A 52,478-nucleotide genomic window follows, 5' to 3' on the forward strand; every position below is an offset into this window, starting at 1 on the left:
CCGCCCGCGAGGTGTCCGTACCTCCCGCCGAGGACCGGCTGGAGGCCCCGGAGCCGGGCAGCGGCACGGTCGTCGAACTGCCGGGTCTGGCACGGGCCGCGGCCCGGCTGCGCGCGCGGGCCCGCCCGCCGGTCACGGACGGACAGCCCGTTCTCGCCGTCGAGCGGCTGGCCATCGGCTTCGCCGAACGCCACGGCGGTGTGGACATCGTCGACGGCATCAGCTTCGAGGTGTACCCCGGTGAAGTCCTGGGCCTGGTGGGCGAGTCGGGCTGCGGGAAGTCGCTGACGGCCCTGACGGTGATGGGCCTGGAACCCAAGGGCGCCCGGGTGCGCGGCCAGGTGCGGTTCCGGCAGCGGCAGCTGGTCGGTGAGCCGATGCGGGTACGGCGCCGGCTGCTGGGCCACGAGATGGCGATGGTCTACCAGGACGCGCTGTCGTCCCTGAACCCGGCGATGACGGTCAGGGCACAGCTCAAGCAGGTGATACGGCGCGGCGGCAGGCGCACGGCGGCCGAACTGCTCGCCCTGGTCGGCCTCGATCCCGAGCGGACCCTGCGCAGTTACCCCCACGAACTCTCCGGGGGCCAGCGCCAGCGCGTCCTGATCGCGATGGCGCTGTCCCGCGAGCCCGCGCTGATCGTCGCGGACGAACCGACGACCGCCCTGGACGTGACGGTCCAGGCGCAGGTCATGGAGCTCCTGCTGCGACTGCGGGCGGAACTGGACTTCGCCCTGGTCCTCGTCTCGCACGACCTCGCGCTGATCTCGGCGGTCACCGACCGGGTGGTCGTGATATACGGCGGCCAGATCGTGGAGACGGGGGTGACGGCGGACCTGGTGGAGTCCCCGGCCCACCACTACACGCGCGGACTGCTGGGCAGCGTCCTGTCCCTGGAGTCGGCGGCGGAGCGGATGACGCAGATCAAGGGGGTCGTCCCCTCCCCCGCCGACTTCCCGGCCGGCTGCCGGTTCGCCGACCGGTGCCCGATGGCGGACGAGGTGTGCCGGACGACGGCGCCGGACCTCGCCGGCACGCGCACGCACACGGCGGCCTGCCACCACCCGGCCGTCGACCTGGTGACCGCGGAGAGCGAGGCCGTGACGTGAGGACGCCCGACGTGAGGATGCCGCCGACGGGGACCGGGGCCGTCGCATGACCGCGCCGGTGCGGGAGGCCGAGGGCCGCCGGACGGACGCGCTCGTCCGGCTCACCGACGCGCATGTCGTCCACAAGGCGCGCAGCGGCGGTGTGTTCACCCGGGACCGGGTGTACGCGCTGACGGGCGCCGATCTCACCGTCGCGCCCGGCGAGACGGTCGGCGTCGTCGGCGAGTCGGGCTGCGGCAAGTCGACGCTCGCGAAGGTGCTGGTGGGGGTGCAGCGGCCGACCTCCGGCACGGTGACCTTCCACGGCCGCGACCTGTGGTCCCTGAAGCCGGACGAGCGGCGCACGGCCGTCGGCGCGAGCACGGGCATGATCTTCCAGGACCCCTCGACGGCCCTGAACCGCCGGCTGCCCGTGAGCCGGATCCTGCGCGACCCGCTGGATGTGCACCGGCGCGGCACGGCGGCCGAACGGGCCGACCGGGTCAAGGAGCTGATGTCCCTGGTCGGCCTGCCCCGGGCGCTCGCGGACGCCCTGCCCGGCCAGCTCTCCGGCGGTCAGCGCCAGCGGGTGGCGATCGCCCGCGCCCTGGCCCTGGACCCCGGCCTGGTGGTGGCCGACGAGCCGACGAGCGCGCTGGACGTGTCGGTGCGCGCGCAGATCCTCAATCTCCTCCTCGACCTGAGGGAACGCCTCGGCCTCGCCTTGGTGTTCGTGTCCCACGACATCCAGACGGTCCGCCGGATGAGCGACCGGGTGATCACGATGTACCTCGGCCGGATCGTGGAGGAGTCCCCGGCCGACGAGGTCACCGACCGCTCCCGCCACCCGTACACCCGGGCGCTGTTCTCGGCGACCCCGGGGCTGCTGGATCCGATCGAGCCGATCCCGCTGAGCGGGCCCGTACCCTCGGCGACGCGCCCGCCGAGCGGCTGCCCCTTCCGTACCCGCTGCTGGAAGGCGGACCAGGAGTGCGCGACCCGGATGCCGGAGTTCACGGCCGCGTCGGCCCCGGGTCACCGCTTCCGGTGTCACCATCCTGTCGAGGAGGGCCGGTCGACGCGCGCCCTGGTCGCGCAGGCCGAGGGCGCCGCGGAGGCCGCCGCCCCGGCCGACGTTCCGTTCCAGCAGCACATCAGGGAGCCTTGATGACCTTCCCCGCCCCGCTGACCGGTGTCGTACCGCCCGTCTGCACGCCCCTGACACCGGACCGCGAGGTGGACGTCCCGTCGCTCACCCGGCTGATCGACCATCTGGTGGACGGCGGGGTGCACGGCCTGTTCGTCCTCGGCTCGACGTCCGAGGTGGCCTATCTGACGGACGCGCAGCGCAGGCTGGTGGTGGAGACGGCGGCGGGGCACGTCGCCGGTCAGCTCCCCGTCCTGGCCGGTGCGATCGACATGACGACGCCCCGCGTCCTGGACCACGCGCGCACCGCCCGTACCGCCGGCGCGGACGCGATCGTCGTCACGGCCCCCTTCTACACCCGCACCCACCCCGCGGAGGTCGACCGCCACTTCCGCCTCGTCGCCGCCCGCGCGTCGCTCCCCGTGTTCGCGTACGACCTGCCGGCCTCCGTCCACACCAAGCTGAGCCCCGAGCTGGTCCTCGGACTCGCCGCCGACGGTGTCCTGGCCGGTCTCAAGGACTCCAGCGGCGACCTCGGCGCCTTCCGCACGGTCGTCACCGGCGCTCGTACGCACCCCGGTGTCGACGGCTTCACCGCGCTCACCGGCTCCGAGGTGGTCGTCGACTCGGCGCTGGCCCTGGGCGCGGACGGCGTGGTCCCCGGCCTGGCCAATGTGGACCCGGCGGGCTACGTACGGCTGTACGAGCTGTGCGCGGCGGGCGACCGGGAGCGGGCACGGGCGGAGCAGGAGCGGCTGTGCGAGCTGTTCGCCATGGTGGGCGTCGGCGACCCGGCCCGGATGGGCGGCAGCTCCTCGGCCCTCGGCGCCTTCAAGGCCGCGCTGTCCCTGCGGGGTGTCATCGCCTGCCCCGCGACGGCGGAACCCCAGGTGCCGCTGTCGCAGGGCGAGGTGGAGCGGGTCGGGAAGTACCTGGCGTCGGCGGGCCTGCTCTGAGCGCCGTCCCCGGGCCGTCCCGCGGGCTGTCCCGCGGCCCGCCGGGCACCGCGCTACCCGAGCAGCCCGCTGAGCGGCAGCCGCCGGAACTCGATGGTCTCGTACGGGCCCGCGTCGCCGGTCTCGTAGAGGATGCCGACCCGGAGGGCGCCGAGCTGGACGAGGTCCGAGTAGGCGGCCCGCCGCGTGGACAGGGTGGTCGCCTTCTCGAAGGTCACGCCGCCGGTCGTGCTGCGCCAGACGGCCATGGACTGGCGGACGGTGGGGACGGAGGGGCCGGAGAAGAGGAGCGGGGCGAAGCGGCCGGTGAGCTGGAGGACGCTGCCCTGGACGACGGGGACGTCGTTCAGGGCGGGCTGGACGGCGAAGGGGCGGTCCAGGGTTTCGGCGCCGTCGCTCGAGTAGGAGTCGAGGCGGTTGCCGGTACTCGTGCCGTTCTGGTCGCGCGAGGTGAAGTAGAGCCGCCCGTCGGGGAGTTCGGCCACCGAGCTCTCGTTGGCGTTGTCGAGCCCGTCGTAGGAGTCGTCGACGAAGCCGAGCCGCCAGGTGAGCCCGCCGTCGTCGCTGTAGAGCGCGTGCGCCCCGTAGTACTTGGACTCCTGGCCGGTGTCGGCGGACCCGGCGGGCGGGGCGGCGGAGTGGTTGGCGGGCACGACCAGGCGCCCCGCGTGGGGTCCGTGGCGCAGGGCGATCGCGTGGCCGGGCCCGGTGGCGTACCAGCGCCAGTCCGGCAGCTTCGCCTGGTCCGTGATGTCCCGCGGGGCGGTGAAGTGCCGCCCGTCGTCCCGGCTGGTCTGGACGAAGACGCGTCGGCTCTGCTCCGCCGTGACCTCGCCGCGCATGATCTGCGCCTCGGTCACCGCACCGCTGTTGTAGGACGTGAGCAGGACGATCCGGCCGGTCCGGGGGTCCACCACCGGCGCCGGGTTGCCGCGGGTGTCGCCGCCCCCGGACGCGACGACCCGGGTCGGGCCCCAGGTGCAGCCGCCGTCGTGGGAGCGCCTGAGGACGACATCGATGTTCCCGGTGTCGCCCGCGCCGCTGTGCCGCCCCTCCGCGAAGGCGAGCAGTGTGCCGGCCCCGGTCGTGACGGTCGCCGGGATGCGGTAGGTGTCGTAGCCGTCCTGGCCCGCGGTGTACGGGACGGAGGTGGCGCAGCCCCCGCCGCCCCGGGGCGCGGCCGAGGCGGCGGGGCCGGTGGCGGCGAGGGCGGTGAGGGTGGTGAGGAGTCCGGTGGCGGCGAACGCGACCATGCGGCTCATGCTGGCCATGACACTCCCTGGACTACGTCGACCGCATCGACTGGATCGACCGCGTCGACTTCATCGGACATGGAACATGGAACATGGGACGTGGGATGTCCCGGTGAACCTAATGTGCCCCGGGAGCCGCGGCAATACCCGTGTTCCCACGGCATGCTGAGGTGCCGTCAGCTCTTCGCACCGCGCCGTGGGCGGCCGCCGCCGGATCAGGCGCGGCCCGTGTCTCCCGGGGTCACCAGGCCCGACTCGTACGCCACGATGACGAGCTGGGTCCGGTCGCGGGCGCCGAGCTTGCCCATGATGCGGCTGACATGGGTCTTCGCGGTGAGCGGGCTGAGCCCCAACGCCGCCGCGATCTCGGTGTTGTTGAGGCCGCGCGCGACCAGGGCGAGCACCTCGCGCTCACGCTCGGAGAGCCCCTCGGGACCGCCCACCGCGAGCGCGGGAGCGGAGGGGGCGCGCAGGAAGCGGGCGACCAGGCGGGCGGTCGGGCCCGGCGAGAGCAGCGCGTCCCCGGCGGCCACCGTGCGGATCGCGTCGAGGAGTTCGGCGGGCCGGGTGTCCTTGACCAGGAAGCCGGAGGCGCCCGCGCGCAGCGCCTCCACGATGTGCTCGTCGGTGTCGTACGTGGTGAGCACGAGCACCCTGACCCCGGTGAGGTCCTCGTCGGCCGCGATGAGCCGGGTCGCCTCGATGCCGTCCAGGTCGGGCATGCGGATGTCCATCACGACGAGGTCGGCGCGCCCGGTGCGGGCCAGTTCCACGGCCTCCCGCCCGGTGGCCGCCTGCCCGACCACCTCCATGTCCCGCGCGGTCTCCACGAGCATGGCGAACGCGGCCCGCACGAGGTTCTGGTCGTCGGCGAGGACCACACGGATGGTCATCGGACCCCGCCCTCGCCCGGCCCGGCCACGACCGCGGGACCGCTGTCACCGACGGATCCGGGATCCCGTACGGGACCGGAGGCGGCCGGCGCTCCGAACGGGTCCGCGCTGTCCGCCGGTGTCCGGTGCCGCTCCGGCCGCTGATCGGGCACCGTCGTGCGCAGGGGCAGTACCGCCACCACCGCGAATCCGCCTTCCTCCCGCGTCCCGGTCTCCACGGTGCCGCCCACACTGCGGGCCCGCTCCCGCATCCCCACCAGGCCGAAGCCGGGCGGGCCGCCCGTGTCGCCCATGCCGTCGTCCGTGACCCGCACGCGCAGCGCCCAGCCGTCCGTGTCCAGGTCCACGCGGACGCTCGCCCCGGGACCCGCGTGCCGTACGGCGTTGGTCAACGCCTCCTGGACGATGCGATAGGCCGCGGCGCCCACGGCGGTGGGAACCCCGTCGGCGCCCACCGCGGACGACGCGTCCACGTTCGTGCCCGCCGAACGTGCCGCCGCCACCAGATCGGCCACCGCGTCGAGGCCGGGCAGCGGTCCCCGGCCGTCGCCGCCGCCGTGCTCGGAGTCGCGCAGCACCTCCAGCGTGGTGCGCAGTTCGCCGCGCGCGGTCCGGCAGGTCCCGGCGATGTCGTCGAGTGCCCTGGCGACGGCCGTACGGTCCAGGCGGTCGGGGTCGGCGGCCAGGACGTGCGCGGCGACGGAGGTCTGCACCCCGATCAGGGTGATGCTGTGGGCGAGCAGGTCGTGCAGGTCCCGGGCGATGCGCAGCCGCTCCTCGGCGACCCTGCGGCGGGCCTCCTCCTCACGGGTGCGCTCGGCGCGCTCGGCACGTTCGACGACCGAGGCGAGGTACTGCCCGTGCACCCGGACGTACACGCCGAGCACGATGAACGCGACGATCCAGCCGGTGATGCGCAGCGCCTCGGCACCCTCGGAGGCGCCCTGCCCGAACTTGACCGCGAGCATGATGCCGATGACACCGGCGCCGATGACCAGGGAACGCAGCGGGCGCCCCGTGACGGCGACGGTGAACAGCGCGGTCATCGAGACGAGCAGCGGCGCTTCGTGGTCGAAGTCGAGCGCGTGGTACGGCCCTACGCAGGCGACGAGCGCGAGGAACGCGGCGAGCGGGGCGCGCCGCCGCCAGACCACCGCGACGTGCGCGGCGATCAGCAGGGTCCAGCCGAGCGCGTCCGGTCGCCGGCCGTCCATGGGCACGGTGAGCGTCACGGCGCTGTCGAGGATCAGCAGCAGGCCCGCGAGGAACGCGTCCTGGCGCAGGACCCGCGCCGGGTCGACGTTCCCCCGGTGTCCGAAGCCGGTGAGGTGCAGCATGCGTTTGACGTCCACCGCATCATCTTCCGTGAGGGGGCGCCCCCGCGGGAGGCGGGGGCGCCCGATGTCGGTCGTCCGGTGTGCGGGTCAGCCGACGGGGACGGGTTCCTGGCTGCCGGCCTGCTCGGTGTCCGGCTCGCGGGAGAGGGCGCCCGGCCACCACACCTTGCGTCCCAGTGCCACGCTCGCGCTGGTCACCAGGTACGTGCGGACGAGGAAGGTGTCGAGCAGCACCCCGACCGAGATGACGAAGCCGAGCTCGATGAGCTGGAGGAGCCCCATGTTCGTGAGTACCGCGAAGGTGGCCGCGAGGACGAGGCCGGCCGAGGCGATCACGCCCCCGGTGGCACGCAGCGCGGTGAGCGCGGCGGCGGCCGGTTCGGCGCCGGACAGGGATTCCTCCCGCATCCGGTGCATGATGAAGATTCCGTAGTCGACGCCGAGGGCGACCAGGAACACGAAGGACAGCAGGCCGAGGCCGGGATCGGTCCCCTCGAACCCGAGCAGCGGGCCGAAGACGAGGCCGCCGATGCCGAGTGCCGCTCCCCACACCGCGATGACGGCGGCGACGAGCAGCAGCGGCGCCACGAGCGAACGCAGCAGCAGGATCAGGATCAGCAGCACCGAGACGAGCACGATCGGGACGACGACGAGCCGGTCGCGGGCGTTGGTGTCCTGGAGGTCGATCTGCTCGGCGCTCGGGCCGCCGACGTACGATCCGCGGAGGTCCGCCCGCAGGGACTTGATCGTGGCGGTCTCGGCCGCCGACTGCGGGGCGCCGCGCGCGATGACGGAGATCTCCGTCCAGCCTCCGCCGCTGCGTCCGCGTTCGGCGCTCGCGACCCCGGTGTGCCCGCGGGCGGCGGACAGCGTCGTGTCCGCCCGTCCGGTCGGGGTGATCACGGTGATCGGCTGGGTGCCCCGCCCGGGGTAGGCGCGGGCGAGCGTCTCCATGGCGGTGACCGAGTCGGGCCGTTGGGCGAAGGAGTCCTGCTGCTTGAGCGGTCCGGGCAGGTTCAGGGTGCCGAGGGCGAGCGCCCCGAGCAGGGCCGCTCCGCTCGCCAGGACGACGAGCGGCCGGCGTCCGGCCGAGGACCCCATCGCGGCGAACAGGCTCCGCCGCTGTTTGGGCTCGGAGCCGTGGACGGGGACGAGCGGCCAGAACACCCGGCGCCCGAGCAGGACGAGTACGGCGGGCAGCAGGGTCAGCATGGCGACGAGGGCGCAGAGCACCCCGACGGTGCCCGTCGGGCCCATGCCCCGGCTGCTGTTGAGGTCGGCGGCGAGCAGGCACAGCAGTCCGGCGGCGACGGTGCCGGAGGAGGCGAGCACGGCGGGCCCGCAGCCGCGCAGGGCCTCCTTCATCGCGTCGTAGGGCCGTTCCACGCGCCGCAGTTCCTCCCGGTAGCGGGAGATGATCAGCAGGGCGTAGTCGGTTCCGGCGCCGAAGACGAGGATCGTCATCACGCCCGAGCTCTGGCCGGAGACGCTGGTGCCGAACGCCTGGTGGAGTCCGTAGGCGACGCCCATCGACAGATAGTCGGCGACGCCGGCGACGGCGAGCGGTACGAGCCACAGCAGCGGACTGCGGTAGATGAGGATCAGCAGGATCGCCACCACGGCGACGGTGGTGTAGAGCAGCGGTCCGCCGAGCGAGTCGTACACCTCGCCGGCGTCGGTGGCCAGCGCGCCGGGACCGCCGACGACGACGTTCATCCCGTCCGTCGGCCGGGCCACGTCACGGACGTCGTTCACGAACGCGTCGCGCTTCTTCTCGTCGGTGCCGGGCGCGTTGCTGGCGACCGGGTACATCAGGGTGCTGCCGTCGTCGGACGGCACGGCACGAGGGGTGCCGGTGAGCGGGTTCGCCCGGGTGATCGCGGCGACCTGGCGGGCAGCGGTGTCCCGGTCGGCCGGACGGAGCCCCCCGTCGCGGTGGTAGACGAGCACCAGCTCGGTGGTCTCGCCGCCGGGCAGTCGGTCCTCGATCTTCGCGACCCGGGTGGAGTCGGCGCTCGACGGCAGATAGTCGACGGCACGGTCGTGCTGCACGTCGGACAGCTTCGCCGCGAACGGGCCGACGACGGCCAGCAGCCCGATCCACAGCGCGAGCACCGCCCATGGCACGGCCCGTCGCCGCGACCGCGTACTTGTCTCTTCGGCCCCCATGGACAGGGCCTCCCTTCGGTCCGGTTGTCTGGTTACCGAGTTCCAGACTTCCGGCCCGTCGGACGCTTTTCGTCGCTCGCGGGACCGAGCCGGGCCCTACTGCGCCGGGTGTGCCGGGGCCGTCGTTACTCCCTGGGGAGTAGTGCGGCGGAGGGCTTCCGGGGTGCTACGACGGTGTCCGGGCCGTTGCCAGGAGGCGGGTCACGTCGTCCGAGCAGATCGTCAGGGCCGCGCCCACGGTGGCGAGGGCGTCCCGTTCGGCGGGGGTGTAGGGGCCGTCGGCGAGGGCGATGCGGGCGCCCTGGAGGAGGATGGCCTCACGGCCGGCCGGGGCGAGGTGCGGGGCCAGCGGGTCCAGGGCCTCGTGGAGCTCTATGGCCAGGCTCGCTCCACAGGGCTCGCCGAAGAAGCGGCCCGTGTCGGCGGCGAGGGCGTCGACGAGGGCGCCGAGCTGGTCCTCGGTGCAGTCGTCGAAGCCGGCCGAGCGAACGGTCGCGGCGGCGGTCTCCAGGGACGCGCGGGCGCAGCCGCCGCCCGCCGTGAGGACCGCGAGGGCGACGGTGTGGACGGCGTCGCGGAGCATCGCGGAGAAGCGGGTGGTGGTGGGGTGGTCGAGGACGTCGGCGCCGTAGTGGCTGCCGCAGGCCGCGCACTCGACGACGGGCCCCGTCTCGCCGCGCGGGAGGACGGGGACACCCAGAAGGGTGAAGCGGCGCCGGCCCGTGAGCCGCTGATAGTTGCGGTCGCCCCCGCAGCCGGGGCAGAAGAACTCCCCGTCGCCCACGGTGCTCCACGCCGTACGGGTGCCCAGGATGCGGGGAACCTGAACTGCACGACCGTTTCGTCCCCATCCTGGCAGCACGTCGCACACCTCCGTAATGCCACGGCAACATCGCCGTGCTGGCGTGATGTTAGCCACATTGTTGAGGTGTAGTCAGTACCTGGGACGAGACCTGCTCGTGACCTGCACATGGATTGGCCGGTATACGACCGGGCCCCGCCCGCCTCGAAAGGCGGACGGGGCCGGAAAGAGCCAGGTGATACGAGGTCAGCGGGCGGCGCGGTTGACGGCGGAGACGACGGCCTTCAGCGAGGCGCGTGTCGTGTTCGCGTCGATGCCGATTCCCCACAGGACCTTGTCGCCGATCGCGCACTCGATGTAGGAGGCGGCCTGCGCGGAGGCTCCCTCGCTCATCGTGTGCTCCTGGTAGTCCAGCAGGCGGACGTCGATGCCGATGGACTGCAGGGCGTCGAAGAAGGCGGAGATCGGGCCGTTGCCGGTGCCGCTCAGGACGGTGTCGGCGCCGTCGACCGTCGCCTCGACGGTCAGGGTGTCCACGCCGTCCTTGTCCGTGGTGGACTGGCCGGTCCTGACCTGGATACGGCCCCACGCGTTGCCGGGGTTGGGCAGGTACTCGTCCTGGAAGGTCGCCCAGATGTCCTTCGGCGTGACCTCGCCGCCCTCGGCGTCGGTCTTCGCCTGGATGATCTTCGAGAACTCGATCTGCATCCGGCGCGGCAGGTCCAGCTTGTGGTCGTTCTTCAGGACGTACGCGATACCGCCCTTGCCCGACTGCGAGTTGACCCGGATGACGGCCTCGTAGGAACGGCCGACGTCCTTGGGGTCGATGGGCAGGTACGGGACGGCCCACTCGATGTCGTCGACGGTGACGCCCTTGGCGGCCGCCTCGGCCTCCATGGCGTCGAAGCCCTTCTTGATGGCGTCCTGGTGGGAGCCGGAGAAGGACGTGTAGACCAGGTCGCCCACGTACGGGTGGCGCGCGTGGACCTCCATCTGGTTGCAGTACTCCCACGTACGGCGGATCTCGTCGATGTCGGAGAAGTCGATCTGCGGGTCGACGCCCTGCGAGAACAGGTTCATGCCCAGGGTGACCAGGTCGACGTTGCCGGTGCGCTCGCCCTGGCCGAACAGGCAGCCCTCGACGCGGTCGGCGCCGGCCATCAGGGCCAGTTCGGCGGCGGCGACGGCGGTGCCGCGGTCGTTGTGCGGGTGGATCGACAGGCACACGTACTGTCGGCGGGACAGGTGACGGCCCATCCACTCGAAGCGGTCCGCGTGCGTGGAGGGGGTCGAACGCTCCACCGTGGCGGGCAGGTTGAGGATGATCTCGCGGCCCGGGCCGGGCTGCCAGACGTCCATGACCGCCTCGCAGACCTCCAGGGCGAAGTCCAGCTCGGTGTCGGTGAAGATCTCCGGGCTGTACTGGTACCCGAACTCGGTCTCGGGGCCCAGCAGCTTCTCCGCGTACTCGACGACCAGACGCGTGCCGTCGACGGCGATCTGCTTGATGTCGTCCTTGGAGCCGCGGAAGACGACGCGGCGGAAAACCGGGGCGGTCGCGTTGTACAGGTGCACGTTGGCGCGCTTGGCGCCCTTCAGCGACTCGACGGTCCGCTCGATCAGGTCCTCGCGGGCCTGGGTCAGTACGGAGATCGTCACGTCGTCCGGGATCGCGGTCCCGTCCTCGATGATCGAGCGGACGAAGTCGAAGTCCGTCTGGCCCGACGCCGGGAAGCCGACCTCGATCTCCTTGTAGCCCATCTTGACCAGCAGGTCGAACATCTCACGCTTGCGCGCGGGCGACATGGGGTCGATCAGGGCCTGGTTGCCGTCGCGCAGATCCGTGGAGAGCCAGCGGGGGGCGACGGTGATCCGGTTGTTCGGCCAGTCGCGGTCGGGGATGTCGACCTGGTCGTACTGGCCGTACTTGTGGACCGGCATCGACGTGGGCCGCTGACGGTTGGTGCGGGCGTGCTGGCTGATCTGGCTGTCCGCCATGATGCGTAGGCTCCTCAGGATGTCCGAAAGGACGGCCGACGGCGCAACGCCAGACTCCGCGGGGAGGGGGTCGGCCTCGACTACAGGCCCTCGCCGCGGCAGCTAAGGAGAAGCAGCCCGAAACGCATGATGCTCCGCAGCGTAGCGGAGCCGCGCTCCGTACGGAGGGCTGTATCAGTATGCGGGATCGCGCGCCTCAAAAGAGACAAAAAGTGCGCCATACCACTTCCAGCCGGAATCCCCGGCTCCTTATCCCCGCATTTCACCAATCATGGTTGCACGTAGTGACATGCGGATCACTCAGTGCAAGGGTGCCGGGCATGACGACCAACGGGGGCTTCGAGCCCGTCCACTGCACCATCGTTCCGCCCCATGTCCTCGACCAGCTCGCCCGGCACGAGGACCCCGCGCTCTCCGGTCCCGCGCGCCAGACCCTGGAGCGCGACGCCTACGAGCGCACCCACCGCCGGCTGACCACCGTCATCGGCGCGCCCGCCGTCGCCCCGCCCGCGGGCGCCCCCGACAACGCGCCGCACCGCACGATCTACGACGCCCGCCACCGCCAGGACCTCCCGGGCAAGAAGGTCCGCGGCGAGGGCGACAAGCCGGGCAAGGACGCCACGGTCAACCGCGCCTACGCCGGCCTCGGCGCGACCTTCGACCTCTACCTGAACGCCTACGGGCGCACCTCGATCAACGGTGAGGGCCTGCCGCTCGACGCCACCGTGCACTTCGACAGGGACTACAACAACGCCTTCTGGAACGGCGAGCAGATGGTGTTCGGCGACGGCGACGGCGAGATCTTCCTCGACTTCACCCTCCCGGTCGACGTCATCGGCCACGAGTTGACCCACGGCGTCACCCAGTACACGGCGAACCTCGCGTACTTCGATCAGTCGGGTGCCCTGAACGAGTCCATGTCGGACGTCTTCGGCACGCTGATCAAGCAGTACACACTCGGACAGACCGCGGGCGAGGCCGACTGGCTGATCGGCGCCGGGCTGCTCGCCCCGCGGGTCACCGGCACCGCCCTGCGCTCCATGAAGGCGCCGGGCACCGCGTACGACGACGACGTGCTCGGCAGGGACCCGCAGCCCGGGACGATGGACGGCTACGTCCACACCGGCCGGGACAACGGCGGCGTCCACATCAACTCCGGCATCCCCAACCACGCCTTCTACCTCGTCGCCCAGGCCCTCGGCGGCCACGCCTGGGAGCGGGCCGGACAGATCTGGTACGACGTGCTGACCGGCGGGGAGCTGCCGGAGAGGGCCCTCTTCTCGGACTTCGCGCGGCTCACGCTCGGCGCGGCGCGGAGCCGGTACAACGAGGGGGAGGAACTCCAGGCCGTGACCAAGGCCTGGGAACAGGTCGGAGTGCCGTCCTCGTAACCGGGGACCGCGAACGGACCTGTGATTCCGGGCCCCGGCTCCGGCCTCGGCTCCGGACCGCGACTTTGAACCCATGGCCCGGAGCCTGGCCCCGGGCGCCCGACTCGTACTGGACAGGACCTCATGCGTATCGAAGTGCGGCGCACGGGCGGGTTCGCGGGCATCGAGCGCCGTGCCGAGGTGGACACCACGGCACGGCCCGACGCCCCCGAGTGGCACGCCCTGGCCGAGCGGGCACTCGACGCCGGCCGGGACACGCCCCCGGCCGGCGTCCCGGACGGCTTCCACTACGAGATCACCGTGGACGGCAGGACCGTCCACGCCGCCGACCCGGGGCTCACGGAGGACCAGCGCGAGCTGATCTCCCGGGTCCTGAAGGAGGGGGCCTGAAGGAGGGGCTTGAAGGAGGGGCCTGAACACAGCCGATCGCGGGTTCACGCCGACCCGTTGACTTCCGTTACCGCGGGTACAGATGATCGCCCATGGCGACGAACCCCCTCCCGCAGTTCCCGGACGGCTTCCTCTGGGGCGTGTCCACCTCGGCCCATCAGATCGAGGGCGCCGTGGACGAACGCGCCCCCTCGGTGTGGGACACCTTCACCGCCGGGACCGGACACATCAAGGACGGCTCCACGGCGGCGGTGGCCTGCGACCACGTCCACCGCTACCCCGAGGACGTGGCGCTCCTCGCCGGCCTCGGCGTGGACGCGTACCGCTTCTCCATCTCCTGGCCCCGGGTGAACTCCCCCGGCGGCCTCGACTTCTACGACCGCCTGACCGACGCGCTGTGCGCGGCCGGCGTACAGCCCGTGCCGACCCTCTTCCACTGGGATCTGCCGGCGGAGCTGGACTGGATGGACCGGGACACCGCCGAGCGGTTCGCCGAGTACACCTCGGTCGTCGCCGGGCGCCTCGGCGACCGCGTCAAGAAGTGGATCACTCTCAACGAGCCCGCCGAGCACACCCTGCTGGGGCACGCCCTCGGCGCGCACGCCCCCGGCAAACAGCTCATGTTCGACGCCCTGCCGGTGGCCCACCACCAGCTCCTCGCCCACGGTCTGGCCGTACGGGCGCTGCGCGCGGCCGGGGCGGGCGACATCGGGATAGCCAACTCGCACGGCCCGACCTGGGCGGCTTCGGACCGTACCGAGGACGTGGAGGCGGCCGACTTCTACGACCTCCTGCTCAACCGGCTCTTCGCCGACCCCGTCCTGCTGGGCCGCTACCCCGACGGCATCGGCGAGTTGATGCCCGGTGACGTCGAGTCGGACCTGAAGATCATCGGCGAGCCGGTCGACTGGTACGGGATCAACTACTACCAGCCGACGAAGGTGGGCACCCCCGAGGGAGCCGAGATCGAGTTCGGCGGACTCACCCTGCCCGCCGGACTTCCCTTCACCGTCAAGGAACTGGAGGGGTACCCGGTCACCGACTTCGGCTGGCCGGTGGTGCCCGAGGCGCTCACCGAACTGCTGGTCGGCTTCCGCGAGCGCTACGGCGACCGGCTCCCGCCCGTCGTCATCACCGAGAACGGCTGCAGTTACGACGGCATCGACGACCAGGAGCGGATCGCCTTCCTGGACGGCCATGTCCGGGCGCTGCACCGGGCGTCGGAACAGGGCGTCGACGTACGCGGCTACTTCGTCTGGTCGCTGATGGACAACTTCGAGTGGGCGGAGGGGTACGAGCGCCGCTTCGGGCTCGTGCACGTCGACTACGACACCCTGGAGCGGACCCCGAAGGCCTCGTACCACTGGCTGCGGGACGCCCTGCGGGCGCGGAGATGACCGCGGCCGACCGGGTCGCTCCGCCGTCCGCGCTCGCCGAGCCCGTCGAGCGGGTCGGCCGGGGCTGGACGTCCGCCCTCTCGCTCGCCAACGGGGCGATCTGGGTGGGCTGGTACGGCCCGCTGCAGATCCTCCTCGCCTCCCAGGCGGAGGACTTCGCTCCCGGCACCGGCATGTCCAAGGAGACGATGCTGGCCTGGGTGACGGGTGCGGGCGCGGTCGTCTCGCTGGTCGCCAACCCGCTCTTCGGCGCGCTGTCCGACCGCACGACCGGGCGGTGGGGCCGACGGACGCCGTGGATCGTGGCCGGAGCGGCCGGGGGCGCGCTGTCCCTGCTGCTCCTCGCGGGCGCGGGCGGGGTGTGGACGATGGCGGCGGGCTGGTGTCTGGTCCAGCTCACCCTGAACGCCGCGTTCGCCGCCGTGACCGCGGCCGTGCCCGACCGGGTGCCGCGGCTCCAGCGCGGCGTCGTGGGCGGCTGGCTGGGGGCGGCGCAGATCCTCGGCGTGGTCGGCGGCACGGGGCTCGCGACGGTCTTCGGGGGCATCGGCGGCGGGTACGCGGCGTGCGCGGTGTTCACGCTGGTGGGCGTCCTGCCGTACGTACTGCGCCACGAGGACCTGCGGCTGCCGGTGTCGGCCCGGCCGCCCTGGTCGGGGCGGGCGTTCCTCGCCTCCTTCCGGCTGAGTCCGCGCGAACACCCCGACCTGGCGTGGGCCTGGCTGACCCGCTTCCTGATCAATCTCAGCAACGCCCTCGTGCTGCTGTACCTGCTCTACTACCTGCGGGACCGGCTGCTCCTCGACGACCCCGAACAGGGTGTGCTGGTCCTCACGGCGGTGAACGGGGTCACGCTGCTCGCCACCGTCGTGGTGGGCGGGGTCTGGTCGGACCGGCTCGGCCGCCGCAAGCCGTTCGTGATCTGGTCCGGCGTCCTGATGGCGGTGGCCACGGCGGCGCTGGCCTCCTGGCAGACCTGGCCCGGGGCGATCGCCGCCGCGGCCGTCCTCGGCATCGGCTTCGGCGTCTTCACCTCCGTCGACTTCGCCCTGATGACCGATGTACTGCCGAAGGCCCTCGACCGCGGCAAGGACCTCGGCGTGATCAACATCGCCAACGCCCTCCCCCAGGTCGCGGCCCCCGTACTGGCGGCCCCGATCGTGACGTACCTGGGGGGCTACCGGGTCCTGTACCTGGTCGCGGCCGTGATCGGCCTCGCGGGGGCGGTGCTGGTGGTGCGGATCAAGGGGGTGGACTGAGGGACCCGCCCGGATCGCCGGGACGGCCGCCGGGCCCGGTCACAGGGCCCCGGCGTCCCTGGCCGTCCACAGGGACGGGTACACCGGGCGGAAGCCCAGGTCGTGGCGGATGCGGTCGGTGGACACGATGCCGTGCCAGGGGTCGGGGTCGGTGCGCTCGTAGAGGGCGGGCGGTACCTCGACGCCGTTGATCCGGTGGAGGTCGACGGTGGTGACGGGGGCGTCGTCGGCGATGTTGTAGATCCGGTTGCCGCCCACCCCCGGGGCGTACAGCAGGCGGAGCAGCCCCTGGGCGACGTCCGCGTGGTGGACCATCTGGAGCCGCTGTCCGGCGGCCCAGTGCGCGGCCCACGTCATCGACGCGGCGAGATGGGGGTCGCCCTCCCCGTACACGAAGGAAAGACGGCCCACGCGGACGTCCATGTCGTCCTCCAGCGCGAGCAGGCCTCGCTCCGCCTCCGCCTTGGCCGCCGGGTAGGCACCCCACATCCCGCCGCCGGGCACGCTCGGGTCGTCCTCGGTCAGCGGGCGGCCCCGGCCCGTCCCGTACACCAGGTTGGTGCTGACCTGCACGAACCTGCGCACGCCCGAGGTGACGGAGGCGCGGCCCAGTTCCAGCGCGGCGTCGCGGTTGACCGCCCAGGCCTCCTCGTCCGGCACCCCGCGGAAGGAGGCCGCGATGTTCACCACCGCGTCCACCCCCGCGAGGGCCTTGCCCAGCGCCTCGGCGTCGCGCAGGTCGCCGAGGGCGGTCTCCGGCCGGAGGCCGCTCGGGCCGGTGACGTCCGCCAGGGCCGCGGCCCGGGACTCGTCGCGGACCAGGACCCGTATCCGGTCGCCGGGGGGTGCCTGCTGCAGAAGGCGGGGCACGAAGCGGCGTCCGACCTCGCCGGTGGTTCCGGTCACCAGTGTCAGCATGATCTGCTCCTCTCGTCGGCCTCCACCGTCCCCCCCGTACCGGGCGGAGCGGGAGAGACCTCCTGATCCGGGGACCGGCGGTCCCTGGATGGGACCGGCGGTCTGCGTCACGCTGGAGAGGTGAACCGAACCGAGCTCGCCGACTTCCTGCGCCGCGGCCGCGCCCGTCTGGAGCCCTCCGACGTGGGGCTCCCGGCCGGCTCCCGGCGTCGCACACCCGGTCTGCGCCGCGAGGAGGTGGCGGCGCTCGCGGGCATGTCCGTGGACTACTACACCCGGCTCGAACAGTCGCGCGGACCGCACCCCTCCCGCCAGATGCTGGGCGCGCTGGCGCGGGCACTGCGCCTCACCGGCGACGAACGGGACCACCTCTTCCACCTGGCCGGCGAGGAGCCGCCGCGGGCCACCAGCGCGTCGCCGCACGTCCGCCCCGGGCTGTTGCTGATCCTCGACCGGCTGCACGACGCGCCCGCCCACGTCGTGACCGACTACGGCGAACTGCTCGCGCAGAACGCGATGTCGGCGGCGCTGACGGGTGGGACGGAACCCGGGCAGAACCTCGTGCGGCGGTTCTTCACCGACCCCCGGGGCCACACGCTCTTCCCGCCCGAGGACCGTCCCGAGCACGCCCGCTCCCATGTCGCCAACCTCCGCGCGGTCACGGCGGCCCGCCCCGACGACCCCGCGCCCGCCGCCCTGGTGGCCGAACTCCGCTCCACGAGCGAGGAGTTCGCGACCCTCTGGGAGTCCCACGAGGTGGCCGTGCGGCGGTCCGCGACGAAGCGCTTCCTGCACCCCGTGGTCGGTCTGCTGGAACTGGACTGCGAGCTGCTGCTCAGCTCCGGCGACCACCAGTTCCTCGTCGTGCACACGGCACGGCCGGGAACCGAGTCCCACGAGCGTCTCCGGCTGCTGCGCGTGGTCGGCCTGCAGAACATGGCCCCGGCCACCGGTCACCGGTGAACTCCCGGGCCCGGGAGCCAACTTCGGCCACTTTTCACAACCGTTGAAGGAAAGGGTCCCCTTCCCTTGCAATCGTGAGGCACCCGCGACTCAATGGAACCGCACGTTCCGACGGACCGTCGGTAACGCCTCCGCACGGCGTCCCGCACCCCACGAGCGGACGGTCCGCGTACACGTCTCCCCGCACCCTCACCGGGCACAGAGGTGAGGAGCCCGTGTGCCCGGACCAGGGCGGACGGCTCCGTCCCGACCATCCCCACATGGCAATTCCCCCACAAGGGAAGGGATTTCGATGAGAGGCAAGCGACTCGCAACGGTCTCGGCGTTAGCCGCCGGCACCCTGGCCGCGACCGGTCTGGCCTTCGCGCCGGCCGCCGCGGCCGTCACTCCCCAGTCGGCCACCATCAACGCGACCTGCACCATCGGTGGCGGCGGTGCGGCCACCCTCACGGCCACCCAGGACGGCACGGCCGCGACCATCACCCTCAGCTCCACCGCCGTCACGGCCCCGATCCCCATCGCCGCGAACTCGGTCACCTCGACCCTCTCCCTGGTGAACGCGAACGGCGGGACCACCGCGTTCAGCGGCAAGAAGAACCCGGCGATGGCCATCGGCAGCGGAGTGTCGGTGGGCCCCCTCGACGGCACCGTCGCCTCCGGTGACAGCCTGGAGTTCTACGGCGGCTCGCTGAAGATGACCATCTACGGCATCACGATCACCTGTACGGCGGACGCACCGCAGTCCCCGGGCCCGTTCGTCTTCGACTGACCCACCGAGCCCCGACGTGAAGAGGGCCGGTGCCGCCCGCGCGCAGCGGCACCGGCCCGGTTCGACCCGGCCCGGCCCGGCCCGGTTCGACCCGGCCCGGTTCGACCCGGCCCAACCAGGTTCGACTCTCCGCGAGAGTCTCGCCGTTCTCCAACTCCACGCCCAGTTAACCGAGTTGCCGACCATGACAGAAACTGATGGGCCATCAGTCACTGCACCGGGACTCCATTGACTTCTCACACGGCCGGCACATCAATGTCCCCCTGGCGGCGCAGAAGAGCCGCTGCGCCCGCATCCCTCAGGAGGGGGCAACAGCCATGTCAACCACGGGTCCGACAACCCGAAGACGCCGCCTCGCGGCACTGCTCGGGGCGACCGTACTCGCGCTCACCGCGGGAGGTGCGCTGGCCGCCCCGGCCGGCGCCGCTGCCGTGAACGTGGACTTCCCCACGCACTGTATTCCGCCGGCGATCGCGGGCCTCCCCCCGATCGACGGCACCACCACCGCGAAGATCACGGTGGACAACGCGAGCCCCACGGTCGGCGACACGGTCACCGTGACCTACACGGTGGTCACGCCCGCCGCGAGCAACCCCACCGACCTCGCCCTGCCGGCCGACATCATGACGCCGACCGGCAAGGTCACCGTCGGCGGGGCGCAGACGGGCAGCGTCACGGTCGCGGGGCCGAAGAAGAACGACCCGGTGCCGGGGCGGGGCGCCTTCCCGTCGTTCTCCATGACCGGCACGTTCACGGTCACGGCGCCCGGCGCGATCACCCTCTCGCCCGGTGACTACAACATCCACACCAGCTACATCCTGGAACTGGACACCCCGTGCACGGTCACCAACCCGCCCGCCCCGGTGTCGGAGACGGTCACCGCGACCGGCGGCGGACAGACCAACACCCGGGCCATCCAGCTCGGTTCGGCCTCCGGGAACCCCGGTGACAGCGTGACCGTCACCGGAAGCGACTTCACCCCGGGTGCCGCCGTCACCCTCGCCGGACGGTCCGGGACCACCCAGACCGCCGACACGGCGACCGTGACCGCGAACGCCCAGGGCTCCTTCAGCGGCTCGCTCGTCGTCAACGACAAGACGACGACCGGCGTGGTCGCGTACGAGGGAGGAAGCTGGGACCCGGACACCGGAGCGGGTCCCGCCGCGTATGTCGTCGTCGACAACACACCCGTCCCTGACGGCAGTCAGAAACTCACCACCACGGTGAGGGCGGGAACCCTGTCGATGACCCAGGCCGGGGACGCCGTCGCGCTGTCGGCGGTCGACTACGGCAAGGGAGGCGCCTCCACGGGCGCCCTGCGAACGGTGACGGTCAAGGACTTCCGCGGCGGCCCCGCGGGCTGGTCCCTGACCGGCAAGGTCACCGACTTCACCGGCCCCGGCGCGAAGATCGGCGCCGGTGCCCTGAGCTGGACCCCGGCCTGCGCCACCAAGGCCGGCAGCCCGAGCACCTGCCAGGCCGGCTCGTCCGGCACGGTCGGCACCTCGGGAGCGACCCTGGCGTCCACCCCCAACGGAACCCTCACCGGTGGTGAGTTCACCGTCGACGCCGGACTGTCGCTGAACGTACCGGAGTTCACGCCTCCCGGCTCCTACTCCGGTGTGCTCACGCTGACGCTCAGCTGACCGGTCCGCCACTCGACCGGTCGTCCGCACCCCGGTGGCCGGGCGCGCACCCGCCCGTCCACGCAGGGGCTGTCACGACGACAGCCGCCAGTCCGCCGATGCCGTCCGCGGGGGTCCGCACCCATGCGCAAGCCGTACGCCCTCCTCCTGAGCGTGTTCCTGGTCCTGCCCGCCCTCGTGGCCCTCGTCGCCACGCCCTCGTACGCGGCCGACAACGGGAGCTGGTCGGTCTACCCCGTCTCCTCGCGCGTCGCCGCGCGGCCGTACTTCTACCTCTCCGCCGACCCCGGCCAGACCCTCCGGGACAAGGTCACCGTCGCCAACAAGACCGGTGATCCGCTGACGTTCCGGCTGTACGCCGCCGACGCCTACAACACCGCCCGCGACGGCGGTTTCGCCGTGCGCACCCTGGCGGAGAAGCAGCGCGGGGTGGGGGCGTGGGCCCGGCCCGCGCGCTCCCGGGTCACCGTGCCCGCGCACGGCAAGGTCACCGTGCCGTTCACCCTGCGGGTTCCGGAGCGGGCCGAACCGGGCGATCATCCGGGCGCGCTGGTGGCGCTCGACGAGCGGATCGAGAAGGGCTCCGGCTCCCTCTCGGTCGGAGTGCGCCGCGCCGTCGCGGCCCGGGTCTATCTCCGGGTCGGCGGCCCGACGGTCCCCGCCCTCGCGGTGGAGAAGGTCCGCCTCACCCACCACCAGCCGATCGTCCCCGGCACCGGCTCCGGCACGGCCACCGTCTCGTACACCCTCCACAACACGGGCAACGTCACGCTGAACCCGAAGGTGCGGCTGAGGGCCGAGGGGCTCTTCGGGCGGACCCTGCTGTCCCGCGAGCTCGACGGCATCCCCTCGGAACTGCTCCCCGGCCAGCGGGTCCGGCTCACCGCGCCCTGGCACGGGGCACCCCGACTCGACTGGGGCGAGGTGACGTTGACGGCCAGCGCGTCCGGGACCAGGGAGTCGGCGCGGGTGTCGTTCCTCGCGCTGCCGTGGCTCGTGGCCGTGCTGGCGGCGGCCGGGGCCGCCGCGGCCGTGGTGACGCTCAGAGTGCGTCGGGCCCGCGTTCGCCCGTCCGTACCCGGACGACCGTCTCCACGGGTACGGACCACACCTTTCCGTCCCCGATCTTCCCGGTCCGCGCGGCCTTGACCACCGCGTCGATGACCGCGTCGGCCTCCGCGTCCTCGACGACGACCTCGATCCGGACCTTCGGGACCAGGTCGACCTGGTACTCGGCGCCGCGGTACACCTCGGTGTGCCCGCGCTGACGCCCGTACCCGCTGGCCTCGGTGACGGTCATCCCGTGCACACCGAGCTCCTGGAGGCGGGACTTGACCTCGTCGAGTCGGTGCGGCTTGACGATCGCGGTGATGAGCTTCATGCCTGGGGCCTGGCCTTCTGCGCGGCGGGAAGGGACGACACCGGGGCGCCGTGGCCCAGGACCCCGTGATCGTAGGCGCTCCCGGCGTGCGCCGTAAGGTCCGGGCCGGTCCCCTCGTACTCCTCCTCCGCCCACGGCTCCGGAACGCCTCGCGCCCGAGAACCGGAACGATCGCTTCACGCGTGCGGGGGCGACCGCTTCACGACTGTCGAACACCTTGGTACGGCGGGCACCCGACGATCAGGGACAATGGGCGCCATGAGCGTTCGCAACCAGTCATCCGAGCCGTCCGAGGAGAGGGGCACCTCGCGCCCCCTCGATGCGGTGGGCGACCACCGTGCCGGCTTCGCCTGTTTCGTGGGCCGCCCCAACGCGGGCAAGTCCACCCTCACGAACGCTCTGGTCGGCCAGAAGGTGGCGATCACCGCGAACCAGCCGCAGACCACGCGTCACACCGTGCGCGGCATCGTGCACCGGCCCGACGCGCAGCTGATCCTCGTCGACACCCCCGGCCTGCACAAACCGCGCACCCTGCTGGGCGAGCGGCTCAACGACATCGTCCGCACGACCTGGGCGGAGGTCGACGTGATCGGCTTCTGCCTGCCCGCGAACGAGAAGCTCGGCCCGGGTGACCGTTTCATCGCGAAGGAACTGGCGTCGATCAAGAAGACGCCGAAGATCGCGATCGTCACCAAGACCGACCTCGTCGACAGCAAGACGCTCGCCGAGCAGCTCATCGCGATCGACCAGCTCGGCCGGGAGCTCGGCTTCGAGTGGGCCGAGATCGTCCCGGTGTCGGCGGTCGGCGACTCGCAGGTGGGTCTGCTGGCGGACCTGATCGTCCCGCTGCTGCCGGAGGGGCCCGCCCTCTACCCCGAGGGCGACCTGACGGACGAGCCGGAGCAGGTCATGATCGCGGAGCTGATCCGCGAGGCCGCCCTGGAGGGCGTCCGCGACGAGCTTCCGCACTCCATCGCCGTCGTGGTCGAGGAGATGCTGCCGCGCGAGGACCGCCCGGCCGACAAGCCGCTCCTGGACATCCACGCCTTCGTCTACATCGAGCGCCCCAGCCAGAAGGGCATCATCATCGGCCCCAAGGGCAAGCGCCTGAAGGACGTCGGCATCAAGTCCCGCAAGCAGATCGAGGCCCTGCTGGGCACGCCGGTCTTCCTCGACCTCCATGTGAAGGTCGCCAAGGACTGGCAGCGCGACCCCCGGCAGCTCCGCAAGCTCGGCTTCTGAGAGGGCTGCGCCCCGGGGGGAGCGAATCGGCTCCGCCCCCGGGGTGGTCCGGTTCTCAGCCCGCGGTCACCGTCGTGTGCACGGCACCGTCGAGCCCGGCCAGCAGCACCGGTGTCGCGGGCCCGCCGAGATCCCGTACGGCCGCGCGGTCCGCGTCGTCGACGGCCTCGGCCTCGGACACCACGGCCGCCGACTCCAGGGACTTCGCCCCGGACGCCACGGCCATCGCCACGGCCGTCCGCAGAGCGCTCAGCCGCAAGGACTCCAGCTCCACGGTCCCGGCGACGTAGGTACGTCCCGTCTCGTCGCGTACGGCCGCGCCCTCGGGCACACCGTTGCGGGCCCGCGCGGAACGGGCCAGGGTGACGATCTTGCGGTCCTCGGGGTCGAGCGCGCTGCTGTCGGTCATGACCAGAGCATACGAAGTGCCGGCACCCTCTCCCGCCGAAGGGTCGGCCGGCCACCGGATACATCGACCCGCGGCGGCCCTCCGGGGAGGCGACCCCCTCGCGGCGCAGCCCCGGTGTGCGGCGGGTCAGGGACGGTCGAGGCGCAGGCGCTCGGCCCGCGGCAGACCGGCCACGACGAGATCGTAGGAATCCTCGACGAGCTCCCGGACCAGGCGGTCCGGGAGCCCGCCGTCGACGGTCACCGTGTTCCAGTGCCGCTTGTTCATGTGATAGCCGGGGACGATCAGTCCCGGGTGCTGCTCGCGCAGCCGGATCGCGTCGTCCGGGTCGCACTTCAGGTTGACCGTGAGCGGGCGCCCGTCCAGGTTCGTCAGCGCGAAGAGCTTGCCCAGCACCTTGAAGACCGAGGTCTCGGGGTTGAAGGGGAAGTCCTCGACGGTGGCGTCGAAGGACAGACAGAACGCGCGCAGCTGCTGCGGGGTCACTCCGGCTTTTCCTCCTCGGGGGGCCCCGCCGGGCCGACCGGTTCGACGAGCACCGTGACGATCTTGTTCCGGCGGCCTGCGGCGGCCTCGGCGGTGAGCCGCAGCTCGCGTCCGTCGGGCAGTTTCACCACCGAGGAGGCGCCGGCGATGGGGACGCGTCCCAGGGCCTTGGCGAGCAGCCCGCCGACGGTCTCCACGTCCTCGTCGTCGTAGGCCTCGAAGCCGTACAGCTCGCCGAGGTCGCCGATGTCGAGGCGGGCGGTCACCCGGAAGCTGTCGTCGCCGAGGTCCTGGACGGGCGGCAGCTCGCGGTCGTACTCGTCGGTGATCTCGCCGACGATCTCCTCGAGGATGTCCTCGATGGTGACGATGCCGGCCGTGCCGCCGTACTCGTCGATGACGACGGCGACGTGGTTGCGCTCCTGCTGCATCTCGCGCAGCAGGTCGCCGGCGTTCTTGGTGTCGGGCACGAACGTGGCCGGCCGCATGGCCGTGGAGACCAGCTCGGACTCGGCGTCGCGGCTGATGTGGGTCTTGCGGGCCAGGTCCTTGAGATAGACGATCCCGACGATGTCGTCCTCGTTCTCGCCGGTGACGGGTATGCGCGAGAAGCCCGAGCGCAGGGCCAGGGTGAGGGCCTGCCGGATGGTCTTGTAGCGCTCGATGACGACGAGGTCCGTGCGGGGCACCATGACCTCGCGCACGAGGGTGTCGCCGAGCTCGAAGACGGAGTGCACCATGCGGCGCTCCTCGTCCTCGATGAGCGACTCCTTCTCGGCGAGGTCGACCATCGCCCGCAGCTCCGCCTCGGAGGCGAACGGGCCGCGCCTGAACCCCTTGCCGGGGGTGAGCGCGTTGCCGATGAGGATCAGCAGCGGCGGGATCGGGCCCATGATCCGGGCCAGCGGCAGCAGGACGTACGCGGCCGCGGTCGCGGTGTTCAGCGGGTGCTGGCGGCCGATGGTGCGCGGCGAGACACCGACCGCGACGTACGACACGAGGACCATGACGGTGATGGCGACCGCCAGCGCCTGCCAGGTCTTGTCGAACTCCTTGAGGCAGGCGAAGACGACCAGCGCGGCGGCCGCCATCTCGCAGACCACGCGGACCAGCAGCGCCACGTTCAGATAGCGCGTCGGGTCCGCGGTGACCTGGGCGAGTTTGGCGCTGCCGCGCCGGCCGCTGCGGACCGCCTCCTCGGCGCGGAAGCTGGAGACCCGCGCGAGGCCCGCCTCCGCGCAGGCGGCGAGCCAGGCGACGACGACCAGGACGATGGCACCGATGACCAGCTGTGGGCTCATGACACGGTCGGGGCCGGAGACGGACCCGTGATGCCCTTCTCCGCACGCCAGCCGTCCACGATGGCGGCCTGAAGGCCGAACATCTCGGCCTTCTCGTCGGCTTCCTCGTGGTCGTAGCCGAGCAGGTGCAGCACGCCGTGGACGGTGAGCAGCTGGAGCTCCTCGTCCATGGAGTGCTCCGTCGGGGCGTCCTTGCCCTGGCGCTCGGCGACCTCGGGGCAGAGCACGATGTCGCCGAGCAGCCCCTGCGGCGGCTCGTCGTCGTCCTTCGACGGCGGACGCAGCTCGTCCATCGGGAAGGACATGACGTCCGTCGGTCCGGGCAGGTCCATCCACTGGATGTGGAGCTGCTCCATGGCGTCGGTGTCCACGACGATCACCGAGAGCTCGGAGAGCGGGTGGATGCGCATCCGTGCGAGCGCGTAGCGGGCGATGTCGAGGATCGCCTGCTCGTCGACCTCGGTTCCGGACTCGTTGTTGACGTCGATCGACATGGCTGTGCTGGTCTACTTCCCTTTGTGGCCCCGGCTCTTGTGGGAGCCGTTCTCGGTGCCGTTCTCGCTGTCGTACTTCTCGTACGCGTCGACGATACGGCCGACCAGCTTGTGCCGGACGACATCCTGGGACGTGAGCCGCGAGAAGTGGACGTCGTCGAGACCCTCCAGGATGTCCTGGACCTGCCGCAGACCCGACTTCGTACCGCTCGGGAGGTCGACCTGCGTCACGTCACCGGTGATCACGATCTTCGAGTCGAAACCGAGCCGGGTGAGGAACATCTTCATCTGCTCGGCGCTCGTGTTCTGAGCCTCGTCCAGAATGATGAAAGCGTCGTTGAGGGTCCTGCCGCGCATGTACGCCAGCGGCGCGACCTCGATCGTGCCCGCGGCCATCAGGCGCGGGATCGAGTCCGGGTCGAGCATGTCGTGCAGCGCGTCGTAGAGCGGGCGCAGGTACGGGTCGATCTTCTCGTAGAGCGTGCCGGGCAGGAAGCCGAGCCGCTCGCCGGCCTCGACCGCCGGGCGGGTCAGGATGATCCTGTTGACCTGCTTGTGCTGGAGCGCCTGGACGGCCTTCGCCATGGCGAGGTACGTCTTGCCGGTGCCGGCGGGGCCGATGCCGAACACGATGGTGTGCTTGTCGATGGCGTCGACGTAGCGCTTCTGGTTGAGCGTCTTGGGGCGGATGGTGCGGCCTCGCGAGGACAGGATGTTCTGCGTGAGCACCTCGGCCGGAGTCTCCTGGCCGTCGCCCTCCCCGTTCTCGCTCGCCCTCAGCATGGCGATCGAGCGTTCCACTGCGTCCTCCGTCATGGGCTGCCCCGTGCGGAGCACCAGCATCATCTCGTCGAACAGGCGCTGGACGAGCGCGACTTCACCGGCGTCGCCCACCGCACTGATCTCGTTTCCCCGGACGTGGATGTCGGCCGCCGGGAAGGCCTTCTCGATCACGCGCAGCAGCGAGTCTCCGGAACCCAGAACGGTCACCATGGGGTGCTTGGCCGGGACGGTGAAGTGCGCGCGTGCCTGCCCCTGTGCGGGGCCGTGAGCTGTGGGTGTCTGAGTCATGGGCCGGCTCTGTAGGCCTGCGTATCCTCCTCGGTCGGCACGCTTGCCACACGGGCAGCCTTGCGTTTCCCAGCGTACGTCGCGGCGCTCACGGACCCGTAGGGCTTTTCCCGCGGTGACGAGGTCGTGACCTGAGGAGGCCCCTCGGACCCCTCAGGCCGAGCGGCCGAAACCGATCGTCGGCACCGCCCGGCGCAGCGGCCAGGGGCGGGTGACCTCGGGGAGCTTGCCCTCCAGGAAGGCGTACCGGCTCAGGGCCGCGGGATCCTGGTCGGCGACCGAGTGGACCCGGCGCCACCAGGCGGCGATCTCCGACCAGCCGGGCGCCGACAGCGATCCGCCGAACTCCTGGACCGAGAGCGCGGCGGTCAGCCCGGCGAAGGCGAGCCGGTCGGCGAGCGGCCAGCCGGCCAGGGTCCCCGTGACGAAGCCGGCGACGAAGACGTCCCCGGCGCCGGTGGGGTCCAGCGCCTCGACGGCGATCGCCGGGACCTCGGCGCTCTCCCCGGAGCGCCCGTCCACGGCGTAGGCGCCGTCGGCGCCGAGGGTGACGACCGCGAGCGGCACGTGTTCGGCCAGCGCGTGCGCCGCCGCGCGGGGGCAGTCGGCGCCGGTGTAGCGCATGGCCTCCTCGGCGTTCGGCAGGAACGCCTCGCAGTGCGCCAGATCGGCGAGGCCCGCCAGGTCCCAGCGGCCGGTGTCGTCCCAGCCGACGTCCGCGAAGATCCGGGTGCCCCGGCTCGCGGCCTGCTCGATCCAGGGCGCGGTGACCCCCGGGGTCAGCGAGGCGACGGCGGCACGCGCGTGCGGCGGGAAGTCCGGCGCGGGCTCCTCCAGGGGTGCCTCGTGCCCGTGGCTGACCATGGTCCGCTCGCCCTCGTACGCCATCGACACGGTGACCGGCGAGTGCCAGCCGGGCACGGTCCGCGACGGCGTGAGGTCGATGTTCTCGCCCTGTTCCAGGGCGTCCCAGCAGTACTCGCCGTAGTGGTCGTCGCCGAAGGCGGCGGCGAGGGAGGTCCGCAGGCCCAGCCGGGCCAGGGCGGTCGCCATGTTCGCGACGCCGCCGGGGCTCGAACCCATGCCCCGCGCCCAGGACTCGGTGCCGCGCACGGGGGCCGAATCGAGCCCGGTGAAGATGATGTCCAGGAAGACCGTGCCGGTCAGGTAGACGTCCCAGGGCGGATCGTCCGCCGTGCGCAGCCCGGCGAGCGGGTCGACATGGGCCTGGAGGAACGGTCCCTCGCCGTTGATCACGGTGCGCTCCCTGGGGTGGTACGGATCTGGCCAGTGTGCACCACACCGGCCACGTGGGCCGTGCTTCACGCGGGGGGGGTATCCGTGGTCCGTGGAGCGGCCGGGCACGTCCCGCCCGCCGCGCGCCCGTGGCCCGCCCGTCCCGCGTCCGGGGCCCGCTCCACCCCCCCACCTGCCCGAACGCCCCCGTGTCCGCCCGCGCGCACGGCGAGGGCAGCGGCCCGGGGAGGGCTCCGCTCCGCGCCCGGCACCCCGAAGGCGGCGCGGTTGCCCCGGATCCGCCTCCACAAACGAGAAGTGCCCCAGATCACATCGTCACGCCTTCTTCGCGGACCCCCCACCTTGATACAAATTGCCCGCGCGTTCCTGTCCGTCGACAGCCGCCCCTCCCCCTCTCTTCTTGAGCCGCTCTCGCCTGCCCTGGGAACGCCCGTGTCCGCCCGCACCACCACGCCCTGGCCCCTCGTCGCCCTTTTCACGGCCGGGTACCTCGCCGCGTATCTGCTCCCCACCACCGTCGGCCGCCTCGACACGGGACTCCCGCTGTCGGCCACCCAGGCCGGAGCCGTCGGCAGCGTCCTGCTGCTGGGCTCCGCCTCGGCCGGTTTCCTGCTCGCCTCCCGCGTCGACCGTTTCGGCCCGCGCGCGCTGGCCCGCGCCGGGCTGCTCCTCGCGGCCGCCGGCTTCGGTACCGCCGCGCTCTCGGCGGCCGTCCCCCTGGTGGTCACCGGCGCGGTCGTCGGCGGCTTCGGCTCCGGTACGGCCACCACGGTCGCCGCGACCGGGATCGCCGGCCGGCGCGATCCCCACCGGGTCACCACACTGGGTCTGCTCGGCGTCTCCGGCCTCGCGGGCACCCTGTATCTGACCATCCCCCACCTCGGCCCGGGGCACGGTTACCCGCTCGCCGCGATCGCCTGCACCGCGCTGCTCGCGCTGTGCCTGACGGGACGGCTTCCCGCCCGTGCACCGGCCGACCGCGCCGTGCGCGCCACCGGCCCGCTCCCGCACCGCCGTTCCGGGCTGCTGCTCGCCGGCGCGATGCTCTTCTGGTCCCTCGCGCAGAACTCCCTGTGGGGCGTGAGCGGCCGGATAGGCCTGACGCAGGCGGGGCTCACCGAGGTGAAGGTGGGCGCGGTCTTCGCGGTGGCGCTCGGCGCCGGGCTGCTCGGGACGGTCGGCGCGGGCGCCCTCGGCCCGCGGCTCGGCCGGGCGCTGCCGATCGGCCTGGGCACGGCGCTGATCGCCGGCTGCATCGCGCTGAGCGCGGCGGCCACCGATCTGACGTCCTTCGCGACGGGCGAGATCGCCTGGAACGCGCTGTACCCGGTCGTGCTGTCGTACGTGATCGGCCTCGCCGCGTCCATGGACCCGCGCGGCCGGTGGGCGGTCCTCGTCGGTTCCGCCTCCTCGCTCGGCACGGCGTGCGGCCCGCTCACCGGCAGCCTGCTGTCCGCGTCGGCGGGTTACCCGGCGATGGGAACGGTCCTGGCGGCCGGTCTGCTGCTGGTCGGCGTCCCGATGACGCTCGTGGCCCTGCGCCCGCGCCGCGCCGGCGAGATCGTCGAGATCCCCGTCGTCGAGATCCCCGTGGCCGAACTCCCCTTCGTGGGGACGACCGTGGCCGGGCCGGCCGCCGCCGAGACCCCCCTGGCCGGGCTGCCCGTCGTGGGGATCCCGCTGGAGGGCGTGCCCGCCCAGCGGGCGGCGTACGGGACGGCGGGGCCCCTGCACACGGCCGCCGCGCCCGTACCCGGTCCCGTGCGCGTCTGACTCCCGCGAGCGCTCGCCCGCCCCGAGGAGGGGAGGCGGGCGGGCGCTCGACGGGTCACGGGAACTCGTACGCCTCGACCTCGGCGATGTACCGCGCCCGCCGCTCCTCGTCGTGCTCCAGGAAGGACGCCTCGAAGGAGTTGCGCGCCAGTTCCCGCAGCCGCTCCTCGCCGAGCCCGAGAGCCTCGCGCACGGCGGCGAAGTTGTCGCCGGCGTACCCGCCGAAGTAGGCGGGGTCGTCGGAGTTGACCGTGCACAGCAGCCCGGCGTCCATCATGGCGGGCAGCGGGTGCTCCGCCAGGACGTCCACGGCGCGCAGCCGTACGTTCGACAGCGGGCACAGGGTCAGCGGCACCCGTTCCCGGACCAGCCGTTCGACGAGCTCGGGGTCCTCCATGCAGCGCAGCCCGTGGTCGACGCGCTCGACGCCGAGGACGTCGAGGGCCTCGGTGATGTACGCGGGCGGCCCCTCCTCGCCGGCGTGCGCGACGCGCCGCAGCCCCAGCCCGGCGGCGGCCTCGTACACCGCGCGGAACTTGACGGGCGGGTGGCCGACCTCGGCGGAGTCGAGGCCGATGCCGGTGATCCGGTCGAGGTAGGGCTTCGCGGCCTCCAGGGTGTCCATCGCGGACTCGGCGGACTCGTCGCGCAGGAAGCACATGATCAGCTGGGTGGAGACGCCGTGGGTCTCCTCGCTGCGCCCGAGCGCCCGCCACAGCCCCTCGACGACCGTCCCCATCGGCACGCCCCGGGCGATGTGCGCCTGCGGGTCGAAGAAGATCTCCGCGTGCCGTACGCCCTGCGCGGCCGCGCGGGCGAGGTAGGCGTCGGCCAGGTCGGCGAAGTCCGCCTCCGTCCGCAGGACGGCCATGAGCTCGTAGTACAGGTTCAGGAAGGTCTGGAGGTCGTCGAAGGCATACGCCTCGCGCAGTTCCCCGGTGTCCGCGTACGGCAGGGTGACGCCGTTGCGCGCGGCGAGCGCGAAGGCCAGCTCGGGTTCGAGAGTGCCTTCGATGTGCAGGTGCAGTTCAGCCTTGGGGAGGGACATCGAAGCATCGTACGGCCCCTCCCCCGAGGTATCGAAAACGGCACCTTCCCGGCACCGGACGTCCCGGCCCCTGTCCGCCGTGTCCTCAGTGCCGCTTCGGGACCGGCACCCGCACCAGGTCGTGCGCCACGGTCAGCTCCCCGTCGAACCCCGCCGCGCGGGCCTCGCGCTCGAACTCGCCGGGATCGGCGTAGCGCTGGCTGAAGTGGGTGAGGACGAGATGCCGCACCCCCGCCTCCTTGGCCACCCGGCCCGCTTGACCCGCCGTCAGATGCCCGTGGTCGGAGGCCAGCCGGTGATCCCCGTCGAGGAAGGTCGACTCGATGACCAGCAGGTCGCAGCCCTCGGCGAGCGCGTCCACTCCCTCGCACAGCCGGGTGTCCATGACGAACGCGAACCGCTGCCCCCGCCGGACCTCGCTGACGTCGTCCAGCGTGACGCCCCGCAGCACGCCCTCCCGTTGCAGGACCCCGACGTCGGGACCCTTGATCCCGTGCTCCCTGAGCCGCTCCGGCAGCATCCGCCGCCCGTCCGGCTCGACCAGCCGGTACCCGAAGGACTCGACGGGGTGGGAGAGCCTGCGGGCCTCCAGGGTGTACGCGGGGGTCGTCGCGAGGACACCGTCGTCCGCGACCGGCGCCTCGGTCAGCGGGACCGTCTCGCGGTAGGCGGTGGCGTACCGCAGCCGCTCGAAGAAGTGCTGCCCGGAGAGCGGGTAGTGCGCGGTCACCTCGTGCGGGACGCGGTCGAGGTTGATGCGCTGGATCACCCCGCCGAGTCCGAGCGCGTGGTCGCCGTGGAAGTGGGTGACGCAGATGCGGTGCAGGTCGTGCGCGGCGACGCCGGCACGCAGCATCTGGCGCTGGGTGCCCTCGCCGGGGTCGAAGAGGAGACCCTCGCCGTCCCAGCGCAGCAGATAGCCGTTGTGGTTGCGGTGCCGGGTCGGGACCTGGCTGGCGGTGCCGAGGACCACCAGTTCACGTGCGGACAAGGCCGGTTATCCGGGGGGCCACTGCATGCCGCGGCCGCCCAGGAGGTGGGCGTGCGCGTGGAAGACGGTCTGGCCGGCACCGCTGCCCGTGTTGAACACGACGCGGTAGCTCTCCAGCTTCTCCTCGCCCGCGACCTCGCCGGCCTCGCGCAGGACGTCCGCCGCGATCGCGGGCTCCGCGGCGGCCAGGGACGCGGCGTCGGGGTAGTGCACCTTGGGAATGACCAGGATGTGGGTCGGCGCCTGAGGGTTGATGTCGCGGAACGCCACCGTCGTGTCGCTCTCGCGCACCAGCGTCGCCGGGATCTGCCCCGCCACGATCTTGCAGAACAGGCAGTCGTCCTGCGGCTGCCCGCCCTCGTCCCGCCTCGGCTCCTGCGCCATGCGTGTGCCTCCTCACGCCAGCCGATCATTACCTCCGCATGCTAGCGGCCCGACGCGGCGGGCGGCTCGCGGGCGGCTCGCGTCGCCGCCCGCCCGTGAACCGCCCGCGCCGGTTCACAGCGGCGGCAGCGTGGGCGCGGTCTTCGCCGGGTTCTCCTCCAGGGCGGCCAGCGCGATCCTGACCGCCTCGTCGAGCTGGGTGTCACGGCCGGCCGCGTGGTCCTGCGGCGCCTGGACGACCTCGACGTCGGGATCGACACCGTGGTTCTCGACGCCCCACTCGTACCCCTCCATCCAGAAGGCGTACTTGGGCTGGGTGACGCCGGTGCCGTCGACGAGGTGGTAGCGGCTGTCGATGCCGATGACGCCGCCCCAGGTGCGGGTGCCGACCACGGGTCCGATGCCGAGCGCCTTGATCGCCGCGTTGACGATGTCGCCGTCGGAGCCGGAGAACTCGTTGGCGACGGCGACGACGGGGCCGCGCGGCGCGTCCTCCGGGTAGCTGTAGGCGCGCAGACCGCGGGGCAGGTCCCAGCCGACGATCCGCCGGGCGAGCTTCTCCACGACGAGCTGGGAGGTGTGGCCGCCGCGGTTCTCGCGGACGTCCACGACCAGGCCCTCACGGGCCACCTCGACCCGCAGATCGCGGTGGAGCTGCGCCCATCCGGCGCCGACCATGTCCGGCACGTGCAGATAGCCGAGGCGGCCGCCGGACCGCTCGTGGACGTAGGCGCGCCGGTCGGCCACCCACGCGTGGTAGCGCAGCGGCTCCTCGTCCGCGAGCGGTACGACGACCGCGTGACGCGGATCGCCGCCGCCCGAGGGGGAGACGGTCAGCTCGACGGGCTTGCCCGCGGTGCCGACGAGCAGGGGCGCGGGCCCGGCCACCGGGTCCACCGGCCGGCCGCCGACCGCGACGATCGCGTCCCCGGCGCGCACCGCGACGCCGGGCGCGGCGAGCGGGGCCCGCGCCTCGGGGTCGGAGGTCTCCGAGGGGAGGATCCGGTCGATGCGCCAACTGCCGTCCTCGTGACGGGAGATGTCCGCACCGAGGAGCCCCTGTGCCCGGTCGCCGCCGCTCCAGCCGCCGCGCGGGGTGACGTACGCGTGCGAGGTGCCGAGTTCGCCCTGCACCTCCCACAGCAGGTCGACGAGGTCGTCGTGGGTGGCGACCCGTTCCAGGACCGGCCGGTACCGGTCGAGGACCGCGTCCCAGTCGACGCCGCCGAGGTCGGGACGCCAGAAGTTGTCCCGCATGAGGCGGCCGGTCTCGTCGTACATCTGGCGCCACTCGGCGGCCGGGTCGACGCTCTGGCGCACCCGCGACAGGTCGACGGTGATGTTCGTGTCGCTCTCGTCGTCGTTCGAGGCACGCCGGTCGCTGGGGACGACCTTGAGCTTGCCGTCGGTCCACAGCAGGACCCGCTTGCCGTCGCCGGTGACGGTGAAGTGGTCGGCGTCGGCGGCGAGGTGCTCGATGCGCTGCTGGGCGAGGTCGTACCGCTCCAGTTCGGTCTTCGGGTCCGGGTCGTCCGGGGTGGCGCGGGAGGCGCCGAGCACGCCCCGCACCGGATGGCGCAGCCACAGCAGTCCGTCCTTGGCCGCGCGCAGCGTGGAGTAGCGGGCGGCCTCGACGGGGAACGGCACGATCCGGTCGGCGAGTCCGTCCAGGTCGATACGGGTGCTGGGGGCGCCCTCGCTGTCGGGCGTCTCGTCCTTGTCGGGGGCCTCGAAGGGCCTGCCGTGGCGCTGCGGTCCGAAGGGGGACGGCGTCGTCGCGGCCAGGGTGATCAGATACGGCCGGGAGCCTCCGACGAAGGCCAGGTCGAAGACGTGCTCGTCGTAGACGGGGTCGAAGGCGCGGGCCGACAGGAAGGCGAGGTGCTTGCCGTCGAGGGTGAACGCCGGTGCGTAGTCCCGGAAGCGCAGCGGGGTCGCCTCGGTCACCGACAGGTCGGTGGTGTTGGCGAGCTTGAGCTGGCGCAGCGGGCGCGGCCCGGGGTGCGACCAGGCGAGCCACGCGGAGTCGGGCGAGAAGACGAGGCCGGTGACGTCGCCGTCCTCGCTGCGGTCGACCTCGCGGACCTCGCCGCTCTCGCGCTCGACGAGGAGGACCCGCCCGTCGTGCGAGGCGACGGCGGCGCGGCTTCCGTCGGGCGCCACGGCGAGGCCGAGGACCCGGCCGAGGGCGCCGGCGGCGAGCCGTCGCGGGGTGGCTCCCGGGGCGACGCCGGTGGCGGGGGCGAATTCGAGGGCGTCGTCGCCCTCCGCGTCGGTCACCCACACCACGTGCTCCTCGCCCTCGGCGCGGAAGGTGCGGGGCAGCCGGGCGCGGACGCCCTGCTCGGCGGCGAGCGCGCGGGTGGGGCCGGAGCGGTGGGTGACCCAGTGGACGGCACCGCGCACGGAGACCGCGCTGCCGCGTCCGGTGTGGTCGGGCGCGGCGGCGGAGAACCAGCGCGAGGCGCTGACGGGGTGCGGCTGCTGGTCGACGCGCTGGCCGCCGAGGCGGATGCCGAGGCGGCGCGGCTCGGCGCCGTCGAGCCCGTCGAGGAGCCAGAGCTCACCGGCGGACGAGTAGACCACGCGGGTGCCGTCGGTGGCGGCGTGGCGGGCGTAGAAGGAGTCGGTGGGTGTGTGGCGCCGCAGGTCGGATCCGTCGGCGAGGGAGGAGTACAGGGCTCCGACGTCCTCGTGGTCGGAGAGGAACGCGATCCGTTCGCCGACCCAGAAGGGGTATTCGATGTTGCCGTCGATGTCCTCGTGCAGCCGGACGAACTCGCCGTCGCCGTCCCGGTCGATCCACAGCTTGCCCGCCGTGCCGCCGCGGTACCGCTTCCACCAGGCCGCCTCGCGCCCCATCGGGGCGGACAGCAGGACGACACCGCTCTCGCCGTGGGCGACATCGCCGACGGGGCCGTACGGCAGGGTCGTCGCGGGTCCCCCGTCGAGCGGGACGGAGCGGGCCCAGGTGCGGCGCAGGCTGGCCTGTCCCTGGGTGCTGAGGGCGAGCACCTGTCCGTCGGGGGTCCAGCCGCGCACCTGGGTCTTCGCGCTGCCCCAGTACGTCAGCCGCTTCGCGGGACCGCCGTCCAGGGAGGCCGCGTGGACCTCGGGGGCTCCGTCCCGCGTCGACGTCCAGGCGACGGTCGTACCGTCCGGGGAGACGCGCGGATGGCTGACCGGGACGTTGTCGGCGCTGACCCGCCAGGCGCGGCTCCCGCCGTCGAGGGGGGCGGCCCAGATGTCGTCCTCGGCCGTGAAGACGACCAACTCGCCGTGCAGATGCGGAAACCGGATGTACGCGGAGGCTGCGGACTCAGTCACCCGGTCACCCTACGCAGCGCACGCGTGGCCCGACAGGGGTTTGGATCACTTGATCCCCGTACGGTCCGGCAGGTCATTTGCCCTGTGAGGGCCAGCAGGTGGGGTCGCCCTTGCACCACATCGTCCGGGTCACGGTGACGGTGACGGTGGGGTCGGGCTGTCCGTTCGTGGGGCGGTAGGTGACCGGCGGGGTGGGTCCCGCGTCGCAGTCGCCCAAGCCCTTGACGCGGAAGACCTGCCTGCCGCCGACGGTGGCGCGCAGATCGCCGCGTACGCAGGCGCCGTTGACGGCACGGGTGACCTTGCCCTTGACGACGATGTCCCGGCCGTCGCCGGTCTGGCCCCGGCAGTCGACGGTCGCCACCGTGTTCTCGCTCGGCGAGGGCGACTTCCCCGGCGTGTAGGCCTTGCCCGCGTTGCCCAGGCGGGCGGTGCAGGTGAGCCAACTCACGTCCACCTGCTGCCGTTTCAGTTCTCTGGTCGCCGTCTGGTCGGTCGTGTAGGCCACCGTCGCGGTGCTGAGTCCGTCCACGGGCTGGCACCCGGTCACCGCGAACACTCCGGCCGCGCCCAGCCCGACGGCCACCAGGGCCCGCCCGTGCCCCGTGCGGCCTCTGAAATACCTCAAAGCCCCCATGGACGGCAGCGTCCCACCGCACGGCGACGCGCGGTAGACCGCATGCGGCCATCGGGGGCACAACCACCCGAAGGTGTTGCCCGGCGGGCCGGGGAGGCCGTAGGGTTCCCGGTTCCCCGGCCCCGGGCCGGCTTCCGACCGCCCGTCAGCCGAGCAGCAGCAGCCACTCCTGGAGTTCCACCAGGTTGCCCTCGGGGTCCTTGAGGTGGGCGACGCGCATGCGTTCCGTCATGGGCGCGGGGCCGTGCAGCAGGGTCGCTCCGCGCGAGACGACCTGTTCGCAGTAGGTGTCGAGGTCGTCCACCCGCAGCACCACCAGCGACCGGTGTCCGGCCACGGCCTCGCCGAGCTCTCCCAGTATTTCCGTCATCACGGCCCGGTCCTGGAGCGCGATGCCCGCCGACCCGGTGACCGGACTGAACTTCTCGTACGGTCCCTCGGCCGCGCCCGACTGGGGCTTGAGGCCGAGGACCTCGGAGTAGAAGCGGTAACAGGTGGCGAAGTCGGAGACGAGCAGTCGTACCTGAGCGAGTTCCATGGATTCCCCGGTGAGGTGCGGACGTGAGGTCGTGCCGGCGGGCGGTGGGTCAGGACCAGCGGCCGGTGCGGGCCAGCAGCAGCGCGGTGGCCACGGTCCCGGCCGTCGAGGTGCGCAGTACGGTGCGCCCCAGGTGGAAGGTCTTCGCGCCGGCCCCGGTGAACAGCGCGACCTCTTCGGCGGAGATCCCGCCCTCGGGGCCGACCACCAGGACGATGTCCCCGGAGCCGGGCAGCGCGGCGGTCGCGAAGGGCTCGGTCCCGAGGGCGGTGTCCTCGTGGAGCACGGCGGCGAGATCGGCTTTGGCGAGAAGTGCGGCAACCTGCTTGGTCGTCATCGCGTCCGCGACCTCCGGGAAGCGCGCCCGGCGGGACTGCTTGCCCGCCTCCCGGGCGGTGGCCCGCCACTTGGAGAGCGCCTTCAGACCCCGCTCGCCCTTCCACTGCGTGATGCAGCGGGAGGCGGCCCAGGGGACGATCGCGTCGACGCCGGTCTCGGTCATGGTCTCGACGGCCAGCTCGCCCCGGTCCCCCTTGGGCAGGGCCTGGACGACCGTGATGCGCGGCTCCTCGGGGGCTTCCTCGGTGACCGTGCCCATCCGTACGATCAGCCGGTCCTTGCCCTCGGTGCCGAGGACCACGCAGTCCGCGCGGCGCCCGGCCCCGTCGGTGAGCACGACGTCCTCGCCGGTGTGCAGCCGTTTCACGGAGACGGCGTGCCGTCCCTCGGGTCCGTCGAGGACATGGCGTCCCTCGCCGTCCGTGTCGAAGTGCTCGACCAGGAACACCGGTGCCGTCATCGGGCCGCACCCTCTTCCGGGATCTCGGCGGCGGCCGACAACGCTGTCTCGGCGGCCGCGATTTCTGCGTTCAGTACCTCCACGAGCTGCCCGGCGGGCAGGTCGCGGGCCATGCGGTGGCCCTGTCCCGCCCACAGTGCCATGCCCTGCGCGTCGCCCGCCTTGGCGGCCGCCTTGCGCAGCGGCAGGGTGAGGTGGTGGACCTCGGGGTAGGCGGAGGGGGCGTACGGGCCGTGCTCGCGCATGAAGCGGTTGGCCAGCGCGCGCGCCGGGCGTCCGGAGAAGGCGCGTGTGAGCTCCGTGCGTACGTACAGGGGGTCGGTCAGCGCCTGTTTGTGCACGGCGCTCGCGCCGGACTCGGGGGTGGCGAGGAAGGCGGTGCCGAGCTGGGCCGCGTTCGCGCCCGCGGCGAGGACGGCGGCGATCTGGCTGCCGCGCATGATGCCGCCGGCCGCGACGACCGGGATCCCCACGGTCTCGCGGACCCGCGCGACCAGCGTGAGCAGGCCGACGCCCGTGCCGTCCGTCTCCGGGTTGTCCCGGTGGGTGCCCTGGTGTCCGCCGGCCTCGATGCCCTGCACGACGACCGCGTCGGCGCCGGCCCGCTGCGCGCCGAGGGCCTCCTCGGCCGTGGTGGCGGTGACCAGGGTGAGGGTGCCCGCGCGCCGCAGCGACTCCAGCACCTCCGGCTTCGGGACGCCGAAGTGGAAGGAGACCGCCGCCACCGGGTTGTCGAGGAGGACGGCGAGTTTGGCGTCGTAGCCGTCGTCGCGGCCGCTGTCCGGATCGCCGAGCTCGGTCTCGTACCAGGCGGCCTCGCCGGCGAGCTGGTGGGCGTACACCTCGACCGCGGCCGCGTCCGCGTGCTCGGGCTGCGGCAGGAACAGGTTGACGCCGAAGGGACGGCCGGTCAGCCCGCGCAGCTGCTTGATCTCCTGGTACATGCCGTCGGCGGTCTTGTACCCCGCCGCGAGGAAGCCGAGCCCGCCCGCCTCGGACACGGCGGCCGCGAGCTGCGGGACGGAGACTCCGCCCGCCATGGGGGCCTGCACGATCGGGTGAGGGAAGAGATCGGTCAGCGCGGAGGACATGACGGCATGTTGTCACGTCCGCCGGACAAGTCAGAAACCGGTCGCCCGTCCGGATAGTGCCTCCGACATGGAGGGCACGGGGCGTGTCACACCCCGTGCCCCGCTTGGATCAGCGGCCGTTGAACGCGTCCTTCAGCCGGGAGAAGAGCCCCTGCTGACCGGGCTGGAACTGACCCGTGGGCCGCTCCTCGCCACGCAGCTTGGCGAGCTCGCGCAGCACCCGCTCCATCTCCGGATCGAGCTTGGTCGGCGTGGTGACCTCGACGTGCACGACGAGGTCGCCGCGGCCGCCGCCGCGCAGGTGCGTGACACCCCGGCCGTGCAGCGGGATCGACTGGCCGGACTGCGTGCCCGGACGGATGTCGACCTCCTCCATGCCGTCGAGGGTCTCCAGCGGCACCTTGGTGCCGAGGGCCGCCGCGGTCATCGGGAGGGTGACCGTGCAGTGCAGGTCGTCACCGCGCCGCTGGAAGGTCGAGTGCGGCAGCTCGTGGATCTCGACGTACAGGTCGCCGGCGGGGCCGCCGCCGGGGCCGACCTCGCCCTCGCCCGCGAGCTGGATCCGGGTGCCGTTGTCCACACCCGCCGGGATCTTGACCGTGAGGGTGCGGCGGGAACGGACCCGGCCGTCGCCCGCGCACTCGTGGCACGGGGTCGGGACGACGGTGCCGAAGCCCTGGCACTGTGGACACGGCCGCGAGGTCATGACCTGGCCGAGGAAGGACCGCGTCACCTGGGACACCTCGCCGCGGCCGCGGCACATGTCACAGGTCTGCGCGGCGGTGCCGGGCGCGGCACCTTCACCGTTGCAGGTGCCGCAGACGACGGCCGTGTCGACCTGGATGTCCTTCGTGGTGCCGAAGGCCGCCTCGTCGAGCTCGATCTCCAGCCGGATCATGGCGTCCTGGCCCCGGCGGGTGCGCGAGCGCGGTCCGCGCTGCGACGCCGTGCCGAAGAACGCGTCCATGATGTCCGAGAAGTTCCCGAAGCCGCCCGCGCCGAAGCCGCCGGCGCCCGCGCCGCCGCCCTGCTGGGACAGCGGGTCACCGCCGAGGTCGTAGACCTGCTTCTTCTGCGGGTCCGACAACACCTCGTACGCGGCGTTGATCTCTTTGAACCGCTCCTGCGTCTTCGGATCGGGATTGACGTCCGGATGCAGCTCGCGAGCGAGCCTCCGGAACGCCTTCTTGATCTCGTCCTGGGACGCGTCGCGGCGCACGCCGAGTACGGCGTAGTAGTCCGTGGCCACTTACGACTCCGCCAGGATCTGTCCGACGTACCGTGCCACCGCTCGTACCGCTCCCATCGTTCCCGGGTAATCCATGCGGGTCGGGCCGACCACGCCGAGTTTGGCTACTGCCTCGCCGCCCGAACCGTAGCCGACCGAGACCACGGACGTGGAGTTGAGTCCCTCGTACGCGTTCTCATGCCCGATTCGCACGGTCATGCTCGAATCCCCGGCCTCTCCAAGCAACTTGAGGAGCACTACCTGCTCCTCCAGCGCTTCGAGCACCGGCCGGATGGTGAGAGGGAAGTCATGTCCGAATCGCGTGAGATTGGCGGTACCGCCGATCATCAGCCGCTCCTCGGTCTCCTCGACGAGTGTCTCCAGCAGTGTGGAGAGCACCGTCGAGACCGTACCCCGGTCCTCCGCCTCGAAGGCGTCCGGGAGGTCCTGGACGAGCTGCGGGACGTCCGCGAAGGGACGCCCCGCGACCCGGCTGTTGAGCCGGGCGCGCAGGTCCGCCAGCGACGTCTCACCGAACGGCGCCGGACAGTTGATCATGCGCTGCTCGACCCGGCCGGTGTCCGTGATCAGCACGAGCATCACCCGTGCGGGAGCCATGGACAGCAGCTCCACATGGCGCACGGTCGAGCGGGTCAGCGAGGGGTACTGCACGACGGCGACCTGCCGGGTGAGCTGCGCGAGCAGCCGCACGGTCCGGCCGACGACGTCGTCCAGGTCGACGGCACCGTCCAGGAAGTTCTGGATGGCGCGACGCTCGGGCGCGGTCATCGGCTTGACGCCGGCGAGCTTGTCGACGAAGAGGCGGTAGCCCTTGTCCGTGGGGATGCGCCCGGCACTGGTGTGCGGCTGGGCGATGTACCCCTCGTCCTCCAGGACCGCCATGTCGTTGCGGACGGTCGCGGGCGAGACGCCGAGGCGGTGCCGCTCGGTGAGCGCCTTGGAGCCGACCGGCTCCTCGGTGCCCACGTAGTCCTGGACGATGGCGCGCAGCACCTCGAGCCTGCGTTCGCTGAGCATCGCGCACACCTCCAGGAGTCGACTCGGTGGTCTTCGTGGCCTTCGTGGCTTTCGTCTGGCACTCAGCGCACGCGAGTGCCAACGTTCCCCAGCTCAGTGTACGGCGGTGAGGCACGCCCCGGGCAAGGGCGGGCCTGCGATGTCGTGCACGGCACCCGGTCACCGTTAGCGTCGCCGCATGAGGCTGACTTGGGAAGAGCTCGGGTGGGAAAGGCTGGTGCCCCGGGTGGGGCGACGGCGGCTTCCCGGCTGGGACTGCACGGCCGGGCTCGTCGTCGGCGAGGGCGCGGCGCTGATGATCGACGCCGGGTCGAGCCTCGCGGAGGGCGCCGCGCTGTGCGCCGATGCGCGTGCCATCACCGGCGGGCGTGTGACTCATATCGCGCTCACCCACCCGCATTTCGACCACGTGTTCGGCGCCGCGGCGTTCGCGGGCGCGCGGATCCTCGTCGCGGACGGTTCGTCCGAGGCGTACGGGAAGGGCCGTGACGAGCTGTGCGCGGACGCGGTGCGCAACGGTCTCGACCCGAGGGCGGCGGAGGAGGCGGCCGACACCCTCGTACGCCCCCGCGGCTTCGTCCGGAACGGCCTGGACGTGGATCTCGGCGGCGGCGTCGAGGTCCGGCTGGCGCGGACGGGCGAGGGCCACACCGCCCACGACCTCGTGGCCGTCGTGCCCGGCGACCCGGCGGTGGTGTTCTGCGGCGACCTGGTCGAGGAGTCGGGCGAGCCGCAGGCGGGCCCCGACGCCGTACCGTCGCGCTGGCCCGCGGCTCTCGACCGGCTGCTCGGACTGGGCGGCGAGGACGCGCTGTACGTCCCCGGGCACGGTGCGGTCGTGGACGCCGCGTTCGTACGAGCCCAACGGGACGCCTTGGCGACACGTTTCGGCACGACGGGTTCCGGCTGAGCGGGTCCGGCACGGGGGTCCGGTACGACGGGTTCCGGCTGAGCGGGTCCGGCACGGGGGGTCCGGCACGGCGGGTTCCGGCGTGTCGTGGTGAGCGGCGCCGGGCTTCTCCTATCGTCATCCGAATGCGCCAGTACTCTCCGGATCTGACCCCGCCGTGGAAGAAGCCCCGGTCCGTGCCCGAGGTCCCGGCGGACCCGGGTCTGGTCGTCGAGGAGCCCGGCACCGGCTTCTGCGGCGCGGTGATCCGCTGCGAGGCGGGCACCGTGACCCTGGAGGACCGCTTCGGCAAGCACCGGGTGTTCCCGCTGGAACCGAGCGGCTTCCTCCTGGAGGGCAAGGTGGTGACCCTGGTCCGCCCGGCGGCCGCGGCTCCCGTACGCCCCGGCCGTACGGCCTCCGGCTCGGTGGCGGTACCCGGCGCCCGCGCCCGGGTCGCGCGCGCCGGGCGCATCTACGTCGAGGGCCGCCACGACGCCGAACTGGTCGAGCGGGTGTGGGGCGACGACCTGCGCGTCGAGGGCGTCGTCGTGGAGTACCTGGAGGGCGTCGACGACCTCCCGGCGGTCGTCGACGCGTTCGCCCCGGGCCCGGACGCCCGGCTCGGCGTCCTCGTGGACCACCTGGTCCCGGGTTCGAAGGAGTCCCGGATCGCCGAGGCGGTCACGAGCGAGCACGCGCTGGTGCTCGGCCACCCGTACATCGACGTCTGGGAGGCCGTGAAGCCGTCCTCCGTGGGCATTCCGGGCTGGCCCAGGGTCCCGCGCGGCCAGGACTGGAAGACGGGCGTGTGCCGGGCCCTGGGCTGGCCGGAGAACACCGGCGCGGCCTGGCAGCACATCCTGTCCCGGGTCCACTCCTACAAGGACCTGGAACCGGCGCTCCTGGGCCGCGTGGAGGAACTGATCGACTTCGTCACGGCGCCGGAATAACGGACCGGCGGCCGGTCACCCGGGGTCGGTGACGGTCACCCGGGTGTCCGGGTGTCCGGGTGTCCGGGTGTCCGGGTGTCCGGGTGTCCGGGTGTCCGGCGACGGTGCCCTTCGAGTCCGGGTCCCCGCTGTTCAGTCCACCAGGTCCCGGACGACGGCGTCCGCGAGAAGGCGGCCGCGCAGGGTGAGGACGGCGCGGCCGGCGTCGTACGGACCGGCTTCGAGGAGTCCCTCGGACAGGGCGCGGCGGGAGGCTGCGAGCCCGTCGGGGCGGAGCAGCGAGAGCGGGCAGCCCTCGCGCAGCCGCAGTTCGAGGAGGATCCGCTCGACCCGGCGGTCCTCGTCGGACAGGAGTTCACGCCCGGCGCCCGGGGAGCGGCCCTCGGCGAGTGCCGCCGCGTACGCCCCCGGATGTTTCACGTTCCACCAGCGAACGCCGCCGACGTGGCTGTGCGCGCCGGGGCCCGCTCCCCACCAGTCGGCGCCGCGCCAGTACAGCTCGTTGTGCAGGCAGCGGCCGGCCTCGGAGGTGGCCCAGTTCGACACCTCGTACCAGTCGAAGCCCGCCGCCGACATCACCTCGTCCGCGATGAGATAGCGGTCCGCGTGCACGTCGTCGTCCGTCATGGGGACCTCGCCGCGGCGGATCCGGCGCGCGAGCTGGGTGCCCTCCTCGACGATGAGCGCGTACGCGGAGATGTGGTCGGGACCGGCGCCGAGGGCCGCTTCGAGCGACGCCCGCCAGTCGTCGTCCGACTCCCCCGGTGTGCCGTAGATCAGGTCAAGGTTCACATGTGCGAAGCCGGCCGCGCGGGCCTCGGCGACGCAGGCCTCGGGGCGGCCCGGGGTGTGCGTGCGGTCGAGCACCTTCAGGACGTGCTGCCGGGCGCTCTGCATGCCGAAGGAGATCCGGTTGAAGCCGCCGGCGCGCAGGGTCGCGAGGTACTCCGGGTCCACGGACTCGGGGTTCGCCTCCGTCGTGATCTCGGCGTCGTCCGCGAGCCCGAACTCGTCCCGGATCGCGCCCAGCATCCGTACGAGATCGTCGGCGGCCAGCAGCGTGGGCGTACCGCCTCCGACGAAGACCGTGCGGACCGGGCGGGGGTCGTCGCCGAGGACCTTGCGGGCGAGGCGGACCTCGTCGGTCAGGGTGTCCGCGTAGTTGTCGCGGGAGGCGAGCACGCCCCCGCTGCCCCGCAGCTCGGTCGCCGTGTAGGTGTTGAAGTCGCAGTAGCCGCAGCGGGTCGCGCAGTACGGCACGTGGAGGTAGAACCCGAGGGGCCGCTCGGCCGCCCCGTCCAGGGCGTGCGCGGGCAGCGCCCCGTCGTCGGGGACGGGCTCACCGTCGGGAAGTGCGGAAGGCATGCGTTCCATTGTCCAGCACGGCCGGGGTGGACGTGTCCGGCGCGGGCGGGGGCGTGCCGGGCGGGGCGGGGGACGTGCCCCGCCGGGGCGAGGGCGGGCCACCGCACGCGCCTGACGGGGTCCGGAGTCCCCGGGGCCGCGGCGGGCCCGCTAGTCGGCCTGCAACACCAGCAGGGCCATGTCGTCCTCCGGTGGGCGGCTGCCGAACGCGTGCACCAGCCCGCGGATCCGTTCCGCGATCATCTCGGCGTTCAGGCCGGTGCAGCCGGCGAGGGCGTGCGCGAGACCGTCGTCGTCGTCGAACTGACGGGACCCGTCGCGCCGCTCCGTCACACCGTCGGTGACGCACAGGAGGCTGTCCCCGGGGTACAGCTCGAAGGACTCGGAGGCGTATTGGGGGTCCTCGAAGACGCCCAGCAGGGTCTGCGGCCGGGCCATCTCCCGTACACCGCCGTCGGGGCTCAGCAGCAGCGGCAGCGGATGCCCCGCCGAGGCGAGGGTGCAGCGCACTCCGCCGTCGAAGGGGACCAGCTCGCCGTAGAGCATGGACAGGAAGCGCGTCTGCGGGCCGAGGTCGGTGCCGAGCCCGGGTCCGCCCGCGGCCACGAGAGCGCGGGCCGCCGCGTCCGCGGCCTCCGTCGCGTCGTCGAGGAGGAGCTGGTTGAGACGGTCGAGGACGTCCGCGACGTCGTAGCCCTCACGCGCCAGCAGCCGCAGCCAGGGCCGCGCCAGGCCGATCACGACGGCGGCCTCGGGCCCCTTGCCCTGGACGTCGCCGACCGCGAAGCACCAGCGTCCGTCGCCCGCCGGGAAGACGTCGTAGAAGTCACCGCTCGGTCCGCCCTTGTCGAGCGGCTCGTAGACGAGGGCGCTGCGCACCCCGGGGATCTCGGCGACCGCGCCCGGCAGCAGTCCGCGCTGCAGGACCCGGCTGATGGTGGCCTGGCGCGCGTACTGGCGGGCCGCTCCGATGGCCAGGGCGATACGGCGGCTGAGGTCCTCGACCAGTCCGGTGACCTCGTCGGGGAAGTCGGGCGGTCCGGCCCGCCCGATGACGAGCGTGCCCAGTGGCCGGCCGCCCGCGATCAGCCGGTACGCCAGCGCCGCTCCGCTCGCCCCGCGGGCGCCCAGCGCCTCGCCGGGCCAGGGCACCGGGACGGCCCGGGAGCGCACCGCGTCGGGCAGCCGCGGCGGGTCCTTCTCCAGTACCTGGCGCAGTCCCTCGACGAGGTTCTCGCTGCCGTGCCAGACGCGGGCGAGGCGGGGGCCGAGGGCCAGACCGAGACCGCCGGCCCGGTCGGTGGCCTCGTCCTCCAGCCACACGGCGCACCAGTCGGCGAGGCGCGGGACGAGGAGCTGACCGGCCAGGGCTGCGACCAGGTCCTCGTCGAGCTGTCCGGCGAGCAGGTCGGAGGCCTCGGCGAGGAAGGAGAGGGCTCCCCGGTCGAGCCAGTCGTGGCCCGGCCCGGTGCTCCGGTTCGCCCCCGAGGCGGACAGGGCGCGAAACGGCTCGGCGCCGGCCCCCGGACCGTACCCGGGGAGCGGCCCCTCGGCGTACGCGATGGCCCCGGCCCCGGTCGGCTCCGGGTCCTCCGCCGGGCCGGTGAGCCCGTCGGCCCCGGCGAACCCGCTCGTTCCCGCGAGCCCGTCGCCGTCCACGAATCCCCCCGGACCGGCAGGACCGCCCGCGGCCGCGAATCCCCCGGCCCCGGAAAGGCCGTCGCCGTCCGCGAACCCTCCCGGCGCGGAGAGACCGCCCGCACCCGCGAACCCGCCCGGTCCGGCGAGTCCGCTCACGTCGTCGAAGCGGCCCGGCCGGCGCGGGTCGTCGGCGTCCGTGAAGACGCCCGCACCCGGCGGAGCGCCAGCGGCCCCGTCGACCAGCAGCCTCGACCACACCGTCTTGACGCCCGGACGATAGGTGATGCCCCAGGCCTCGGAGAGCGCGGAGACCAGGCGCAGGCCCCGCCCGTACTCCGGTGTCCCGTAAGCCGGTTCGGCGCCGTCCTCCCGTATGGCCCGCGAGGGATGCCGGTCGGAGACCTCGACGACCAGCGGTCCGGGGGGGCCGTCGGCCGGGCACTCCAGGCGGCACAGCAGCTCGACGTCGGTGCCCGCGTGCACGACGGCGTTGGTGACCAGCTCGCTGACCACCACGGCCGCGTCGCCGGTGAGCCGGTCGTCGATGATCTCGGTGCCGGGCAGGGCCAGTTCGGCCCAGCTCAGGAGTGTGTCGCGGAGGAACCGGCGCGCGGCCGCGGGGGCGAGCGGAGTGCCGGGCAACGATGTCCGTGACACGACGTCCCGGCCGGCGGGGTGGTGCGCGAGCGCGTCCGGTGCGCATGGCGTGGACTCCCGTTGCGTCGGAATGGCCCCCACTGTGCGGCTCCCTGGGCAGTTCGGACGAAGACACCTCGGACGATGCGGCCAGGGTGACAGACTGGCGGCACTCATAAGCGCCGAGTCACCGAAGTGGGCCGGCATGAGTGAGAACAGTGGTATGGATGTGCTCGAAGACGGACAGAATCGAGCATCCGATCCGCGTCCACCGCCCGCCGCGACGACGGCGGCATGGCATGGCATGCCGCGGCGACACGGCACGGCGGCTTCGGCACGGCGCCCGGGGCGGGTCACGGACCGGTCGCCGGAGCGCGAGGCACCGAGAAACCACGGACCGAGTGAGGCACCGTCATCATGAGCGCCGGGACGACGACCGACGAGGGAGCGAGCATCCTCCTGGTCGACGACATGGAGGACAACCTGGTCGCGCTGGAGGCCGTCCTGCGCTCCCTCAACGAGCCGCTGGTGCGCGCGCGTTCGGGCGAGGAGGCGATGAGGGCGCTGCTGCGGCAGCGGTTCGCGGTCGTCCTGCTCGACATCCGGATGCCGGGCATGGACGGATTCGAGACGGCCGCGAACATCAAGCGGCTCGACCGGACCAAGGACGTGCCCATCATCTTCCTGACGGGCACGGACGCCGACGCGGGCTACGCCTTCCGCGGGTACGCGACGGGTGCCGCCGACTATCTGGCGAAGCCGTTCGACCCGTGGGTCCTGCGCGCCAAGGTCAGCGTCTTTCTCGACCTGCACCGCAAGAACCGTCAGCTGGAGTGCCTGCTCGCCCGTGAGCAGGACCAGTTCGACGAACTCGCCGCCCGCCTCAGGAGGATGGACACGCACCTGTCGGCCGGCGCCGTCCCGGACGTACCCGAACTCCGCGACCAGCTACGGCGGATGGACGAACTGCTGAGCAGGATGCGGCACGGGCGGGACGGATAGGAGAGACCGCGCGGGGCTGGCTCCGCCGGGCCGGGGACGCGCGAGGACTCCGACGGGGGCGGGGACGCGCTGATGCTCCGAAAGGAACGGGGACGCGGGGAAGCTCCGACGGGAGCGGGGACGCGCGGGGAGCTCCGACGGGAGCGGGGACACGCGGGGAGCTCCGACGGGAGCGGGGACGCGCGGGGACTCCGCCGCTCGGTCGCGGAGGAGCCCTGCGCGTCCCCACCCCGTACGGGCTAGGGCCGATGGCCGATGGCCGATGGCCCGGGCTACGCCTCGCGGCTACCCGCGTACATCTCGTCGATCAGGTGCTTGTACGCCTTCTCGACGACCGGGCGCTTCAGCTTGAGGCTCGGGGTGATCTCGCCGTGCTCGACGTCCAGGTCGCGGGGCAGCAGACGGAACTTCTTGATGGTCTGCCAGCGCTGCAGGCCCGCGTTGAGCTCCTTCACGTAGCCCTCGACGAGGGCGACCGTGGCGGGCGCCGCGACGACGTCCGCGTACGACTTGCCCCCCAGGCCGTTGTCCTTGGCCCAGCCGAGGATGGACGGCTCGTCGAGGGAGATGAGCGCGGTGCAGAAGTTCCGGTCGGCGCCGTGCACGAGGATGTTGGAGACGTACGGGCAGACGGCCTTGAACTGACCCTCGACCTCGGCGGGGGCGATGTACTTGCCGCCCGAGGTCTTGATGAGGTCCTTCTTGCGGTCGGTGATCCGCAGATAGCCGTCGGCGGACAGCTCGCCGATGTCTCCGGTGTGGAACCAGCCGTCGGCCTCCAGGACCTCGGCGGTCTTCTCGGGCAGCCCGTGGTAGCCCTCCATGATGCCGGGGCCGCGCAGCAGGATCTCGCCGTCGTCCGCGATGCGCACCTCGGTGCCGGGCAGCGGCTTGCCGACCGTGCCGGTGCGGTAGGCCTCGCCCGGGTTCACGAAGGAGGCGGCGGAGGACTCGGTGAGTCCGTAGCCCTCCAGGATGTGGATGCCGGCGCCGGCGAAGAAGTAGCCGATCTCCGGCGCGAGCGCGGCGGAGCCGGAGATGCAGGCACGCAGATTGCCGCCGAAGGCCTCGCGGATCTTGGCGTAGACGAGCGCGTCGGCGACCTTGTGCTTGGCGCCGAGCGCGAACGGCACCGAGGCCGAACCCGTGCGGCGGAAGTTGTCCTGGCTCGCCTTCGCGTACTCCCGGGAGACCTCGGCGGCCCACTGGAAGATCTTGTACTTGGCGCCGCCGGCGGCCCGCGCCTTGGCGGCGACCCCGTTGTAGACCTTCTCGAAGATGCGCGGCACGGCCGCCATGTACGTCGGCTGCACGATCGGCAGGTTCTCGATGATCTTGTCCACGCGGCCGTCGACGGCGGTCACGTGCCCGACCTCGATCTGGCCGGAGGTCAGGACCTTGCCGAAGACGTGCGCGAGCGGCAGCCACAGGTACTGGACGTCCGACTGGCTGACCAGTCCGGTCGCGGCGATCGCCTTGGCCATGTACGACCAGTTGTCCTGCGGCAGCCGGACGCCCTTGGGGCGGCCCGTGGTGCCGGAGGTGTAGATGAGGGTCGCGAGCTGGTCGGCGGTGATCGCGCCGACTCGCTCCTTGATCAGCTCGGGGTGCTTCTCCAGGTACGCGGAGCCGCGTGCCTCCAGCTCGGCGAGCGTCAGGACCCAGTCCTCGGCCTCCACGCCCTCCGCGTCGATGACCACGACGTGCGTGAGCTCGGGGAGCTCGGCGCGCTTCTCGCGGGCCTTGGCGAGCTGGGCCGCGTCCTCCGCGATGAGGACCCTGCTCGCGGAGTCGGAGAGGATGAACGCCGACTCCTCGGCGTTGGTCTGCGGGTACACGGTCGTGGTGGCCGCGCCCGCGCAGAGGATGCCGAGGTCGGCCAGGATCCACTCGACGCGGGTCGAGGAGGCGAGCGCGACGCGCTGCTCCGGCTGGACGCCGAGCTCGATCAGCCCGGCGGCGATGGCGTAGACCCGCTCGGCGGACTGCGCCCAGGTCAGCGACTTCCAGGTGTCCGGCCCGTCGCCCGAGGCCGGTACCGGGTAGCGGTATGCCTCGGCGTCGGGTGTGGCCGCCACGCGCTCCAGGAAGAGTGCGGCGACGGACGGCGGACGGTTCTCGATCAGGGTCTGTGTGTCGCTCACGACATCCTCCGGGGCCCGCGGCAGTGCGGCTGGCTCAATTGCGGCTGTTGTTTAACTCGCGAGTAACTACCGAGCAGAGATCAGACTAGAGCGCGTCCGGCCGGTGCGTAAGAGGCGGCGGCCGGTCACTTCCCGGTCACTTCCCGCAGGACACACCCCTGAGACAAGCACAGGGCCCGTCGCGCCGAAGCGCGACGGGCCCTGAAAAGCCGGGATTCGGCGTGACTACTTCTTGCCCTTGGCCGCGGGACCGCTGTCGTCGCTGGACAGCACGGCGATGAAGGCCTCTTGCGGAACCTCCACAGAGCCCACCATCTTCATCCGCTTCTTGCCTTCCTTCTGCTTCTCCAGCAGCTTCCGCTTACGGGAGATGTCACCGCCGTAGCACTTGGCGAGGACGTCCTTGCGGATGGCGCGGATGGTCTCGCGGGCGATGACCCGGGAGCCGATGGCCGCCTGGATGGGCACCTCGAAGGCCTGCCGCGGGATCAGCTCGCGCAGCTTGGCGACCAGCCGGACCCCGTACGCGTACGCCTGGTCCTTGTGGGTGACCGCCGAGAAGGCGTCGACCTTGTCGCCGTGCAGCAGGATGTCGACCTTGACCAGGCTGGAGGTCTGCTCGCCGGTGGGCTCGTAGTCCAGCGAGGCGTAGCCGCGGGTCTTGGACTTGAGCTGGTCGAAGAAGTCGAAGACGATCTCCGCGAGCGGCAGGGTGTAGCGGATCTCGACCCGGTCCTCGGAGAGGTAGTCCATGCCGAGCAGGGTGCCGCGCCGGGTCTGGCACAGCTCCATGATCGAGCCGATGAACTCGGAGGGCGCGAGGATGGTCGCCCGCACGACGGGCTCGTACACCTTGTCGATCTTCCCCTCGGGGAACTCGCTCGGGTTGGTGACGATGTGCTCGCTGCGGTCCTCCATCTCGACGCGGTAGACCACGTTCGGGGCGGTGGCGATCAGGTCGAGCCCGAACTCGCGCTCGAGCCGCTCACGGATCACGTCGAGGTGCAGCAGCCCGAGGAAGCCGACCCGGAAGCCGAAGCCCAGCGCCGCCGAGGTCTCCGGCTCGTACACCAGCGCGGCGTCGTTGAGCTGGAGCTTGTCCAGGGCGTCGCGCAGCTCGGGGTAGTCGGACCCGTCCAGCGGATACAGGCCCGAGAAGACCATGGGCTTGGGGTCCTTGTACCCGCCGAGCGCCTCGGTGGCGCCCTTGTGCAGGGTGGTGATCGTGTCACCGACCTTGGACTGGCGGACGTCCTTCACGCCGGTGATGAGGTAACCCACCTCACCGACACCGAGCCCGTCGGCCGCCTTCATCTCGGGGGCCGAGACACCGATCTCCAGCAGCTCGTGGGTCGCTCCGGTGGACATCATCCGGATGCGCTCACGCTTGTTGAGCTGCCCGTCGATGACACGCACGTACGTCACGACACCGCGGTACGAGTCGTAGACCGAGTCGAAGATCATCGCGCGGGCGGGGGCGTCCTGGACGCCGACCGGGGCGGGGATCTCGGCGACGACCTTGTCGAGCAGCGCCTCGACACCCAGACCCGTCTTGGCGGAGACCTTGAGGACGTCCTCGGGGTCGCAGCCGATGAGGTTGGCGAGCTCCTCGGAGAACTTCTCCGGCTGGGCGGCCGGCAGGTCGATCTTGTTCAGTACGGGGATGATCTTGAGGTCGTTCTCCATCGCCAGGTAGAGGTTGGCGAGAGTCTGCGCCTCGATGCCCTGGGCCGCGTCGACGAGCAGGACCGTGCCCTCACAGGCCGCGAGGGACCGGGACACCTCGTACGTGAAGTCGACGTGCCCGGGGGTGTCGATCATGTTGAGGATGTGGGTCTTGCCCGGATCCTCGGACGGGGCCCAGGGCAGACGGACCGCCTGGGACTTGATCGTGATGCCGCGCTCGCGCTCGATGTCCATCCGGTCGAGGTACTGAGCACGCATCTGCCGCTGGTCGACCACCCCGGTCAGCTGGAGCATGCGGTCGGCGAGCGTGGACTTGCCGTGGTCGATGTGCGCGATGATGCAGAAATTGCGGATCAGAGCCGGGTCGGTACGGCTCGGCTCGGGCACATTGTTAGGGGTCGCGGGCACGCAGGGTCCTGTCTCTTGAGGCGCCTGTCGCCTCGGGTCGGATCGATACGTAGGTTCCATGGTCCCACGCGCGGCGGGCTGCGACCGGTTCGGGCCGCGCGAGCGGGACGGCGGCGGTCGGCCCGAAGGCCGTGACCAGGGCATCGGCGAGCGGTCCCCGGGCCGGGGACGCAAGGCCGGTTTGGGCCGGTCGTGCGGGGACTGGTAGCCTGGGTGGCTGTGTCTCGTGCCCTCTCTGCAGGAGACGCACCCAAGAAAATCAAACGGCGAGTGAGACGTGCCGTCTCGCGCGCCTGAACCTGTAAAGGCTCATTCGTGGCGAACATCAAGTCCCAGATCAAGCGGATCAAGACCAACGAGAAGGCCCGGCTGCGCAACAAGGCCGTCAAGTCCTCTCTGAAGACCGCGATCCGCAAGGCCCGCGAGGCGTCTGCCGCGGGTGACGTCGAGAAGGCCACCGAGTACACGCGCGCCGCGTCGCGCGCTCTCGACAAGGCCGTCTCGAAGGGCGTCATCCACAAGAACCAGGCCGCCAACAAGAAGTCGGCGCTTGCTTCGAAGGTCGCCGCGCTCAAGGGCTGAGTCGGCTGAGCTCTCCGGGGCTCAACCCCTGACTTGACCGTCGGGCGGACCCGAGCGGGCCCTCTCTCCCGCTCCCGACCGGCACCCCGGATTCACGCACGATCTGCGTTCGCCACGCGGGCGTGAATCCACAGGCTTGAACCGAAGGCCCCGCTCCTCCCTTCCCCGGGAGAACGAGCGGGGCCTTCGGTGTGCCGCGGGATTCGTGCCGCGGGATTCGTGCCGCGGGATTCGTGCCGCGGGATTCGTGCCGCGGGATTCGTGCCGCGGGATTCGTGCCGCGGGATTCGTGCCGCGGGAT

The 52,478-nt window shown here is 72.3% G+C and carries 45 protein-coding genes and 1 pseudogene (1 of these 46 running past the window's edge); 17 read left to right on the forward strand and 29 right to left on the reverse strand.

Translation table 11 applies throughout. From position 1 onward, the window contains the following. The 3 genes in view from ACFYW9_RS20270 to ACFYW9_RS20280 are tightly spaced (at most 46 nt apart) and all read left to right on the forward strand, a layout consistent with a single transcriptional unit that may run on beyond the window. Positions 1-1,109 carry the 3' portion of a dipeptide/oligopeptide/nickel ABC transporter permease/ATP-binding protein gene (locus tag ACFYW9_RS20270; protein WP_389151950.1) on the forward strand. The gene continues 868 nt to the left of window position 1, outside the view, so 1,109 of the gene's 1,977 nt are visible here — the last part of the coding sequence; its start codon lies beyond the left edge, outside the window; the stop codon is at positions 1,107-1,109. 46 nt (positions 1,110-1,155) lie between these two features. Beyond that, positions 1,156-2,256, forward strand: coding sequence for an oligopeptide/dipeptide ABC transporter ATP-binding protein (locus tag ACFYW9_RS20275; protein ID WP_389151953.1), 1,101 nt, complete (start codon positions 1,156-1,158; stop codon positions 2,254-2,256). After that, positions 2,256-3,191 (forward strand): dihydrodipicolinate synthase family protein, encoded by a 936-nt coding sequence (locus ACFYW9_RS20280; protein ID WP_389151956.1) that lies wholly within the window; start codon positions 2,256-2,258, stop codon positions 3,189-3,191. Before ACFYW9_RS20275 ends, ACFYW9_RS20280 begins: the two co-directional genes overlap by 1 nt. Before the next feature lie 53 nt (positions 3,192-3,244). On the opposite strand, the gene ACFYW9_RS20285 is transcribed toward ACFYW9_RS20280, so the two are convergent. The 6 genes from ACFYW9_RS20285 to leuA all read right to left on the reverse strand — a co-directional run bounded on the left by ACFYW9_RS20285 (position 3,245) and on the right by leuA (position 11,643). Next, positions 3,245-4,462, reverse strand: coding sequence for an exo-alpha-sialidase (locus ACFYW9_RS20285; RefSeq protein ID WP_389151959.1), 1,218 nt, complete (start codon positions 4,460-4,462; stop codon positions 3,245-3,247). Positions 4,463-4,659: 197 nt separating this feature from the next. Continuing rightward, positions 4,660-5,337 carry a response regulator gene (locus tag ACFYW9_RS20290; RefSeq protein WP_389151962.1) on the reverse strand — a complete coding sequence of 226 codons (678 nt, stop codon included), beginning with the start codon at positions 5,335-5,337 and terminating at the stop codon, positions 4,660-4,662. Continuing rightward, positions 5,334-6,674: a sensor histidine kinase gene (locus ACFYW9_RS20295; protein ID WP_389152185.1), complete on the reverse strand. Its 1,341-nt coding sequence runs from the start codon at positions 6,672-6,674 to the stop codon at positions 5,334-5,336. The genes ACFYW9_RS20290 and ACFYW9_RS20295 overlap by 4 nt, the downstream gene beginning before the upstream one ends. Before the next feature lie 87 nt (positions 6,675-6,761). Further along, on the reverse strand, positions 6,762-8,843 hold the full coding sequence (locus ACFYW9_RS20300) for an MMPL family transporter (protein WP_389151965.1): 2,082 nt from the start codon (positions 8,841-8,843) through the stop codon (positions 6,762-6,764). Positions 8,844-9,009: 166 nt separating this feature from the next. Next, complete coding sequence (locus ACFYW9_RS20305) at positions 9,010-9,705, reverse strand: TerB family tellurite resistance protein (RefSeq protein WP_389151969.1); 696 nt, start codon at positions 9,703-9,705, stop codon at positions 9,010-9,012. A gap of 186 nt (positions 9,706-9,891) precedes the next feature. After that, a complete protein-coding gene (leuA, locus tag ACFYW9_RS20310) occupies positions 9,892-11,643 on the reverse strand; it encodes a 2-isopropylmalate synthase (RefSeq protein ID WP_389151972.1) in 1,752 nt (583 codons plus the stop codon). A 320-nt stretch (positions 11,644-11,963) separates the two neighbouring features. On the opposite strand from leuA, the gene ACFYW9_RS20315 reads away from it, so the two are divergent. The 4 genes from ACFYW9_RS20315 (at position 11,964) to ACFYW9_RS20330 (ending at position 16,080) form a co-directional block, all read left to right on the forward strand. After that, positions 11,964-13,034, forward strand: coding sequence for a M4 family metallopeptidase (locus tag ACFYW9_RS20315; RefSeq protein WP_351867042.1), 1,071 nt, complete (start codon positions 11,964-11,966; stop codon positions 13,032-13,034). Positions 13,035-13,157: 123 nt separating this feature from the next. Beyond that, complete coding sequence (locus tag ACFYW9_RS20320) at positions 13,158-13,424, forward strand: protealysin inhibitor emfourin (protein WP_389151976.1); 267 nt, start codon at positions 13,158-13,160, stop codon at positions 13,422-13,424. A 92-nt stretch (positions 13,425-13,516) separates the two neighbouring features. Further along, complete coding sequence (locus tag ACFYW9_RS20325) at positions 13,517-14,821, forward strand: GH1 family beta-glucosidase (RefSeq protein WP_389151979.1); 1,305 nt, start codon at positions 13,517-13,519, stop codon at positions 14,819-14,821. Further along, complete coding sequence (locus ACFYW9_RS20330) at positions 14,818-16,080, forward strand: MFS transporter (RefSeq protein ID WP_389151982.1); 1,263 nt, start codon at positions 14,818-14,820, stop codon at positions 16,078-16,080. The genes ACFYW9_RS20325 and ACFYW9_RS20330 overlap by 4 nt, the downstream gene beginning before the upstream one ends. A gap of 39 nt (positions 16,081-16,119) precedes the next feature. Here the strand turns inward: ACFYW9_RS20330 and ACFYW9_RS20335 are convergent, their stop codons facing one another. After that, positions 16,120-16,998 carry an NAD-dependent epimerase/dehydratase family protein gene (locus ACFYW9_RS20335; RefSeq protein WP_389151985.1) on the reverse strand — a complete coding sequence of 293 codons (879 nt, stop codon included), beginning with the start codon at positions 16,996-16,998 and terminating at the stop codon, positions 16,120-16,122. A 120-nt stretch (positions 16,999-17,118) separates the two neighbouring features. Between ACFYW9_RS20335 and ACFYW9_RS20340 the strand changes: the two genes are divergently transcribed. From ACFYW9_RS20340 to ACFYW9_RS20355, 4 genes are all read left to right on the forward strand, one after another. Then, positions 17,119-17,961, forward strand: a complete 843-nt coding sequence (locus tag ACFYW9_RS20340; RefSeq protein ID WP_389151988.1) for a helix-turn-helix transcriptional regulator — start codon at positions 17,119-17,121, stop codon at positions 17,959-17,961. Between the two features lie 292 nt (positions 17,962-18,253). Further along, on the forward strand, positions 18,254-18,730 hold the full coding sequence (locus ACFYW9_RS20345; protein ID WP_389151990.1) for a hypothetical protein: 477 nt from the start codon (positions 18,254-18,256) through the stop codon (positions 18,728-18,730). Between the two features lie 317 nt (positions 18,731-19,047). Further along, positions 19,048-20,376, forward strand: a complete 1,329-nt coding sequence (locus tag ACFYW9_RS20350; RefSeq protein WP_389151993.1) for a beta-xylosidase — start codon at positions 19,048-19,050, stop codon at positions 20,374-20,376. Positions 20,377-20,499: 123 nt separating this feature from the next. Continuing rightward, positions 20,500-21,525, forward strand: coding sequence for a WxL protein peptidoglycan domain-containing protein (locus ACFYW9_RS20355; RefSeq protein WP_389151996.1), 1,026 nt, complete (start codon positions 20,500-20,502; stop codon positions 21,523-21,525). Here ACFYW9_RS20355 and ACFYW9_RS20360 read toward each other — a convergent pair. Further along, a complete protein-coding gene (locus ACFYW9_RS20360; RefSeq protein ID WP_351867016.1) occupies positions 21,419-21,757 on the reverse strand; it encodes a P-II family nitrogen regulator in 339 nt (112 codons plus the stop codon). The genes ACFYW9_RS20355 and ACFYW9_RS20360 overlap by 107 nt on opposite strands. Continuing rightward, positions 21,754-21,888 (reverse strand): annotated as a pseudogene (locus tag ACFYW9_RS20365) (ammonia channel protein); the annotation flags it as partial. The pseudogene ACFYW9_RS20365 and the gene ACFYW9_RS20360, both read right to left, overlap by 4 nt. Positions 21,889-22,006: 118 nt before the next feature. On the opposite strand from ACFYW9_RS20365, the gene era reads away from it, so the two are divergent. Further along, positions 22,007-22,999, forward strand: coding sequence for a GTPase Era (era, locus tag ACFYW9_RS20370; RefSeq protein WP_351867013.1), 993 nt, complete (start codon positions 22,007-22,009; stop codon positions 22,997-22,999). 55 nt (positions 23,000-23,054) lie between these two features. Here era and ACFYW9_RS20375 read toward each other — a convergent pair whose 3' ends face one another. The 6 genes from ACFYW9_RS20375 to ACFYW9_RS20400 form a co-directional block, all read right to left on the reverse strand. After that, positions 23,055-23,408, reverse strand: a complete 354-nt coding sequence (locus ACFYW9_RS20375; protein ID WP_389152001.1) for a cytidine deaminase — start codon at positions 23,406-23,408, stop codon at positions 23,055-23,057. A 126-nt stretch (positions 23,409-23,534) separates the two neighbouring features. Then, positions 23,535-23,894: an MmcQ/YjbR family DNA-binding protein gene (locus ACFYW9_RS20380; RefSeq protein ID WP_389152004.1), complete on the reverse strand. Its 360-nt coding sequence runs from the start codon at positions 23,892-23,894 to the stop codon at positions 23,535-23,537. Then, positions 23,891-25,195, reverse strand: coding sequence for a hemolysin family protein (locus ACFYW9_RS20385; RefSeq protein ID WP_389152007.1), 1,305 nt, complete (start codon positions 25,193-25,195; stop codon positions 23,891-23,893). The genes ACFYW9_RS20380 and ACFYW9_RS20385 overlap by 4 nt, the downstream gene beginning before the upstream one ends. Next, positions 25,192-25,689, reverse strand: coding sequence for an rRNA maturation RNase YbeY (gene ybeY / locus ACFYW9_RS20390; protein ID WP_037618724.1), 498 nt, complete (start codon positions 25,687-25,689; stop codon positions 25,192-25,194). The genes ACFYW9_RS20385 and ybeY overlap by 4 nt, the downstream gene beginning before the upstream one ends. A gap of 12 nt (positions 25,690-25,701) precedes the next feature. Next, positions 25,702-26,760: a PhoH family protein gene (locus ACFYW9_RS20395; protein ID WP_328668973.1), complete on the reverse strand. Its 1,059-nt coding sequence runs from the start codon at positions 26,758-26,760 to the stop codon at positions 25,702-25,704. Between the two features lie 153 nt (positions 26,761-26,913). Continuing rightward, the gene (locus tag ACFYW9_RS20400; protein ID WP_351866997.1) at positions 26,914-28,017 is read right to left on the reverse strand and encodes a PfkB family carbohydrate kinase; all 1,104 of its coding nucleotides are present in this window, start codon (positions 28,015-28,017) and stop codon (positions 26,914-26,916) included. A 432-nt stretch (positions 28,018-28,449) separates the two neighbouring features. Here ACFYW9_RS20400 and ACFYW9_RS20405 point away from each other — a divergent pair, with 432 nt between their 5' ends. Beyond that, positions 28,450-29,790, forward strand: coding sequence for an MFS transporter (locus ACFYW9_RS20405; RefSeq protein ID WP_389152012.1), 1,341 nt, complete (start codon positions 28,450-28,452; stop codon positions 29,788-29,790). Between the two features lie 55 nt (positions 29,791-29,845). Here the strand turns inward: ACFYW9_RS20405 and ACFYW9_RS20410 are convergent, their stop codons facing one another. The 10 genes from ACFYW9_RS20410 to hrcA all read right to left on the reverse strand — a co-directional run bounded on the left by ACFYW9_RS20410 (position 29,846) and on the right by hrcA (position 40,871). Then, the gene (locus ACFYW9_RS20410) at positions 29,846-30,838 is read right to left on the reverse strand and encodes an adenosine deaminase (RefSeq protein WP_351866990.1); all 993 of its coding nucleotides are present in this window, start codon (positions 30,836-30,838) and stop codon (positions 29,846-29,848) included. Between the two features lie 85 nt (positions 30,839-30,923). Further along, positions 30,924-31,829 (reverse strand): ribonuclease Z, encoded by a 906-nt coding sequence (locus tag ACFYW9_RS20415; RefSeq protein WP_351866986.1) that lies wholly within the window; start codon positions 31,827-31,829, stop codon positions 30,924-30,926. Between the two features lie 6 nt (positions 31,830-31,835). Then, positions 31,836-32,213, reverse strand: a complete 378-nt coding sequence (locus ACFYW9_RS20420; protein ID WP_351866983.1) for a histidine triad nucleotide-binding protein — start codon at positions 32,211-32,213, stop codon at positions 31,836-31,838. 114 nt (positions 32,214-32,327) lie between these two features. Continuing rightward, entirely contained in the window at positions 32,328-35,540 is a 3,213-nt protein-coding gene (locus tag ACFYW9_RS20425; RefSeq protein WP_389152018.1) for a S41 family peptidase, read from the reverse strand. A gap of 73 nt (positions 35,541-35,613) precedes the next feature. Then, complete coding sequence (locus tag ACFYW9_RS20430) at positions 35,614-36,177, reverse strand: hypothetical protein (RefSeq protein ID WP_389152021.1); 564 nt, start codon at positions 36,175-36,177, stop codon at positions 35,614-35,616. 145 nt (positions 36,178-36,322) lie between these two features. Continuing rightward, positions 36,323-36,715, reverse strand: a complete 393-nt coding sequence (locus tag ACFYW9_RS20435; protein ID WP_389152024.1) for a VOC family protein — start codon at positions 36,713-36,715, stop codon at positions 36,323-36,325. A 49-nt stretch (positions 36,716-36,764) separates the two neighbouring features. Next, a complete protein-coding gene (locus tag ACFYW9_RS20440) occupies positions 36,765-37,514 on the reverse strand; it encodes a 16S rRNA (uracil(1498)-N(3))-methyltransferase (RefSeq protein ID WP_326787894.1) in 750 nt (249 codons plus the stop codon). Continuing rightward, positions 37,511-38,605 carry a nitronate monooxygenase gene (locus ACFYW9_RS20445; protein WP_389152028.1) on the reverse strand — a complete coding sequence of 365 codons (1,095 nt, stop codon included), beginning with the start codon at positions 38,603-38,605 and terminating at the stop codon, positions 37,511-37,513. The genes ACFYW9_RS20440 and ACFYW9_RS20445 overlap by 4 nt, the downstream gene beginning before the upstream one ends. 109 nt (positions 38,606-38,714) lie before the next feature. Next, positions 38,715-39,854, reverse strand: coding sequence for a molecular chaperone DnaJ (gene dnaJ / locus ACFYW9_RS20450; protein ID WP_351866973.1), 1,140 nt, complete (start codon positions 39,852-39,854; stop codon positions 38,715-38,717). Beyond that, positions 39,855-40,871: a heat-inducible transcriptional repressor HrcA gene (hrcA, locus tag ACFYW9_RS20455; protein WP_328452618.1), complete on the reverse strand. Its 1,017-nt coding sequence runs from the start codon at positions 40,869-40,871 to the stop codon at positions 39,855-39,857. A 178-nt stretch (positions 40,872-41,049) separates the two neighbouring features. On the opposite strand from hrcA, the gene ACFYW9_RS20460 reads away from it, so the two are divergent. Then, positions 41,050-41,781 carry an MBL fold metallo-hydrolase gene (locus tag ACFYW9_RS20460; protein ID WP_389152033.1) on the forward strand — a complete coding sequence of 244 codons (732 nt, stop codon included), beginning with the start codon at positions 41,050-41,052 and terminating at the stop codon, positions 41,779-41,781. Between the two features lie 125 nt (positions 41,782-41,906). After that, positions 41,907-42,713 (forward strand): DUF3097 domain-containing protein, encoded by an 807-nt coding sequence (locus ACFYW9_RS20465; RefSeq protein ID WP_351866966.1) that lies wholly within the window; start codon positions 41,907-41,909, stop codon positions 42,711-42,713. Positions 42,714-42,845: 132 nt separating this feature from the next. Here ACFYW9_RS20465 and hemW read toward each other — a convergent pair whose 3' ends face one another. Both hemW and ACFYW9_RS20475 read right to left on the reverse strand, forming a co-directional pair. Next, positions 42,846-44,078 carry a radical SAM family heme chaperone HemW gene (gene hemW / locus ACFYW9_RS20470; protein WP_351866963.1) on the reverse strand — a complete coding sequence of 411 codons (1,233 nt, stop codon included), beginning with the start codon at positions 44,076-44,078 and terminating at the stop codon, positions 42,846-42,848. A 150-nt stretch (positions 44,079-44,228) separates the two neighbouring features. Continuing rightward, entirely contained in the window at positions 44,229-46,457 is a 2,229-nt protein-coding gene (locus ACFYW9_RS20475; RefSeq protein WP_389152038.1) for a SpoIIE family protein phosphatase, read from the reverse strand. A gap of 315 nt (positions 46,458-46,772) precedes the next feature. Between ACFYW9_RS20475 and ACFYW9_RS20480 the strand changes: the two genes are divergently transcribed. Next, the gene (locus ACFYW9_RS20480) at positions 46,773-47,357 is read left to right on the forward strand and encodes a response regulator (RefSeq protein WP_351866957.1); all 585 of its coding nucleotides are present in this window, start codon (positions 46,773-46,775) and stop codon (positions 47,355-47,357) included. Positions 47,358-47,629: 272 nt separating this feature from the next. Here the strand turns inward: ACFYW9_RS20480 and ACFYW9_RS20485 are convergent, their stop codons facing one another. Both ACFYW9_RS20485 and lepA read right to left on the reverse strand, forming a co-directional pair. Then, complete coding sequence (locus ACFYW9_RS20485) at positions 47,630-49,501, reverse strand: AMP-dependent synthetase/ligase (RefSeq protein WP_389152043.1); 1,872 nt, start codon at positions 49,499-49,501, stop codon at positions 47,630-47,632. A 225-nt stretch (positions 49,502-49,726) separates the two neighbouring features. Continuing rightward, positions 49,727-51,595: a translation elongation factor 4 gene (gene lepA / locus ACFYW9_RS20490; protein ID WP_351866950.1), complete on the reverse strand. Its 1,869-nt coding sequence runs from the start codon at positions 51,593-51,595 to the stop codon at positions 49,727-49,729. A 315-nt stretch (positions 51,596-51,910) separates the two neighbouring features. Here lepA and rpsT point away from each other — a divergent pair, with 315 nt between their 5' ends. Then, positions 51,911-52,177: a 30S ribosomal protein S20 gene (rpsT, locus tag ACFYW9_RS20495; protein WP_261702665.1), complete on the forward strand. Its 267-nt coding sequence runs from the start codon at positions 51,911-51,913 to the stop codon at positions 52,175-52,177. Positions 52,178-52,478 lie beyond the last annotated feature (301 nt).

Source organism: Streptomyces sp. NPDC002698 (assembly GCF_042888945.1).
In the GTDB taxonomy this organism is placed as follows: Bacteria; Actinomycetota; Actinomycetes; order Streptomycetales; family Streptomycetaceae; genus Streptomyces.

What these genes read in the sequence shown, in the direction of transcription:
- ACFYW9_RS20295 (WP_389152185.1), bottom strand. Translation starts at nt 6,674, where the DNA reads ATGCTGCACCTCACCGGCTTCGGACACCGGGGGAACGTCGACCCGGCG.
- ACFYW9_RS20385 (WP_389152007.1), bottom strand. Translation starts at nt 25,195, where the DNA reads ATGAGCCCACAGCTGGTCATCGGTGCCATCGTCCTGGTCGTCGTCGCC.
- ACFYW9_RS20430 (WP_389152021.1), bottom strand. Translation starts at nt 36,177, where the DNA reads ATGGGGGCTTTGAGGTATTTCAGAGGCCGCACGGGGCACGGGCGGGCC.
- era (WP_351867013.1), top strand. Translation starts at nt 22,007, where the DNA reads ATGGGCGCCATGAGCGTTCGCAACCAGTCATCCGAGCCGTCCGAGGAG.
- ACFYW9_RS20445 (WP_389152028.1), bottom strand. Translation starts at nt 38,605, where the DNA reads ATGTCCTCCGCGCTGACCGATCTCTTCCCTCACCCGATCGTGCAGGCC.
- ACFYW9_RS20465 (WP_351866966.1), top strand. Translation starts at nt 41,907, where the DNA reads ATGCGCCAGTACTCTCCGGATCTGACCCCGCCGTGGAAGAAGCCCCGG.
- ACFYW9_RS20350 (WP_389151993.1), top strand. Translation starts at nt 19,048, where the DNA reads ATGTCAACCACGGGTCCGACAACCCGAAGACGCCGCCTCGCGGCACTG.
- ACFYW9_RS20435 (WP_389152024.1), bottom strand. Translation starts at nt 36,715, where the DNA reads ATGGAACTCGCTCAGGTACGACTGCTCGTCTCCGACTTCGCCACCTGT.
- ACFYW9_RS20360 (WP_351867016.1), bottom strand. Translation starts at nt 21,757, where the DNA reads ATGAAGCTCATCACCGCGATCGTCAAGCCGCACCGACTCGACGAGGTC.
- hrcA (WP_328452618.1), bottom strand. Translation starts at nt 40,871, where the DNA reads ATGCTCAGCGAACGCAGGCTCGAGGTGCTGCGCGCCATCGTCCAGGAC.
- ACFYW9_RS20355 (WP_389151996.1), top strand. Translation starts at nt 20,500, where the DNA reads ATGCGCAAGCCGTACGCCCTCCTCCTGAGCGTGTTCCTGGTCCTGCCC.
- ACFYW9_RS20285 (WP_389151959.1), bottom strand. Translation starts at nt 4,462, where the DNA reads ATGGCCAGCATGAGCCGCATGGTCGCGTTCGCCGCCACCGGACTCCTC.
- ACFYW9_RS20335 (WP_389151985.1), bottom strand. Translation starts at nt 16,998, where the DNA reads ATGCTGACACTGGTGACCGGAACCACCGGCGAGGTCGGACGCCGCTTC.
- ACFYW9_RS20410 (WP_351866990.1), bottom strand. Translation starts at nt 30,838, where the DNA reads ATGTCCCTCCCCAAGGCTGAACTGCACCTGCACATCGAAGGCACTCTC.
- ACFYW9_RS20345 (WP_389151990.1), top strand. Translation starts at nt 18,254, where the DNA reads ATGAGAGGCAAGCGACTCGCAACGGTCTCGGCGTTAGCCGCCGGCACC.
- leuA (WP_389151972.1), bottom strand. Translation starts at nt 11,643, where the DNA reads ATGGCGGACAGCCAGATCAGCCAGCACGCCCGCACCAACCGTCAGCGG.
- ACFYW9_RS20280 (WP_389151956.1), top strand. Translation starts at nt 2,256, where the DNA reads ATGACCTTCCCCGCCCCGCTGACCGGTGTCGTACCGCCCGTCTGCACG.
- ACFYW9_RS20325 (WP_389151979.1), top strand. Translation starts at nt 13,517, where the DNA reads ATGGCGACGAACCCCCTCCCGCAGTTCCCGGACGGCTTCCTCTGGGGC.
- ACFYW9_RS20275 (WP_389151953.1), top strand. Translation starts at nt 1,156, where the DNA reads ATGACCGCGCCGGTGCGGGAGGCCGAGGGCCGCCGGACGGACGCGCTC.
- ACFYW9_RS20330 (WP_389151982.1), top strand. Translation starts at nt 14,818, where the DNA reads ATGACCGCGGCCGACCGGGTCGCTCCGCCGTCCGCGCTCGCCGAGCCC.
- ACFYW9_RS20315 (WP_351867042.1), top strand. Translation starts at nt 11,964, where the DNA reads ATGACGACCAACGGGGGCTTCGAGCCCGTCCACTGCACCATCGTTCCG.
- ACFYW9_RS20300 (WP_389151965.1), bottom strand. Translation starts at nt 8,843, where the DNA reads ATGGGGGCCGAAGAGACAAGTACGCGGTCGCGGCGACGGGCCGTGCCA.
- ACFYW9_RS20395 (WP_328668973.1), bottom strand. Translation starts at nt 26,760, where the DNA reads ATGACTCAGACACCCACAGCTCACGGCCCCGCACAGGGGCAGGCACGC.
- ACFYW9_RS20375 (WP_389152001.1), bottom strand. Translation starts at nt 23,408, where the DNA reads ATGACCGACAGCAGCGCGCTCGACCCCGAGGACCGCAAGATCGTCACC.
- ACFYW9_RS20290 (WP_389151962.1), bottom strand. Translation starts at nt 5,337, where the DNA reads ATGACCATCCGTGTGGTCCTCGCCGACGACCAGAACCTCGTGCGGGCC.
- ACFYW9_RS20460 (WP_389152033.1), top strand. Translation starts at nt 41,050, where the DNA reads ATGAGGCTGACTTGGGAAGAGCTCGGGTGGGAAAGGCTGGTGCCCCGG.
- ACFYW9_RS20320 (WP_389151976.1), top strand. Translation starts at nt 13,158, where the DNA reads ATGCGTATCGAAGTGCGGCGCACGGGCGGGTTCGCGGGCATCGAGCGC.
- ybeY (WP_037618724.1), bottom strand. Translation starts at nt 25,689, where the DNA reads ATGTCGATCGACGTCAACAACGAGTCCGGAACCGAGGTCGACGAGCAG.
- hemW (WP_351866963.1), bottom strand. Translation starts at nt 44,078, where the DNA reads ATGCCTTCCGCACTTCCCGACGGTGAGCCCGTCCCCGACGACGGGGCG.
- ACFYW9_RS20480 (WP_351866957.1), top strand. Translation starts at nt 46,773, where the DNA reads ATGAGCGCCGGGACGACGACCGACGAGGGAGCGAGCATCCTCCTGGTC.
- ACFYW9_RS20420 (WP_351866983.1), bottom strand. Translation starts at nt 32,213, where the DNA reads ATGGCGCAGGAGCCGAGGCGGGACGAGGGCGGGCAGCCGCAGGACGAC.
- ACFYW9_RS20440 (WP_326787894.1), bottom strand. Translation starts at nt 37,514, where the DNA reads ATGACGGCACCGGTGTTCCTGGTCGAGCACTTCGACACGGACGGCGAG.